61 protein-coding genes, 1 pseudogene and 1 riboswitch (2 of these 63 only partly in view) are annotated in these 54,778 nt (G+C 71.7%); of the genes and pseudogenes, 43 read left to right on the forward strand and 19 right to left on the reverse strand.

Annotation, left to right across the window (positions count from 1 at the left end):
- Positions 1 to 1,113: the 3' portion of a helix-turn-helix transcriptional regulator gene (locus JYK18_RS30870; protein WP_307796133.1), read on the forward strand. Its footprint begins 171 nt before the window's first position; the window shows 1,113 of its 1,284 coding nt (coding positions 172-1,284); its start codon lies beyond the left edge, outside the window; it ends in the stop codon at positions 1,111 to 1,113.
- On the opposite strand, the gene JYK18_RS30875 is transcribed toward JYK18_RS30870, so the two are convergent.
- Positions 1,110 to 1,667: a TetR/AcrR family transcriptional regulator gene (locus tag JYK18_RS30875; RefSeq protein WP_206806954.1), complete on the reverse strand. Its 558-nt coding sequence runs from the start codon at positions 1,665 to 1,667 to the stop codon at positions 1,110 to 1,112. The two genes, JYK18_RS30870 and JYK18_RS30875, sit on opposite strands and share 4 nt — an antisense overlap.
- Before the next feature lie 78 nt (positions 1,668 to 1,745).
- Here JYK18_RS30875 and JYK18_RS30880 point away from each other — a divergent pair, with 78 nt between their 5' ends.
- Positions 1,746 to 3,533: an ABC transporter ATP-binding protein gene (locus JYK18_RS30880; protein WP_307796134.1), complete on the forward strand. Its 1,788-nt coding sequence runs from the start codon at positions 1,746 to 1,748 to the stop codon at positions 3,531 to 3,533.
- Here the strand turns inward: JYK18_RS30880 and JYK18_RS30885 are convergent.
- A complete protein-coding gene (locus tag JYK18_RS30885; protein WP_206806955.1) occupies positions 3,522 to 4,283 on the reverse strand; it encodes an IclR family transcriptional regulator in 762 nt (253 codons plus the stop codon). The genes JYK18_RS30880 and JYK18_RS30885 overlap by 12 nt on opposite strands.
- Positions 4,284 to 4,323: 40 nt before the next feature.
- On the opposite strand from JYK18_RS30885, the gene JYK18_RS30890 reads away from it, so the two are divergent.
- From JYK18_RS30890 to dmpG, 3 genes are all read left to right on the forward strand, one after another.
- Positions 4,324 to 5,109, forward strand: a complete 786-nt coding sequence (locus JYK18_RS30890) for a 2-keto-4-pentenoate hydratase (RefSeq protein WP_206806956.1) — start codon at positions 4,324 to 4,326, stop codon at positions 5,107 to 5,109.
- A 115-nt stretch (positions 5,110 to 5,224) separates the two neighbouring features.
- Complete coding sequence (locus JYK18_RS30895; protein WP_206806957.1) at positions 5,225 to 6,121, forward strand: acetaldehyde dehydrogenase (acetylating); 897 nt, start codon at positions 5,225 to 5,227, stop codon at positions 6,119 to 6,121.
- Positions 6,118 to 7,161, forward strand: coding sequence for a 4-hydroxy-2-oxovalerate aldolase (dmpG, locus tag JYK18_RS30900; RefSeq protein WP_206806958.1), 1,044 nt, complete (start codon positions 6,118 to 6,120; stop codon positions 7,159 to 7,161). Before JYK18_RS30895 ends, dmpG begins: the two co-directional genes overlap by 4 nt.
- Here dmpG and JYK18_RS30905 read toward each other — a convergent pair.
- Complete coding sequence (locus JYK18_RS30905; RefSeq protein ID WP_206806959.1) at positions 7,131 to 7,718, reverse strand: TetR/AcrR family transcriptional regulator; 588 nt, start codon at positions 7,716 to 7,718, stop codon at positions 7,131 to 7,133. The two genes, dmpG and JYK18_RS30905, sit on opposite strands and share 31 nt — an antisense overlap.
- 87 nt (positions 7,719 to 7,805) lie before the next feature.
- Between JYK18_RS30905 and JYK18_RS30910 the strand changes: the two genes are divergently transcribed.
- From JYK18_RS30910 to JYK18_RS30950, 9 genes are all read left to right on the forward strand, one after another.
- Positions 7,806 to 8,735, forward strand: coding sequence for an oxygenase MpaB family protein (locus JYK18_RS30910; protein WP_206806960.1), 930 nt, complete (start codon positions 7,806 to 7,808; stop codon positions 8,733 to 8,735).
- Positions 8,736 to 8,747: 12 nt separating this feature from the next.
- A complete protein-coding gene (locus JYK18_RS30915) occupies positions 8,748 to 9,773 on the forward strand; it encodes an LLM class F420-dependent oxidoreductase (protein ID WP_206806961.1) in 1,026 nt (341 codons plus the stop codon).
- Positions 9,774 to 10,101: 328 nt separating this feature from the next.
- A complete protein-coding gene (locus JYK18_RS30920; RefSeq protein ID WP_206806962.1) occupies positions 10,102 to 11,184 on the forward strand; it encodes an IS110 family transposase in 1,083 nt (360 codons plus the stop codon).
- A gap of 154 nt (positions 11,185 to 11,338) precedes the next feature.
- A complete protein-coding gene (locus JYK18_RS30925) occupies positions 11,339 to 13,405 on the forward strand; it encodes a neutral/alkaline ceramidase (RefSeq protein ID WP_206806963.1) in 2,067 nt (688 codons plus the stop codon).
- 50 nt (positions 13,406 to 13,455) lie between these two features.
- Positions 13,456 to 14,754 (forward strand): MFS transporter, encoded by a 1,299-nt coding sequence (locus JYK18_RS30930; RefSeq protein ID WP_206806964.1) that lies wholly within the window; start codon positions 13,456 to 13,458, stop codon positions 14,752 to 14,754.
- Positions 14,751 to 16,154 (forward strand): aminotransferase class V-fold PLP-dependent enzyme, encoded by a 1,404-nt coding sequence (locus JYK18_RS30935; RefSeq protein ID WP_206806965.1) that lies wholly within the window; start codon positions 14,751 to 14,753, stop codon positions 16,152 to 16,154. The genes JYK18_RS30930 and JYK18_RS30935 overlap by 4 nt, the downstream gene beginning before the upstream one ends.
- Before the next feature lie 41 nt (positions 16,155 to 16,195).
- Positions 16,196 to 17,086 (forward strand): LLM class flavin-dependent oxidoreductase, encoded by an 891-nt coding sequence (locus JYK18_RS30940; protein ID WP_206806966.1) that lies wholly within the window; start codon positions 16,196 to 16,198, stop codon positions 17,084 to 17,086.
- A gap of 75 nt (positions 17,087 to 17,161) precedes the next feature.
- On the forward strand, positions 17,162 to 17,458 hold the full coding sequence (locus JYK18_RS30945; protein ID WP_206806967.1) for a hypothetical protein: 297 nt from the start codon (positions 17,162 to 17,164) through the stop codon (positions 17,456 to 17,458).
- A gap of 88 nt (positions 17,459 to 17,546) precedes the next feature.
- Complete coding sequence (locus JYK18_RS30950; RefSeq protein ID WP_206806968.1) at positions 17,547 to 18,785, forward strand: serine hydrolase; 1,239 nt, start codon at positions 17,547 to 17,549, stop codon at positions 18,783 to 18,785.
- Between the two features lie 76 nt (positions 18,786 to 18,861).
- On the opposite strand, the gene rpsR is transcribed toward JYK18_RS30950, so the two are convergent.
- The 4 genes from rpsR to rpmB are packed head-to-tail and all read right to left on the reverse strand — an operon-like array spanning position 18,862 to position 19,797.
- On the reverse strand, positions 18,862 to 19,095 hold the full coding sequence (gene rpsR, locus JYK18_RS30955) for a 30S ribosomal protein S18 (RefSeq protein ID WP_206806969.1): 234 nt from the start codon (positions 19,093 to 19,095) through the stop codon (positions 18,862 to 18,864).
- Positions 19,092 to 19,397 (reverse strand): 30S ribosomal protein S14, encoded by a 306-nt coding sequence (gene rpsN, locus JYK18_RS30960; RefSeq protein ID WP_206806970.1) that lies wholly within the window; start codon positions 19,395 to 19,397, stop codon positions 19,092 to 19,094. The genes rpsR and rpsN overlap by 4 nt, the downstream gene beginning before the upstream one ends.
- On the reverse strand, positions 19,397 to 19,561 hold the full coding sequence (rpmG, locus tag JYK18_RS30965; protein ID WP_206806971.1) for a 50S ribosomal protein L33: 165 nt from the start codon (positions 19,559 to 19,561) through the stop codon (positions 19,397 to 19,399). Before rpmG ends, rpsN begins: the two co-directional genes overlap by 1 nt.
- The gene (gene rpmB, locus JYK18_RS30970; RefSeq protein ID WP_206806972.1) at positions 19,561 to 19,797 is read right to left on the reverse strand and encodes a 50S ribosomal protein L28; all 237 of its coding nucleotides are present in this window, start codon (positions 19,795 to 19,797) and stop codon (positions 19,561 to 19,563) included. The genes rpmG and rpmB overlap by 1 nt, the downstream gene beginning before the upstream one ends.
- Positions 19,798 to 19,848: 51 nt before the next feature.
- On the opposite strand from rpmB, the gene mrf reads away from it, so the two are divergent.
- The 6 genes from mrf to cobA are packed head-to-tail and all read left to right on the forward strand — an operon-like array spanning position 19,849 to position 23,954.
- Entirely contained in the window at positions 19,849 to 21,090 is a 1,242-nt protein-coding gene (mrf, locus tag JYK18_RS30975) for a ribosome hibernation factor-recruiting GTPase MRF (protein ID WP_206806973.1), read from the forward strand.
- A complete protein-coding gene (locus tag JYK18_RS30980) occupies positions 21,087 to 21,344 on the forward strand; it encodes a type B 50S ribosomal protein L31 (protein WP_206806974.1) in 258 nt (85 codons plus the stop codon). Before mrf ends, JYK18_RS30980 begins: the two co-directional genes overlap by 4 nt.
- Positions 21,344 to 21,502 carry a 50S ribosomal protein L32 gene (gene rpmF, locus JYK18_RS30985; RefSeq protein WP_206806975.1) on the forward strand — a complete coding sequence of 53 codons (159 nt, stop codon included), beginning with the start codon at positions 21,344 to 21,346 and terminating at the stop codon, positions 21,500 to 21,502. Before JYK18_RS30980 ends, rpmF begins: the two co-directional genes overlap by 1 nt.
- Entirely contained in the window at positions 21,499 to 22,299 is an 801-nt protein-coding gene (locus JYK18_RS30990; protein ID WP_206806976.1) for a methyltransferase domain-containing protein, read from the forward strand. The genes rpmF and JYK18_RS30990 overlap by 4 nt, the downstream gene beginning before the upstream one ends.
- 12 nt (positions 22,300 to 22,311) lie before the next feature.
- A complete protein-coding gene (locus tag JYK18_RS30995) occupies positions 22,312 to 22,698 on the forward strand; it encodes an ankyrin repeat domain-containing protein (protein ID WP_206806977.1) in 387 nt (128 codons plus the stop codon).
- Between the two features lie 38 nt (positions 22,699 to 22,736).
- Positions 22,737 to 23,954 (forward strand): uroporphyrinogen-III C-methyltransferase, encoded by a 1,218-nt coding sequence (gene cobA, locus JYK18_RS31000; RefSeq protein WP_242582252.1) that lies wholly within the window; start codon positions 22,737 to 22,739, stop codon positions 23,952 to 23,954.
- Here cobA and JYK18_RS31005 read toward each other — a convergent pair.
- Positions 23,940 to 24,809, reverse strand: a complete 870-nt coding sequence (locus JYK18_RS31005; protein ID WP_206806979.1) for an alpha/beta fold hydrolase — start codon at positions 24,807 to 24,809, stop codon at positions 23,940 to 23,942. The two genes, cobA and JYK18_RS31005, sit on opposite strands and share 15 nt — an antisense overlap.
- A 134-nt stretch (positions 24,810 to 24,943) precedes the next feature.
- On the opposite strand from JYK18_RS31005, the gene JYK18_RS31010 reads away from it, so the two are divergent.
- A complete protein-coding gene (locus JYK18_RS31010; RefSeq protein ID WP_206806980.1) occupies positions 24,944 to 25,789 on the forward strand; it encodes a crotonase/enoyl-CoA hydratase family protein in 846 nt (281 codons plus the stop codon).
- Between the two features lie 25 nt (positions 25,790 to 25,814).
- Positions 25,815 to 27,512, forward strand: coding sequence for an AMP-binding protein (locus tag JYK18_RS31015; RefSeq protein ID WP_206806981.1), 1,698 nt, complete (start codon positions 25,815 to 25,817; stop codon positions 27,510 to 27,512).
- Between the two features lie 3 nt (positions 27,513 to 27,515).
- On the opposite strand, the gene JYK18_RS47035 is transcribed toward JYK18_RS31015, so the two are convergent.
- The gene (locus JYK18_RS47035; RefSeq protein ID WP_242582254.1) at positions 27,516 to 28,004 is read right to left on the reverse strand and encodes a hypothetical protein; all 489 of its coding nucleotides are present in this window, start codon (positions 28,002 to 28,004) and stop codon (positions 27,516 to 27,518) included.
- A gap of 253 nt (positions 28,005 to 28,257) precedes the next feature.
- On the opposite strand from JYK18_RS47035, the gene JYK18_RS31025 reads away from it, so the two are divergent.
- The 6 genes from JYK18_RS31025 (at position 28,258) to JYK18_RS31050 (ending at position 31,684) form a co-directional block, all read left to right on the forward strand.
- Entirely contained in the window at positions 28,258 to 28,479 is a 222-nt protein-coding gene (locus tag JYK18_RS31025) for a hypothetical protein (protein ID WP_206806982.1), read from the forward strand.
- Between the two features lie 109 nt (positions 28,480 to 28,588).
- Entirely contained in the window at positions 28,589 to 29,206 is a 618-nt protein-coding gene (locus JYK18_RS31030; RefSeq protein ID WP_206806983.1) for a CDP-alcohol phosphatidyltransferase family protein, read from the forward strand.
- A gap of 47 nt (positions 29,207 to 29,253) precedes the next feature.
- Positions 29,254 to 29,637 carry a glycine cleavage system protein GcvH gene (gene gcvH, locus JYK18_RS31035; protein ID WP_206806984.1) on the forward strand — a complete coding sequence of 128 codons (384 nt, stop codon included), beginning with the start codon at positions 29,254 to 29,256 and terminating at the stop codon, positions 29,635 to 29,637.
- A 120-nt stretch (positions 29,638 to 29,757) separates the two neighbouring features.
- Positions 29,758 to 30,222: a glycogen accumulation regulator GarA gene (gene garA, locus JYK18_RS31040; protein ID WP_113692303.1), complete on the forward strand. Its 465-nt coding sequence runs from the start codon at positions 29,758 to 29,760 to the stop codon at positions 30,220 to 30,222.
- Entirely contained in the window at positions 30,219 to 30,965 is a 747-nt protein-coding gene (locus tag JYK18_RS31045; RefSeq protein WP_206806985.1) for a MerR family transcriptional regulator, read from the forward strand. Before garA ends, JYK18_RS31045 begins: the two co-directional genes overlap by 4 nt.
- A gap of 245 nt (positions 30,966 to 31,210) precedes the next feature.
- A complete protein-coding gene (locus JYK18_RS31050; protein ID WP_113692302.1) occupies positions 31,211 to 31,684 on the forward strand; it encodes a bifunctional nuclease family protein in 474 nt (157 codons plus the stop codon).
- Between the two features lie 45 nt (positions 31,685 to 31,729).
- Here the strand turns inward: JYK18_RS31050 and JYK18_RS31055 are convergent, their stop codons facing one another.
- On the reverse strand, positions 31,730 to 32,362 hold the full coding sequence (locus JYK18_RS31055; protein WP_206806986.1) for a TetR/AcrR family transcriptional regulator: 633 nt from the start codon (positions 32,360 to 32,362) through the stop codon (positions 31,730 to 31,732).
- Positions 32,363 to 32,562: 200 nt separating this feature from the next.
- On the opposite strand from JYK18_RS31055, the gene JYK18_RS31060 reads away from it, so the two are divergent.
- Positions 32,563 to 33,129 carry a MerR family transcriptional regulator gene (locus JYK18_RS31060; protein ID WP_206806987.1) on the forward strand — a complete coding sequence of 189 codons (567 nt, stop codon included), beginning with the start codon at positions 32,563 to 32,565 and terminating at the stop codon, positions 33,127 to 33,129.
- Between the two features lie 42 nt (positions 33,130 to 33,171).
- Positions 33,172 to 33,273: riboswitch (glycine riboswitch) on the forward strand.
- Between the two features lie 181 nt (positions 33,274 to 33,454).
- On the opposite strand, the gene JYK18_RS31065 is transcribed toward JYK18_RS31060, so the two are convergent.
- Positions 33,455 to 33,814: a nuclear transport factor 2 family protein gene (locus tag JYK18_RS31065; protein ID WP_206806988.1), complete on the reverse strand. Its 360-nt coding sequence runs from the start codon at positions 33,812 to 33,814 to the stop codon at positions 33,455 to 33,457.
- Positions 33,815 to 33,924: 110 nt separating this feature from the next.
- Between JYK18_RS31065 and JYK18_RS31070 the strand changes: the two genes are divergently transcribed.
- Positions 33,925 to 34,737 carry a helix-turn-helix domain-containing protein gene (locus tag JYK18_RS31070; protein ID WP_206806989.1) on the forward strand — a complete coding sequence of 271 codons (813 nt, stop codon included), beginning with the start codon at positions 33,925 to 33,927 and terminating at the stop codon, positions 34,735 to 34,737.
- Here JYK18_RS31070 and JYK18_RS31075 read toward each other — a convergent pair.
- The gene (locus JYK18_RS31075; protein ID WP_206806990.1) at positions 34,708 to 35,910 is read right to left on the reverse strand and encodes an MFS transporter; all 1,203 of its coding nucleotides are present in this window, start codon (positions 35,908 to 35,910) and stop codon (positions 34,708 to 34,710) included. The two genes, JYK18_RS31070 and JYK18_RS31075, sit on opposite strands and share 30 nt — an antisense overlap.
- A 120-nt stretch (positions 35,911 to 36,030) precedes the next feature.
- On the opposite strand from JYK18_RS31075, the gene JYK18_RS31080 reads away from it, so the two are divergent.
- Entirely contained in the window at positions 36,031 to 36,756 is a 726-nt protein-coding gene (locus JYK18_RS31080; RefSeq protein ID WP_206806991.1) for an aldo/keto reductase, read from the forward strand.
- Between the two features lie 44 nt (positions 36,757 to 36,800).
- On the opposite strand, the gene JYK18_RS31085 is transcribed toward JYK18_RS31080, so the two are convergent.
- From JYK18_RS31085 to JYK18_RS31110, 6 genes are all read right to left on the reverse strand, one after another.
- A complete protein-coding gene (locus JYK18_RS31085; RefSeq protein ID WP_206806992.1) occupies positions 36,801 to 37,361 on the reverse strand; it encodes a hypothetical protein in 561 nt (186 codons plus the stop codon).
- A gap of 406 nt (positions 37,362 to 37,767) precedes the next feature.
- Positions 37,768 to 38,673, reverse strand: coding sequence for a 3-methyladenine DNA glycosylase (locus JYK18_RS31090; protein ID WP_206806993.1), 906 nt, complete (start codon positions 38,671 to 38,673; stop codon positions 37,768 to 37,770).
- Positions 38,670 to 39,719: a hemolysin family protein gene (locus tag JYK18_RS31095; RefSeq protein ID WP_206806994.1), complete on the reverse strand. Its 1,050-nt coding sequence runs from the start codon at positions 39,717 to 39,719 to the stop codon at positions 38,670 to 38,672. Before JYK18_RS31095 ends, JYK18_RS31090 begins: the two co-directional genes overlap by 4 nt.
- Entirely contained in the window at positions 39,716 to 41,083 is a 1,368-nt protein-coding gene (locus JYK18_RS31100) for a hemolysin family protein (protein WP_374195074.1), read from the reverse strand. Before JYK18_RS31100 ends, JYK18_RS31095 begins: the two co-directional genes overlap by 4 nt.
- 228 nt (positions 41,084 to 41,311) lie before the next feature.
- Entirely contained in the window at positions 41,312 to 41,890 is a 579-nt protein-coding gene (locus JYK18_RS31105) for a TIGR03086 family metal-binding protein (RefSeq protein WP_206806995.1), read from the reverse strand.
- Positions 41,891 to 41,902: 12 nt separating this feature from the next.
- A complete protein-coding gene (locus JYK18_RS31110; RefSeq protein ID WP_206806996.1) occupies positions 41,903 to 42,502 on the reverse strand; it encodes a TetR/AcrR family transcriptional regulator in 600 nt (199 codons plus the stop codon).
- Positions 42,503 to 42,667: 165 nt separating this feature from the next.
- On the opposite strand from JYK18_RS31110, the gene JYK18_RS31115 reads away from it, so the two are divergent.
- Genes JYK18_RS31115 through JYK18_RS31130 form a run of 5 tightly spaced genes read left to right on the forward strand, consistent with a single transcriptional unit; the run spans position 42,668 to position 45,787 of the window.
- Positions 42,668 to 43,075 carry a hypothetical protein gene (locus JYK18_RS31115; RefSeq protein ID WP_206806997.1) on the forward strand — a complete coding sequence of 136 codons (408 nt, stop codon included), beginning with the start codon at positions 42,668 to 42,670 and terminating at the stop codon, positions 43,073 to 43,075.
- 14 nt (positions 43,076 to 43,089) lie between these two features.
- A complete protein-coding gene (locus tag JYK18_RS31120; protein ID WP_206806998.1) occupies positions 43,090 to 43,692 on the forward strand; it encodes a DUF3558 domain-containing protein in 603 nt (200 codons plus the stop codon).
- Positions 43,693 to 43,702: 10 nt separating this feature from the next.
- Entirely contained in the window at positions 43,703 to 44,857 is a 1,155-nt protein-coding gene (locus tag JYK18_RS31125; protein ID WP_242582258.1) for a WXG100 family type VII secretion target, read from the forward strand.
- A gap of 40 nt (positions 44,858 to 44,897) precedes the next feature.
- Positions 44,898 to 45,035: a hypothetical protein gene (locus JYK18_RS47040; RefSeq protein ID WP_242582260.1), complete on the forward strand. Its 138-nt coding sequence runs from the start codon at positions 44,898 to 44,900 to the stop codon at positions 45,033 to 45,035.
- On the forward strand, positions 45,032 to 45,787 hold the full coding sequence (locus tag JYK18_RS31130; protein WP_206806999.1) for an ESX secretion-associated protein EspG: 756 nt from the start codon (positions 45,032 to 45,034) through the stop codon (positions 45,785 to 45,787). The genes JYK18_RS47040 and JYK18_RS31130 overlap by 4 nt, the downstream gene beginning before the upstream one ends.
- A gap of 78 nt (positions 45,788 to 45,865) precedes the next feature.
- Here JYK18_RS31130 and JYK18_RS31135 read toward each other — a convergent pair whose 3' ends face one another.
- A complete protein-coding gene (locus JYK18_RS31135; protein WP_206807000.1) occupies positions 45,866 to 47,059 on the reverse strand; it encodes a Glu/Leu/Phe/Val dehydrogenase dimerization domain-containing protein in 1,194 nt (397 codons plus the stop codon).
- A 243-nt stretch (positions 47,060 to 47,302) separates the two neighbouring features.
- Here JYK18_RS31135 and JYK18_RS31140 point away from each other — a divergent pair, with 243 nt between their 5' ends.
- The 7 genes and pseudogenes from JYK18_RS31140 to JYK18_RS31170 all read left to right on the forward strand — a co-directional run.
- Positions 47,303 to 48,226 carry a LysR family transcriptional regulator gene (locus JYK18_RS31140; protein ID WP_206807001.1) on the forward strand — a complete coding sequence of 308 codons (924 nt, stop codon included), beginning with the start codon at positions 47,303 to 47,305 and terminating at the stop codon, positions 48,224 to 48,226.
- Positions 48,227 to 48,412: 186 nt separating this feature from the next.
- On the forward strand, positions 48,413 to 49,684 hold the full coding sequence (locus JYK18_RS31145; protein ID WP_206807002.1) for a glutamate-cysteine ligase family protein: 1,272 nt from the start codon (positions 48,413 to 48,415) through the stop codon (positions 49,682 to 49,684).
- 5 nt (positions 49,685 to 49,689) lie between these two features.
- Positions 49,690 to 51,051, forward strand: a complete 1,362-nt coding sequence (gene egtB / locus JYK18_RS31150; protein ID WP_206808220.1) for an ergothioneine biosynthesis protein EgtB — start codon at positions 49,690 to 49,692, stop codon at positions 51,049 to 51,051.
- Between the two features lie 8 nt (positions 51,052 to 51,059).
- Positions 51,060 to 51,803, forward strand: coding sequence for an ergothioneine biosynthesis protein EgtC (egtC, locus tag JYK18_RS31155; RefSeq protein WP_206807003.1), 744 nt, complete (start codon positions 51,060 to 51,062; stop codon positions 51,801 to 51,803).
- A gap of 16 nt (positions 51,804 to 51,819) precedes the next feature.
- Positions 51,820 to 52,803 (forward strand): L-histidine N(alpha)-methyltransferase, encoded by a 984-nt coding sequence (gene egtD / locus JYK18_RS31160; protein WP_206807004.1) that lies wholly within the window; start codon positions 51,820 to 51,822, stop codon positions 52,801 to 52,803.
- A gap of 103 nt (positions 52,804 to 52,906) precedes the next feature.
- Positions 52,907 to 54,514 carry an alpha/beta hydrolase gene (locus tag JYK18_RS31165; RefSeq protein ID WP_307796135.1) on the forward strand — a complete coding sequence of 536 codons (1,608 nt, stop codon included), beginning with the start codon at positions 52,907 to 52,909 and terminating at the stop codon, positions 54,512 to 54,514.
- Between the two features lie 172 nt (positions 54,515 to 54,686).
- Positions 54,687 to 54,778: pseudogene (locus tag JYK18_RS31170) on the forward strand (MgtC/SapB family protein) (its annotated part continues 343 nt past the right edge of the window); the annotation flags it as partial.

Raw genomic sequence — 54,778 nt, forward strand, 5'->3', positions numbered from 1 at the left:
TGTGATGCGGAGTTGGACGCCGGTGGAACCCTCGCCGCGCTCGTGCCGATCGATGAAGCGCAGACGCCGGCACCACCCGAGGACGATGACGATGGGATCTGGACGATGACGATGACGCCTGACGGCCGGACCACCTTCGCCCTGGTACGACGGCGGGATGTGCTGCTCGGCGGTGCGGCCGCGCTGGCCACTCTCGGCAGCCGGCCGCCGCGATCGGGGTTGGGGGACGATCAACTCGCCCACCACCGCAGCTTCCTGCAATCAGTACGTGCCCTCGGTCAGGTGACTCCGGCGAGCCAGGTGCTGCCGATAGTGGTCGGCCAGGCCCAATCCCTGAGGGGCATGGCTCGAGCGGGGGTGGCGAGGCCGCAGGTCGGCGTGCTATCGGCCAGGGTCGCGGAGTTCGCCGGCTGGATGGCGCAGGAGTCCGGGGACAACGAGGCCGCTTCCTGGTGGATCGCCCGGGCGATCAGAATCGCCAGGGAGACCGGTGACCGGCACACCGTGGCCTACGCTTTTGTGCGCCGTGCGCTGCTGAGCATGTACCAGGGCGACGCTCGTACCACGGTGGAACTCGCGCAGCAGGCGCAGTCGCAACCAGGGACGCCCCCGCGGATCCTCGGTCTCGCGGCTCAGCGAGAGGCGCAAGGACACGCGCTCGCCGGGGATTACGACCGGTGCATGCGGGCTTTGGACCTCGCGGCACGTCAGCTGGACGTCGCGCGAGGCGAGGTGGACGACGGGCCGACGATCGGGACGTCACACGTTCCGGACCCGGTTGCCGTCGTCACCGGATGCTGCTTGTACGACCTCGGCCGTCCTGGCGAGGCCGCTGAAGTGCTGGACCGCGAGCTGCCGAGAATCCCGGCCACGGCCGTCCGTGCTCGTCTGCGTTTCGGTGTCCGGCAAGCGCTCGCTCACGCCGCGGCCGGAGACCTCGACCGAGCGTGCGCTCTCACCACCTCGATGCTCGACCAGGTGGCGACGATCGATTCGGCGACAGTCCTCACTGATGTCACCAAGCTCGCCGCCACGTTCCGGCGGTGGCACACGCATCCGGGGGTACGCGCGCTGGATCCCGTGTTCGGCAGGGTCCTCTACCGCGGGGCCTAGACCGCGAGCGTCTTGCGCAGCGAGCGCAGGCAGAGGCCGATCGAGGTGTGCTTGGAGCTGCCGTACTGCTCGGTCTGCTGCCACGACGCGTAGAGCAGCGCCCACACGATGTTGTTGATCCACGTGGCCGGCATTTCCGGATCGATGGTGCCTTCGGCCTGCCCGCGTTCGATCAGCCGGTTGAGCGCCCGGTCGGCGTCGCTCTCCTCTTCCCAGTCCTCGTCGCTGATCAGGCTGGGGTTGTTGAACAGGAGCATCATCACGTCACCGAGGTCGAAGTACTCCTGGCACAGGCGGTCCAGCGCTTCAAGCGCGTCGCCCTGGTCGAGGCGGGCGCGGGCGGCGGCGAGTTCGATGCGCTCCAGCACGTCGGCGCCGATCGCGGTGAGCAGGTCCGAGCGCTCCGGGAAGTAGCGGTGCACGGTGGTCCGGCCGACCCCGGCCGCGTTCGCCACGTCCCCCAGCGACGCGCTGGTGTCCTTGTTCAGCACCGCGATCGCCGCGTCCAGGATGGCCCGGCGCGTGCGGGCCCGGGTCCCGGTCTCCTCGCTCATCGGCTCACCGTACTTCTCCGTGTTCCGAATCGGAATTCAGGTTGACGATAGTGGAACATCGATGTTCCACTGGGGAACGTGAATGTTCAAGAAGCGAGCACTGCTGTTCAGTCGAAGAGACGCCTGCCGCGCCTGCGGGTGCTGTGGTCCTTCGCCCGGCCCCACAAGGGCACGCTGGTGCTGGGCCTGTTCCTCGCCCTGCTCGGCTCGGCCGCCGGGCTGGCCACGCCGATGGTCACCAAGTGGGTCCTCGACCAGCTCGGCACCGGCGGCTCGCTGGCCGGGCCGGTGCTGGCGCTGGTCGCGCTGCTGGTGGTCGGCGTGCTGATCTGGACCTGCCAGTGGATCCTGCTCGGCTCCCTCGGTGAACGCGTGGTGCTGCGCGCCCGCGAGTCGATGGTCCGCCGGTTCTTCCGCGCCACCGTGCCCGCGGTGACCAGCCGCCCGACCGGCGAACTGGTCACCAGGGTCACCTCCGACACCGTGCTGCTGCGCGAAGCCGCCACCTCCAGCGTGATCGCGCTGATCAACGGCGTGGTGATGCTGGTCGGCACGCTGGTGCTGATGGGCATGCTCGACCTGCTGCTGCTGGGCACCACGGTGCTGGCCGTGGTGGTGGTCGCGATCCTGTTCGCCCTGCTCATGCCGGCCATCGCGAAGGCGCAGGAACGCGCGCAGGAGCACGTGGGCAGGCTCGGCGGGCTGCTGGAGGGCGCGCTGCAGGCGATCCGCACGGTGAAGGTCAGCCGCGCCGAGGAGCGCCAGGCCGACAGCGTGCTGCGCGAGGCGGAATCCTCGGCGGCGCACAGCATCCGCGCGGTCCGCCGCGAGGCGGTGGCGTGGACCATCGCCTGGGCGGGCATCCAGATCGCGATCATCGCCATCCTCGGCCTCGGTGCCTGGCGGGTCGGCCTCGGCCTGCTGGAGGTCTCCAGCCTGATCGCCTTCCTGCTCTACGCCTTCGGCCTGATGGAGCCGATCATGGAGCTGAGCCAGAACGTCACCACGCTGCAGTCCGGGATCGCCGCCGCCGGGCGGATCCGCGAGGTGGAGGCGATGCCGATCGAGACCGACCGCGCCGACCACGCCGAGCGGGTGGTCGAACTGGCCCCCGCCGGGCCGGTGCTGCGGTTCCGCGGGCTGACCGCGGCGTACGGACCGGACGCCGAGCCCGCCGTGCGCGAGATCGACCTGACCATCCCGCGTCGCGGGCACGTGGCGATCGTCGGCCCGTCCGGTGCGGGCAAGACCACGCTGTTCTCGCTGGTGCTCCGGTTCCTCGAGCCACAGCAGGGGGAACTGCTGCTCGACGGCAGGCCGTACCGCGACTACACCTACGCCCAGGTGCGGGAGCGGCTGGCCTATGTGGAGCAGGAGACGCCGATCGTGCCGGGCACCATCCGCGAGAACCTGCTCTACGCCCATCCCGAGGCCACCGACGCGGAACTGCGCGCGGTGCTCGACGAGGTGCGCCTGACCGAGAAGATCGACTCGCTGGAGCAGGGCCTGGACACCCCGCTGTCCTCGACCTCGGTCTCCGGCGGGCAACGGCAGCGGATCGCGCTGGCGCGGGCGGTCCTGCGCACCCCGGAGGTGCTGCTGCTGGACGAGGCGACCGCGCAGGTGGACGGGCTCACCGAAGCCGCCATCCACGACTGCATCCGCCGTCGCGCGGCGACCGGCGCGGTGGTCACCATCGCCCACCGGCTCTCCACGGTGATCGACGCCGACACGATCGTGGTGATGGACGACGGCCGCATCCGCGCCCAGGGCACGCACGAGGAACTGCTGCGCACCGACGAGCTGTACCGCGAACTGGTCGAGGCACTGCGGATCGCGACCGAGGACCGGGAGTCAGCCGCGTAGCGTGCGGGACAGCGCCAGCGACGCGGTGCGGACGGCCGGGCCGATCCGGGCGGTGCCCATCCGGTTCGTCCAGCCGGACAAGGAGATCCCGGCGACCGCGGTCCCGTTCGCGTCGAGCACCGGGGCGGCCACGCACACCACACCCGGCACCGACTCCTCGCGTTCGTAGGCGACGCCTTCGATGCGTGCCTTGGCGAGCTGGCGCCGGAGCAGGCCGGGCGCGGTGATCGTGCGGCGGCTGATCCGGCCCAGCCCGGCGGTGATCACCTGCTCCACCAAGGTGTCCGGGGAGAAGGCGAGGATCGCCTTGCCGACGGCTGTGGCGTGCGCGGGGAAGCGCCCGCCGGTCCGCGACGGCAGGCGTGGCGCGTCCGGTCCGCGCAGCACGTCGAGGTAGACCACCTCGGTGCCCTCCAGCACGGCGAAGTGGACGGTGTTGCGGGTCGCCTCGCGCAGGTCGGCGAGATAGGGCCGGGCCGCGTCGGCCAGCCCGCGCTGGCGGACGGCGAGCTGGCCGATCTCGAACAACCGCAGTCCCAGCCGGACGCCGGTGCCGTCGCGTTCGAGCAGGCCCTGCCGGGCGAGGTGGCCGATCAGCCGGTGCGCGCTGGACTTGGGCAGGCCGGTGCGCCGCGCCAGCTCGGACACCCCGAGCGCGGCGTCACCGGGGCGGAAGGCGGTCAGCAGCAGCGCGAGCCGCTCGGCGGTGGCGGCGGTGCCGTTCTCGGCGTTCCGCTCAGCGGGACACATGGATTGAGTGTGCCCCATTCCCGGGTGGAAGGTGAACGGCATGCCCGACACCGCCCTGCACCACGCCCTCGCCGAAGACCTGCTCGCCGCCTACGTCTCCGGTGAACCGATCCCGCCGCTGATCGAGGCCCACCCCGGGCTGACCGTCACCGACGCCTACGCCGTCCAGCTCGAACAGGTCCGGCACTGGGAGGCCGGCGGCGGGGTGGTGCGCGGGCACAAGGTGGGCCTGTCCAGCGAGGCGGCCCGGCGCCAGATCGGCGTGGACGAACCGGATTTCGGGCACCTGCTCGACACCATGTTCTACGCCGAGGGCGAGCCGATCCCGACCGCGCGCTTCCTGCAGCCGCGGATCGAGCCGGAGATCGCCTTCGTGCTCCGGAAACCGCTGCGCGGCCCCGGGGTGACCGCCGACCAGGCCGCCGACGCGGTGGACCACCTGCTGCCCGCGCTGGAGCTGGTCGACTCCCGCATCCGCGACTGGCGTATCTCCATTGTGGACACCGTGGCGGACAACGCCTCCTCGGGCGCGGTGGTGCTGGGCGCCACCCCGGTACCGCTCGACGCGATCGACCTGAGCGGTGCGCCGTGCGCACTGCGCCTCAACGACGAGGTGATCGAAACCGGCGACAGCAGCGCGGTGATGGGATCCCCGCTGAACAGTCTGGTGTGGATCGCCAACAAGCTCGGGGAGATGGGCACCGCGCTGCAACCGGGCCACGTGATCCTGTCGGGCTCGATCACCCGCGTCGCACCGGTCGCCCCCGGCGACCGCGTCACCTGCACCATCGACGGCCTCGGCGCGGTCAGCGCCCTGTTCAGCTAGCGAGTGCCGAACACGGTTCGCGTAGCGGTGCGGGTGGCGAAACCTCAGGCGCCGGTGCGAGCTGGCGGCCCACAGCAAGCGGCTCCGCCGCTCGAGAAACGATCTAGGAGAGCGCATGGCAACGATCGCCGCCATCGTCGGGCCCGGCAACATCGGGACCGACCTGCTGGTCAAGCTCCGCCGCAGTGAGCACATCGACGTCCGCTACATGGTCGGCGTCGACCCGGCGTCCGACGGGCTGGCCCGCGCCGCCGAGCTCGGGCTCCGCACCTCGGCGGGCGGAGTCGACTGGCTGCTCGCCCAGGACGAGCTCCCCGAGCTGGTTTTCGAGGCCACCTCGGCAAAAGCCCACGAAGCGAACGCCCCGCGCTACGCCGAGGCCGGGATGCGGGCGATCGACCTGACCCCCGCCGCGGTCGGGCCGTTCACCTGCCCGGTGGTCAACCTGGGCGAGCACGCCGCCGCCCCGAACGTCAACCTGATCACCTGCGGCGGCCAGGCCACCATCCCGATCGTGCACGCGGTCTCGCGGGTCACCCCGGTGCCGTACGCGGAGATCGTCGCCTCGGTCTCGTCGCGCTCGGCCGGGCCGGGCACCCGCGCGAACATCGACGAGTTCACCCGGACCACCGCGCGCGGCATCGAGGAGGTCGGCGGCGCGAGCCGCGGCAAGGCGATCATCATCATCAACCCGGTCGAGCCGCCGATGATCATGCGCGACACGGTGTTCTGCGCGATCGACCCCGACGCCGACCGCGCCGCGATCGCCGACTCCATCCACGAGGTCGTCCGCGCGGTGGGGGAGTACGTACCCGGCTACACGCTCACCGCCGAACCGCAGTTCGACGATCCGCGGCCGGGCTGGCACGACCGCGCCAGGGTCGCGGTGTTCCTGGAGGTCGCGGGCAACGGCGACTACCTGCCGCGCTACGCCGGGAACCTGGACATCATGACCGCCGCCGCGGCCCGCGTCGGCGACCTGCTCGCGCAGCGGAAGGCGGTTTCGGCATGACCTCCAGCGAAGTCCGGCTGGTCGACACGACCCTGCGCGACGGCAGCCACGCGATGGCCCACCAGTTCACCGAGCAGAACGTGCGCGACACCGTGCGCGCGCTGGACGCCGCGGGCATCTCGCTGATCGAGGTCACCCACGGCGACGGCCTCGGTGGCTCCACCTTCAACTACGGCTTCTCATTGGTCGACGAGCGCGAGCTGATCGCCGCGGCGGTCGACGAGGCCCGGCAGGCGAAGATCGCCGTCCTGCTGCTGCCCGGGCTCGGCACCGTCGACGACCTCAAGGCCGCCGCCGACCTCGGCGCGGGCGCGGTCCGGATCGCCACGCACTGCACCGAGGCCGACGTGTCCATGCAGCACTTCGGCGCGGCGCGGGCGCTCGGCCTGGAGACCGTCGGCTTCCTGATGCTGGCGCACATGTCCACTCCGGACGATCTGGCCAAGCAGGGCCGGATCATGGTGGACGCGGGCTGCCAGTGCGTCTACGTGGTCGATTCGGCCGGCGCGCTGATCCTGGAGGACGCCTCGGACCGGGTGGCCGCGCTGGTCGCCGAATTCGGCGACGAGGCCCAGGTCGGCTACCACGGGCACCAGAACCTCAGCTTCGGCGTGGCGAACTCCGTGCTGGCGTACCGGGCCGGCGCGCGTCAGATCGACGGTTCGCTGGCCGCGCTCGGCGCGGGCGCGGGCAACTCGCCGACGGAGGTGCTCGCGGCCACCTTCGAGCGCCTCGGCGTGCGGACCGGGGTGGACAAGGACGTGCTGATGGAGGCCGCGGAGAACGTGGTCAAGCCGTACATCACCCGGTTGCCGGTGATGGACCGGTCGTCCATCGTGCAGGGCTTCGCCGGGGTGTACTCCAGCTTCCTGCTGCACGCCGAACGCGCCGCCGAGCGCTACGGCGTGCCGGCGCACGAGATCCTCTACCGCGTCGGCGAGGCGAAGTACGTCGGCGGCCAGGAGGACATGATCATCGACATCGCGCTGAAGCTGGTGGCCGAGCGGGATCAGGCGCGGGTGAGCAGCCGGACGCAGTGATCGATCAGGTGCTCTCGCGAGACTTCGAGCAGGCCGCCGAGGTAGGCGATGAACAGGTTCGCGAGCGCGCCGACCAGCCCGATCGCGGTCATGTCGCGGTCGACCTCGGCGGCACCGGGCGGCAGCTGCCCGCGGATCAGCGCGGCGAACGCGGGCAGCAGCTCGACCCCCCGGCTGGACAGCGCCGGATCGCTCAACGGCGCCAGGAGCAGCACGCGGCCCTTGCGCGGGTCGTCGATGATCAGTTCGACGAAGGCGGTGACGGCGGCGCGGGCGCGGACCTCGGGCTCGGCCGAACCCGCGCCCACCGCGTCGATCAGGGCCTGCCGCGCCGCCTGGCCGACGTGCTCGTAGATCGCCAGCACCACGTCGTCGCGGTCGGCGAAGCTCTCGTAGAAGTACCGCTCGGTGAGCTTCGCGTGGCGGCACACCGCGCGCACGCTCACCGCGGGCCCCGCCTCGGCGCCGAGCAGGTCGATGCCCGCCTCGATCAGCTGGGCGCGCCGCGCGGCCTTGCGATCGGTGAGCGTGGTGCCACCCCAGGTCCGGCCAGGCATCGTCGAACCCTACCTACTCGTCAGTTGACTACGGTCGTTGTCAATCCTATCTTGACAACACACGTTGTCACACTGAGGAGGGCGAGGATGGCAGAGGAGCCCGAGCCGCTCGGCCCGGATTCGCTGACCTGGAAGTACTTCGGCGACTGGCGCGGCCTGCTGATCGCGCTGTGGGCCGGGTCCATGCAGAACATGCACCCCGAGCTGGGCTCCGGGGTGGAGGAGCACTCGCAGTTCTTCAAGGAGCGCTGGCAGCGGCTGTTCCGCTCGCTCTACCCGATCGGGGGAGTGATCTACGACGGTCCCCGCGCGCACGAGACGGCGAAGACGGTCCGCGGTTACCACAACACGATCAAGGGCGTCGACGCGCGGGGCAGGCCGTACCACGCGCTGAACCCCGGCACGTTCTACTGGGCGCACGCCACCTTCTTCGTCTCCGCGCTGCTGATCGCGGAGAACTTCATGGGCGGGCTGACCGCGGCGCAGCAGCGGAAGATGTTCGACGAGCACGTCCAGTGGTACCGGATGTACGGGATGAGCATGCGCCCGGTGCCGGCGACCTGGGAGGAGTTCCAGGAGTACTGGCACCACATGTGCACCGAGGTACTGGAGGACAACAAGGCCACCCGCGACGTGCTCGACATCAAGGAGATCCCGAAGCCGAACGCGATGTGGTGGCTGCCATCGCCGGTGTGGAGCCTGGTGCGCGGGCTCGTCGCGCGCAACTTCGTCTGGCTGACCGTCGGCATGTACGACCCGCCGATCCGGGAGAAGCTCGGCTACCCCTGGACCGCGCGCGACGCGAAACTGCACCGGCTCACCGGGCGGCTGATCAACGCGGCGTTCAAGCTGGTGCCGTTCGACCGGCGCTACCACCCGCGGGCCCGCGCGGGCTGGCGGCGGGTGTCCGGCCGGGCCCCGGCGACCGCGCCGCTGGTGGAAACGCCCGCCCGCAACCTGCCCCCGCTGGACGAACGGGACCGTCCGACCCACTATGCACCCCAGGTGCCGAACTAGGAGGAACTCTTCATGAAGCTGGGCTACCACGTCGGTTACTGGTCCTCGGGTCCGCCGCGGGGTGCGCTGGAGGCGATCACCGAAGCGGACCGGCTCGGCTTCGACTCGGTGTGGAGCGCCGAGGCCTACGGTTCCGACGCGTTCACCCCGCTGGCCTGGTGGGGCGCGGCCACCGAGCGGATCAACCTCGGCACGAACATCGTGCAGATGTCCGCGCGCACGCCGACCGCGACCGCGATGAGCGCGCTGACCATGGACCACCTCTCCGGCGGCCGGTTCGTGCTCGGCCTCGGCGCGTCCGGCCCGCAGGTGGTGGAGGGCTGGTACGGGCAGCCGTACCCGAAGCCGCTGGCGCGCACCCGCGAGTACGTGGAGATCGTGCGGCGGGTGCTGGCCCGGGAGGAGCCGGTCACCTTCGACGGCGAGTTCTACCAGCTGCCCCATCCGGGTGGGGCGAAGCTGGGCAAGCCGTTGAAGCCGACCGTGCACCCGTACCGCACGGACCTGCCGATCTACCTGGCCGCGGAAGGCCCGAAGAACGTGGCCCTCTCGGCCGAGATCTGCGACGGCTGGCTGCCGCTGTTCTTCTCCCCGAAGAGCGACGCGTTCTACCGCGCGGCGCTGGAAGAGGGCTTCGCGCGGCCGGGTGCGCGGCGCACCTTCGCCGACTTCGAGGTCCCCGCGTCCGCGCCGGTGATCGTGCACGACGACGTGGAAGAGGCGGCCGCGCTGATCAAGCCGTCGCTCGCGCTCTACATCGGCGGCATGGGGGCCAAGGACATGAACTTCCACCACGACGTGTTCGTGCGCATGGGGTACGAGGACGTGGCGGGCAAGGTGCAGGAGCTGTACCTGGCCGGGCGCAAGCAGGAGGCCGCCGCGGCGATCCCGACCGCGCTGGTGGAGGACATCTCGCTGATCGGGCCGCCGTCGAAGATCCGCGAGGAACTGGCGGAGTGGGACAAGACGGTGGTCACCACGCTGCTGGTCCGGGGGGATGCCGCCTCACTGCGGAAGATCGCGGACGTGGTCTCGTAACCCTCGCGCCTTGCTCTGTCGTGTCGTCGCGCTGTGAATGTGGCTTTCACAGCGGATTTCGCTGTGAAAGCCACAGTGATGATGGTGTGTATGGACGGGGGCTGCCCCGGGGCTTGGCCCGGAAAGCCACTGACGCCCTGGCCGGGGTTGTCTTGCGAATGATCTGCCGGTTCCGGGGTGGTCTCCGTTCGTGCACGTCACCAGGCCAGGGGATGTGACTTGATAGGAGCCTGTGCCACCAGGACACCCATCACTGTGCTGTCCACCCCTGCTGGCCCGGTACGTGCCCTCCCTGACCACTGAACACCACGGGACGGCAGAGACCAGGATGACTGATCAGCACACCGGCGTCGACACTGCCCAGCACACCGCGGTGATCGCCGGGGTCGATACCCATAAAGACACCCACACCGCCGCCGCGCTCGATCCTGTCGGCCGGGTACTGGGCACGCACACCTTCCCGGCCACCACCGCCGGCTACACCGCGCTGGGCACCTGGCTGGCCGGGTTCGGCACGGTGTCCGCGGCCGGGGTGGAGGGCACCGGTTCCTACGGCGCGGGCCTGGCCCGCTACCTGGCCGGCGAGGGTGTCACGGTGGTGGAGGTCAACCAGCCCGACCGGCATGCCCGCCGCCGCAAGGGAAAGACCGACACCCAGGACGCGATCAACACCGCCCGCGCCGTCCTGGCCGGCCACGCTGAGGCCACCCCCAAAGCCGGCACCGGGCCCGCCGCCGCGATCACCGCCCTGCGCACCGCGCTGACCAGCGCGGTCAAATCCCGCACCGCCGCGCTCAACCAGCTCCACGCCCTGATCGTCACCGCCCCCGCCCCGCTACGCGAATCCTTGTCCGGCCTGACCGGCACAACCCTGATCAGGGCCTGCGCCCGGCTGCGCCCCGGCACCGACCTCACCAGCCCCGTCAACGCCACGAAAACCGCGCTCCGCCGCCTCGCCCGGCGCATCACCGACCTCACCACCGAGATCACCGACGCCAAAACCGACCTGAACACCCTGACCCGCCAGGTCCTGCCCGCCACCACCGCCGTGTTCGGCGTCGGCCCCGACACCGCCGCCCAGCTCCTGGCCACCGCCGGAGACAACCCCGACCGCATCACCACCGAAGCCCAGTTCGCCCACCTCTGCGGCACCGCCCCGATCGACGCCAGCAGCGGCCGCAACAACCGCCACCGCCTCAACCGCGGCGGCGACCGCCACGCCAACGCCGCCCTCCACCGAATAGTGATCGTCCGCCTGCGCCACTGCCCCCGCACCCGCGCCTACCTCGAACGACGCACCCGCGAAGGCCTCCCCAAACGACACATCATCCGCTGCCTCAAACGCTACGTCGCACGCGAAATCCACCGAACCATCACCACAGACATGGCCAACCTCACAACAACCCCTTGACCTCAATAGGAGCATCATTCACTGCACTCGGCGGGGGCGCGGATCGCTGCCGTGCCCCGCCGGATCAGGGCTTGGCAGGGTGAGGCCGGTCACGTAGCCTCCTCGGTGAACGTGAAGCGCATTCACATTTCGCCGAGGTCAACGAGGAGGCGGCATGCCGGTCAGCCGGAGGCAGGTTCTGGCGGGTGCCGCCGCGGTTCCGCTGGGCGCGCTCGGCGCGGGCACCGCCCAGGCGGCGAGCACCCAGGCGGGCACCGCTCAGGCAAGCACCCAGGCGACCGCCGAGGCGAGCACCGCGCAAGCGAGCGGCTACCGCATCGGTATCGGCATCGCCGACGTCACCGGCCCCGCCGCCGAGAACGGCATGATGGGCTACTCCATGCCCCAGCAGCAGACCGCGGGCATCCACCAGCGCACCCGCGCACGGGCCTACGTCATCGACGACGGCACCCGCCGGATCGCCTTCGTCAACGCCGATCTCGGCGCCATCTTCCAGTCGGTGCACCAGGCCGTGCTCGCCGAGCTCGCCCAGGCGTACGGCAACCTCTACACCGAGCAGAACGTGCTGCTCAACGCCACGCACACGCACGCGGGCTGCGGCGGCTACTCGCACTACGCCGCCTACAACCTGTCCATCCTCGGCTTCCAGGAGCAGACCTTCGACGCCGTGGTCGGCGGCATCGTCGAGGCGATCAAGGCCGCGCACGAGGACCTGCGCCCCGGCACGATCAGCCTCGGCCGCGGTGAGCTGACCGACGCCAGCGCCAACCGCTCGCGCACCGCGTTCGAGCTGAACCCCGCCGCGGACAAGGCCTTCTTCCCGCTGTCCATCGATCCGGCGATGACCGTGCTGCGGCTGGCGCAGGAGGGCCGCGACACCGGCGCGATCTGCTGGTTCGCCACCCACGGCACCTCGATGACCAACGCCAACAAGCTGATCAGCGGCGACAACAAGGGCTACGCCGCCTACCACTGGGAGCACGACCAGGCCGGAGTGCGCTACCTCGACGGCAAAGCGGCCTTCGTGGCCAGCTTCCCGCAGACCAACTCCGGGGACATGTCGCCGAACCTCAACCTGAAGCCCGGCTCCGGCCCGACCGAGGACGAGTTCGAGAACACCAGGATCATCGGGGAACGCCAGTACCGCGCGGCGAAGCGGGCCTACGACGCGAGCCGCCCGGTGGGCGGGGCCATCGACTTCCGGATGTCCTTCGTGGACATGTCCACAGTGGACGTAGACGGCCGGTTCACCCCGGACGGCACGCCCCGGCGCACCTGCACCGCGGCGATCGGCGCCTCCATGCTGGCGGGCAGCACCGAGGACGGCCCGGGACTGCCGCTGCCCGAAGGCATCCGCAACCCGTTCCTCGACGCGCTCGGCGGCATGGACGCGCCGGTGTCCAAGGAACTGGCCGACGCGCAGGCGCCGAAGGTGGTCGTGGTGCCGTTCGGCGCGATGAAGCCGTACCCGTGGGCGCCGGAGGTGCTGCCGCTGCAACTGGTCCGCATCGGCTCGCTGTACCTGGTCGCCGGGCCCGCCGAGTTCACCATCGTGGCCGGGCTTCGGTTGCGCCGCACGGTCGCCGCCGAACTCGGGGTGCCGCTGGAGAACGTGCTGGTGCAGGGGTACGCCAACGCCTACAGCCAGTACGTGACCACGCCGGAGGAGTACGACTCGCAGCAGTACGAGGGCGCGTCCACCCTGTTCGGCCGCTACACCCTGCCCGCCTACCAGCAGGAGTTCGCGCGGCTGGCGGCGGCGATGCGCGCGGGCGAGCCGGTCGAGCCCGGGCCCCGGCCACGGGACCTGACCGGCAAGCAGCTGAACTTCCAGCCGGGCGTGGTCTTCGACAGCGCACCGATGTTCAAGAACTTCGGCGACGTGCTGACCGAGGCGAAGAGCAGCTACCGGCGGGGTGAGCAGGTGCTGGTCGAGTTCGTCACCGGGCACCCGAAGAACAATCTGCGCCGGACCTTTCTCGAGGTCCAGCAGCTGGTCGGCGGCACGTGGGTGCGCCACGCCGACGACGGCGACTGGGCGACGAAGTACCGCTGGGCCCGGACCGTGCTCGGCGAGTCGAAGGCGGTGCTCACCTGGGACATCCCGGCCGGCGCGGCCCCTGGCAAGTACCGCCTGGTCCACCACGGCGACTGGAAGCACGGCATCACCGGCGCCGTCACCGCCTTCAGCGGCACCTCGCGGGCGTTCGTGGTGGGCTGATCGCCCCCGTGCTGCCCCGAAGTGACCTGGCCACGGATACAGTCAGCGCCGTGCTCCCGCTCAAGACACGGCTCGGATATTCGGTCGGCTCGTTCGTCACCGGGGCCTTCGGCACCGTGCCGGGGCTGTTGCTGCTGCCCTACCTCACCGACACCATGGCCGTGCCGGGCGCCATCGCCGGGGCCATCGTGCTGGTGCCCAAGGCGTGGGACGTGCTGTTCAACCCGGTGGCCGGGCGCATCTCCGACGCCCGGCTGGCCAAGTCGGGCAGCCGCGCGAAGTTCCTGCTGTTCGGCGGCATCGGCGTCGCGGTGCTGTTCGCCGCGTTGTTCGCGCACCCCGGGTTCGGCCGGACCTGGCTCGACGCCGGGTACGTGGTGGCGGTGTTCTTCCTGTGCGCCACCGCGTTCGCCTTCTTCCAGGTGCCGTTCAACGCGCTGCCCGCCGAGCTGACCCCCGGCTACGAGGAACGCACCCGGCTCAACAGCTGGCGCATCGGCGTGCTGGCGCTGGCCATCCTGGTCTCCGGCGGCGGCGCGCCCGCCATCGTGGAGATCTTCGGCGGTGTGCCCGGCTACCGCGCGATGGGCGTGGCGGTCGGGGTGATCATCCTGGCCGGTGCGCTCGGGGTGTACTTCAGCATCCGCACCGCCCCGGTGGCGAAGGTCCGCCAGCCCACCACGAGCTGGCGTGAACTGCTCACCACCATGCGCGAGTGGCGTGCCTTCCGCTGGCTGCTCGGGGTCTACTTCGTCCAGTCACTGGGCATCGGCACCCTGCTCGCCGGGGTCAGCTACCTGGCCAGGCACGTGCTCGGCGACCCCGGCCTGCAGACCTTCCTCTTCGCCGGGTTCGTCGGTCCCGCGCTGCTGGTGATGCCGTTGTGCATGGCGCTCGGGCGCCGCTGGGGCAAGGTCACCGGGCTGCGGATCTTCACCGCGATCTTCGCCGTCGCCCTGCTCGGGCTGCTCCTCGCGCGGGTGCTGCCGACCCCGGTGTTCTTCGTCTTCGTCGCGCTGGCAGGCATCGGCTACGCGGGCATCCAGGTGTTCCCGCTGGCCATCCTGCCCGACCTGATCACCGCCGAGGAGGAACGCACCGGCGCCACCCGCGCCGGGGTGGCGGCCGGGGTGTGGACCGCGGGCGAGACGCTCGGCCTGGCGCTGGGCCCCAGCCTGTTCGGCCTGATCCTGCAGCTCGGCGGGTATGTGTCCTCTGTGGACGCGGCGGCGGCGCAGCCGGAGAGCGCGATCACCGCCGTGCTGCTCGGTTTCTCGCTGCTGCCCGCGATCCTGGTGGCGATCGCGCTGCCGCTGCTGCGCAAGTCGATCCTGGAACCGGGCCGATGAGCTCCGCCGAACAGGTGCTCGCCGAACTCCGCGCCCTGCGCGCCGGCGACCTGCCCACGCACGGTGCCCGCACGCTGGCCTACGTCTACGACAGCGGACTGTCCGGAGTGGACGAACTGGCGGCCGGGGCGCACGCGCTGGCCGCACACGCCAACGGGCTCGACCCGACCGCGTTCCCCAGCCTGCTGCGCCTGGAGAACGACCTGGTGGCCGCGACCGCGGAACTGGTCGGCGCCACGGCGGACACGGTCGGCGCGGTGACCTCCGGCGGCACCGAATCCTGCCTGCTGGCGGTGCTCGCCGCGCGGACCGGCGCCCCGGACGTGCGCGAGCCGTCGATGGTGCTGCCGGAGACCGCGCACGCCGCCTTCCACAAGGCCGCGCACTTCTTCGGCGTGCGCGCCATCCCGGTGCCGGTCGACCCGGTGACCTTCCGCGCCGACCCGGCGGCGATGGCGGCCGCGATCGACGAGCACACCGTGCTGGTGGTGGCCAGCGCGCCGTCCTACGCGCACGGCGTGCTCGACCCGATCGCCGAGATCGCCGCGGCCGCCTCGGCCAGTGGCGTCCGCATGCACGTCGACGCCTGCATCGGCGGCTGGGTGCTGCCGCACCTCGGCGCGCCGCCGTTCGGCTTCGAGGTGCCGGGCGTGACCAGCGTTTCGGTCGACCTGCACAAGTACGCCTACTGTCCCAAGGGCGTCTCGGTCCTGTTGCACGCGAACGCCGAACTGCGCCGCGGGCACTACTTCGCCAGCGCCGACTGGCCCGGCTACACGATGCTCAACACCACCGTGCAGTCCACCCGCTCGGGCGGTCCGCTGGCGGCGGCGTGGGCGGTGGTCCGGCACATCGGGCCCGAGCGCTACCGGCGGCTGGCGCTCGACGCGCGGGCGGCGGCGGAGGAGATCGCCGCCGGGATCGACAAGATCGGCGGCCTGCGCGTGCTCGGGTCACCGGACTCGACGCTGGTGGCACTCGCGCTGGACGGCACCCCCGGCTTCGACCTGTTCACCGTGGCCGACGAGATGTCGGCGCGGGACTGGTACGTCCAGCCGCAGTTCGCGCACGGCGTCTCCCCGGCGAACCTGCACCTGACCCTGTCGGCGGCGAACCGGGGCCACGAACGCGAGTTCCTGGCCGATCTCGAAGCGGCGGTGGCCGCGGCGCGCGCGGCCGGGCCGGTCGAGGTGGACGCGCGGGTGCTGGAGTTCGTCGCCGCGCTGGATCCCGCGCAACTCACCTCGGAGCAGTTCGCCGGGCTGCTCGCGGCGGCCGGACTCGGGGACGCCGGTGCGCTGCCCACCCGGATGGCGGAGGTCAACACCCTGCTCGCGGCCGCCCCGGCCCGGCTGCGGGAGCGGCTGCTGCTGGAATTCCTGGGGCAGTTGCACGACTGACCCTTGACCTCCAGCATGGTCGAGGTCCCAGGATCGTTCCCATGATGGAGATCGGGGTGATCCTGCCGTCGGTCGCGGCGCAGCTCGAACAGGGGCTCGACCTGCGGGACGCGGCCCGGCACGCGGAGGCGGCCGGCCTGGACGGGGTCTGGATGGGCGACCACCTGGCCACCGGCATGTCCACTTTGGACAGCGTGGCCGGGCTGGCCACCGCCGCCGCGGTTACCGAGCGGGTGCGCATCGGCACCAGCGTGTTCGTGCCCGCGATCCGGCCGCTGGCCTGGGCCGCCAAGCAACTGGCCAGCCTGCAGCACCTCTCCGGCGGCCGACTCGTCCTGGGGGTCGGGTCGGGCGGCGGGGCGGCGCAGTGGGCGGCGGCCGGGGTGCCCTTCACCGAACGGGGCAGGCGCACGGACCTCGCCCTGGAACTGCTGCCGGAGCTGCTGGCCGGCAAGCCGGTGCGGTTCGCGCACGAACCGGGCGCGCCGGTGGTCCAGCTGGCGCCCGCGGTCCGGTCACCGCTGATCTGGGTGGGCAACGACTCGGCGGTGGCCAGGCGGCGGGCGGCGCGCTTCGGGGACGGCTGGTTCCCCTCGCTCATCCCGGTGGACGAGGTGGTCCGGGGCCGGGGGCAGCTGGCCGAGCTGGCGGGGGAGTACGAGCGGCCGCTGCCGACGGTGACCGTGGGCGGGGTGGTCTCCTTCGGCGGCACCTCGGCCGCGGACCTGGCCGAGCAGATCGCCGGCGGCTACGGCATGGCCATCGAGCGGGCGCGGAGGGTGCCGATCACCGGCACCCCGGACGACGCGGCCGACCGGTTCGCCGAGTACGCCGCCGCCGGGGTGGGCCACCTCGTGCTCGGCATCGGTGGCGGGGACTGGCGCGAGCAGGTCGACCGGCTGGCCCAGGCCCGGAGGCTGCTGCTGGGGTGACCCGATCGTGTTCACGCGGAGCGCGCGGGCCGTCGCGCGGTGTTAGCGTGGCCGCGAATCCGGAAGGAGCCGATCATGACCACCGCACACGCCGAACACACGGGCCACGACCACCGGCACGGCGAGGGCTGCGGGCATGTCGCGGTGCCCCACGGCGAGCACGTCGACTACGTCCACGACGGACACCTGCACCGCGCGCACGACGGCCACTACGACGAATGTGAACCCGCTTCGCACGTGGCGCACGACGCGCACCCGCACGAGCACGGCGAGGGCTGCGGCCACGTCGCCGTCCCGCACGGCGACCACGTCGACTACCTGCACGACGGCCACCGCCACGCCGCGCACCAGTCGCACTACGACGAGCACTGACCAGCACTGACGTCGCCGGACACCGGGCCGCCACCGGTGTCAGCGCCGTGGCTGCCCGGTGTCAGCGCGCCCGGCGATCGTTCTCCCCATGAACAACACAGCAGAGAGCACAAGCGGGGACTTCGTCGAGAAGGGCTGGGGCAAGGTCGCCGACGTGTTCCGGGCGAACTTCGCCGACGGCGGTGAGGTCGGCGCGGCGTGCAGCGTCTACGCGGGCGGCCGTCCGGTGGTCGACCTGTGGGACGGCCTCGCCGACCGCGAGTCGGGCCGCCGCTGGGACGGCACCACCATCGCCCAGGTCGCGTCCACCACCAAGGGCGCCACCGCGATCTGCGCGCACCTGCTGGCCCAGCGCGGCGAGCTGGACCTGGACGCGCCGGTGGCCCGGTACTGGCCGGAGTTCGCGGCGAACGGCAAGGAGGCGATCCCGGTGCGCTGGCTGCTCTCGCACCAGGCCGGGTTGCCGATCGTCGACGGGCCGCTCACCTTCGAGGAAGCCTGCGCCTGGGACCCGGTCATCCGCGCCCTCGAAGCGCAGAAACCGTTGTGGGAGCCGGGAACCGAGCACATCTACCACAGCGTCACTTACGGTTTCCTGGTCGGTGAGGTGGTGCGCCGGATCTCCGGCAAGTCGCTCGGCACCTTCTTCGCCGACGAGGTGGCGAGCCCGCTCGGGCTCAGCGCGTGGATCGGCCTGCCCGAGGAACACGAGGAGCGGGTCTCCGGGATCCACTACGCCGCGCCGTTCAGCCTGGAGGAGCTGCTCGCCGGGATGATCGCGCTGACCGGCCTCGACGCGGACACGGTCACCGCGTGGATCAACGCGGTGTGGGGCCCGGACTCGGTGCAGGCCAAGGCGGGGGAACTCGGTGGCGCGCTGGACAACACCTCGGACTACTTCACCACGCGGGCCTGGCGGGCGGCGGAGTTCCCGGCGGCGAACATGGTCGCCGACGCTCGGTCGGTGGCCAGGATGTACGCCGCCACGGTGAGCGAGGTGGACGGGGTGCGGTTGCTGGAGCCGGCGACGGTCCAGCGGATGAGCGAGGTCCAGACGGACAAGACCCCGATGCACGGGCTGCCCGAGGGCCTGGACATCCCGGCCGACCGCTCGTTCTACATGTCGCTCGGCTTCCACCGGTCCTGCGCGCCGATCCCGATGGTGGGCCCGGGTTCGTTCGGCCACCCCGGTTCCGGCGGTTCCATCGGCTTCGCCGACCCCGATGCCGAAGTCGGCTTCGGCTACACCACGAACCTGTGGAACTTCCGGCCCGACGACCCGCGCGCGGCGGACCTGGCCAAGGCCGTCCGGGAGTGCCTGGGCTGACCGAACGCAGTGAATGTGGCTTTCACCGCGCCAGACGCTGTGAAAGCCACATTCACTGCACCTACCACCGCGAGGGTCAGCGGCCCCGCGCCGGGTAGGGGAGCAGGGCCATTTCGCGCGCGTTCTTGATCGCGGTCGCCACCTGCCGCTGCTGCCGAGGCGTCAGCCCGGTCACCCGGCGCGCGCGGATCTTGCCGCGGTCCGAGATGAACTTCCGCAGCAGGTTCGTGTCCTTCCAGTCCACTTCGGACACCTTCTCGGCGGCGAGCAGGTTCCGCCGCTTCTTCGGTTCACGCTTCACGGCACTCACCAACTCGACTTCGCCACGCCCGGCAGCTCACCGTTGTGCGCCATCTGCCGGAACCGGACCCGGGACAGGCCGAACTTCCGCAGGTGCCCCCGCGGCCTGCCGTCGGCGACGTCCCGGTTGCGCAGGCGCGTCGGGCTCGCGTCGCGCGGCAGCGCCTGCAACGCCGAGACGGCCGCCGCCTTGGCCTCCGGCGAGGAACCCGGCGAGCGCACGATCTCCTTCAACTCGGCCCGTCGTTCCGCGTGCCGGGCCACCACCACCCGCCGCTGCGCGTCGCGCGCGATCTTCGACTTCTTCGCCATCAGCGGTCCTCCTTGAACTCGACGTGCCTGCGGACCACCGGGTCGTACTTGCGCAGCACCAGCCGGTCGGGGTCGTTGCGGCGGTTCTTCCTGGTGACGTAGGTGAACCCGGTCCCGGCGGTCGACCGCAGCTTGACGATCGGCCGGATCTCGTTGCGCGCCATCAGATCTTCTCCCCGCGTGCCCGCAGCGAGGCGACCACCGCATCGATCCCGCGCTTGTCGATGGTCTTCATCCCCTTGACCGAAACCCGCAACCGGACCCAGCGGCCTTCGCTCGGCACCCAGTACCGCCGCGTCTGCAGGTTCGGGTCCCAGCGCCGCGAAGTCCGCTTGTGCGAATGCGAGACCTGCTTGCCGAACCCGGGCCGCCGCCCGGTGACCTGGCACACAGCCGACACCTGTCCTCCTCAATTGGTATTGATAGTCATTTTCAACTACAGTACACCCCTGTGACCGAAGACCTCCGCATTCCCCTCACCCTGATCGGCGGCCTGGCCGCCGGAGCCAGTGCCGCGCTGGCCGACCGCCTCCGCGCCGGCGAGCCCGGTACCGCGGTGGTGCACCACAACCTGCGCCGCATCCACGAGGGCGTGGTCACCCGCCGCCTCCAGCTCGGCGCGCGTGACCAGCTCACCGTGTTGGAGCTGGCCCACGGCTGCGTCTCCTGCACCCTGCGCCTGGACCTGCTGCCGTTGCTGCGCAAGCTGTCCCGGCTGCCCGAGGTCCGGCGCATCGTGGTCCGCCTCGACGAGGCGATGGAGCCGGAACCGGTGTGCTGGGCGCTGGAGCACACGCTGGTCGGCGACCGCCCGGTGCTCGACGACGTCCGCGTCGAGGCGGTGGCCGCGGTGCTCGACCGCGCCACCTGGCTCACCGACGTCACCGGCGACGACACGCTCGACGAGCGCGCGCTGCAGGCCAGCCCCGAGGACGAGCGCACGCTGGCCCAGGTCGGCCTCGCGCAGGCCGAGTTCGCCGACGTGCTGGTCCTCGACGGGGACGCGCCCGACGCCTGGACCGCGGCCAAGACCGCCGCCGTGCTCGACCGGCTGGCGCCCACCGCGCCCCGGCTCGAACTGGCCACCACCACCGAAGTCCGCGACGCGGTGCCCGCCGGGGCCCGGCGCGGTGAGGTGACCGACATGCACGGCCCGCTGCTGCGCGGGGAACCACCGCTGGCCGAGGACTGCGGCATCGCGCTGCTGACCTACACGCGCACCCGGCCGTTCCACCCGGAACGCCTCCACGACGCCATCGACGTGCTGCTCGACGGCGTGGTGCGCACCCGCGGCCGGGTGTGGGTGGCGAGCCAGCCGTCGATGGCGCTCTGGGTCGAGTCCGCGGGGGGCGGGCTCGGCATCGGGCACGCCGGGCACTGGCTCGCCGCCGACGACGGTCCGGAGTGGACGGAGGTGAGCCCGGAACGCCGGACGCTGGCGTCCCTGCGCTGGGACCCGGAGTTCGGCGACCGGGCACAGGAACTGGTGGTGCTCACCCACCAGGCCACCCCGGAGGAGGTGACCGCGGCGCTGGACGGGGCCCTGCTGACCGACGACGAGCTGGCCGCCGGGCCGTCGGCGTGGGCGCGCTACCCGGACCCGTTCGGCGAATGGCACGAAGAACCCTGCGACGACGAACAACCGTCGGGACACCAGGTCTCGGCGGCCGACCGGAAGGACGAACAACGATGAAACCGGGTATCCACCCCGACTACCACCCGGTGGTGTTCAAGGACAACGCCACCGGCGACGCCTTTCTCACCCGGTCCACCATGACCTCGGAGAAATCCGTCGAATGGGAGGACGGCAACACCTATCCTCTGGTGCTGGTGGACATCAGCTCCGCCTCCCACCCGTTCTGGACCGGTGCCCGCCGGATCATGGACACCGCGGGCCAGGTCGAGAAGTTCCACCGCCGCTACGGACAGCGAAAGGGCGGTAAGTGATGGCCGTGCCCAAGCGCAGGACCTCGCGCAGCAACACGCGGCACCGCCGCGCGCAGTGGAAGGCCACCGCGCCGGACCTGGTGCCGATCGTGGTCGACGGGCGGCGGCAGCTGGTCCCGCGCCGCCTGATCGGCCACTTCCAGCGGCTCGCCCGGTGAATCCCGAGTTCGCCGGCGGCGTGTTCAGCGCCGCCGGCGCGGAGTTCGCGGACTGGTACGCGCGGCTGTGGCGGCCGCTCGGTGAACTCACCGTGGCGGTCACCCGGCCCGCGCCGGGCGACCGCGTGCTCGACGCCTGCTGCGGCTCGGGTGCTTCGGCCGTGCCCGCCGCGCTCGCGGTCGGCCCGGCCGGGCACGTCGACGCGGTGGACGCGGCCGAGGGCCTGCTCGCCCAGGGCCGGGTCACCGGGCAGGGGCTCGGCCAGCTCGCGTTCACCCGGCACGACGTGCTGACCTGGACCGCCGAGCCGTACGACCTGGTCCAGTGCGTCTACGGGGTGTTCTTCTTCCCGGACATGGAGGCCGGCGCGCGGCGGCTGATCAGCCTGCTCCGGCCCGGCGGCCGGTTCGCGGTGACCACCTGGCGCCGCGACGGCATGGCCAGGATAGTGCCGATCGCGCAGGCCGCGGCCGCGGTGGAACGCCCCGAGCTGAACCAGCCCGCCGACCGGATCGGCGCGCAGGCCCGGATCGACACCCCGGAGAAGCTGACCGGCTGGCTGTCCGGGCTCGGCCTGGTCGACGTCACCGTCGACGAGGTCGAGTACGTGCAGCCGCTGCACGCCGAGGACGCGTGGAAGCTGTACCTCGGCGCGGCCATGCGCGCGTTCCTCACCGGATTGGACGAACCGGCGGTGGCGCGGGTGAAGGAGCGGTTCACCGCCGGGCTCGCCGAAGCGGGCGTGACCTCACTCGACTGCGGTTCGCTGATCGGGGTGGGCCGCGTCCCCGCGTGAGATGCTGGGGCGGTGAGCGATCCCGATCCCGAACTGCTCGAGCTGTGGGCCAAGGTCTTCGGCTTCGCCAGGAGCGGCAGCACCGCGGAGCTGGCGGCCTACGTGGACGCCGGCATCCCGGCGAACCTGACCAACGACAGCGGGGACACGCTGGTCATGCTCGCCGCCTACCACGGCCACGCGGCCACCGTGACCGCCTTGCTGGAGCGTGGGGCCGATCCCAACCGCACCAACGACCGGGGCCAGAGCCCGCTCGCCGGTGCGGTGTTCAAGGCCGAGCCCGAGGTGGTCAAGGCGCTGCTGGCCGGCGGGGCCGATCCGGCCGCCGGGCAGCCGTCCGCGCTGGAGACCGCGCGGATGTTCGGCAACGACGAAATGCTCACACTCCTGCGCCCCTGAGCGCGCCACCGCGGTCGCGGGCAGGCATGCTACTGCGCATGCCAGAAGATCCCCACTATCTGTCCGGCCTCGACCTCTCCGGTAAGCGGGTGGTGGTGGTCGGCGGTGGCATGGTCGCCCAGCGGCGGCTGCCGCGCCTGGTCGGCGCCGGTGCCGCGGTCGAGGTGATCGCCCCGCACGTCACCCCGTCGGTCGAGGCCATGGCCGAGATCGGTGAGCTGCGCTGGCACCGGCGCGCCTACGCCGACGGCGACCTCACCGACGCCTGGTACGCGCTGGCCTGCACCGATCTCCCCGAGGTCAACGCCGCGGTGTGCGCGGAGGCCGAGCGCGCGCGGGTGTTCTGCGTGCGCGCCGACGCCGGTACCGAGGGCAGCGCGGTCACCCCGGCGTCCGGGCGGCACGGGGGAGTGCTGGTCGGGGTGCTCTCCGGGGGCGAGCCGCTGCGCTCGGCCGCGGTCCGCGACTCCATTCTGGACGGTCTGCGCGCCGGGACGGTGGCCGCCGAGTACCGCACGCCCGGTGACGAACTGCCCGGCGTGGCGCTGGTCGGCGGCGGGCCGGGCGATCCGGAGCTGATCACCGTGCGCGGCAGGCGGCTGCTCGCCCGCGCCGACGTGGTGGTGGTCGACCGGCTCGGCCCGCGTGAACTGCTCGACGAACTGCCCGCCGAGGTCGAGGTGATCGACGCGGCGAAGATCCCGTACGGCCGCGCGGCCAGTCAGGACGTGATCAACGCCACGCTGATCGACCACGCCAAGGCGGGCAAGTTCGTGGTCCGCCTCAAAGGCGGTGACCCGTACGTGTTCGGCCGCGGCTTCGAAGAGGTGCTCGCCTGTGCCGACGCGGGCATCCCGGTCACCGTGGTCCCCGGCATCACCAGCGCGTTCGCCGTGCCCGCGGTGGCCGACGTGCCGGTGACCCACCGCGGGGTCACGCACGAGGTGGTGGTGGTCTCCGGCCACGTGCCGCCCGGCCACCCGCAGTCGCTGACCGACTGGTCCGCGCTGGCCCGGCTGCGCGGCACGATCGTGCTGATGATGGGCGTGGAGCGGCTGGCGAAGTTCGCCGGCGCGCTGCTCGACGGCGGTCGGCCCGCGGACACGCCGGTGGCCGTGATCGAGGACGGCACCATGCGCACGCAGCGGGTGTTGCGCTCCACTTTGGACAGCGTGGCCGAGGAAGCCGCGGCGGCGGGCGTGCGCCCGCCCGCGATCATCGTGATCGGGCCGGTTGCCGCCCTAGCGAACGAATGAGCCGTCCAGGAAGTCCAGCACCGCGTCGGTGAGCCTGCCCGGGTCCAGCCGGAACTCGATCGGGCTGCGTGCCTGGATGAACCGCGCGTCGGGCAGGTCCACGGCCAGGGTGTCGGCGTCCCCGAAGGGGTGAATGGGGTCGCGCTGGTGGCCGATCACCAGCGCCGGCACCTTGATCTGGCGCCGCACCGACTTCGGCGGCGCGATCCGGCCGAACAGCACGCCGTGCAGCAGCGCGGCCATCCCGGCTGGCTGCTGGTCGAGGGTGTCGGTGACCACGTCCACCCACTGGTTCCCGTGCGGCACCAGCCCGGCCACCGCGGCCACCCCGCGCACGGTCACCGGCACGAACCTGGCCGCGAACAGCAGCGGGGCGAAGGTGAGCAGCCCGGCCACGATCGCGTTGTCCAGCACCGGCATCTCGGCGATCAGCGAGTGCATCCGCTCCGGCGCGGACACCGCCACCTCCAGCGAGACGTTCGCGCCGAGCGAGGTGCCGCCGATCACCGCGCGGTCCACGTCGAGGTGGTCGAGCAGCGCCACGGTCTGCTCGGCGAAGGCGGGCATCGAGTACAGCCAGGACTCGGCCGGGCGCTCGGACTCGCCGTGCCCGAGCAGGTCGAGGGTGACCACCCGGTAGCCCTCGGACGCCAGCCGCCTGGCCAGCGGCGCGTGCATCCGGCGGGTGAACATGATGCCGTGGGTGAGCACCACCACCTTCTCGCCGTCGCCGTACTCGGTGTAGGCCAGCCGGTGGCCCTCGTGCACGAACGATCCGGCCAGTTCGATCGGCCGGTTGGCCCGCCTCGGCCCGGCCGGCTCGTCCAGTACCACCGCCGCGCTGTCCGCGCTCATCGCCGTCACCATCCCTCCGCCGTCAGGCCCGCACCCGTCAAGCAAACCATCTACCGGGCCGGGTTGGCATCCCGCCAACCAGTCACCGGCCGGTCGCTGGCACCCGCCCGTACTCATGAGTAATGATGACCGCCATGACCGACCGCGCTGTAGACGCTCTCGCTGATCTCGTTTCGCTCAAGGTGGACCGTTCCGGCCACGTGGCCGAGGTGACCCTGCTCGGACCGGGCAAGGGCAACGCCATGGGCCCCGACTTCTGGCGCGAACTGCCGCTGGTGTTCACCGCCCTGGACGCCGACCCCGAGGTGAGGGCGGTGGTGCTGACCGGCAGCGGCAAGCACTTCTCCTACGGCCTCGACCTGCCCGCGATGATGCCGAACTGGGCCCCGCTGCTGGCCGGGGACGCGCTGGCCAAGCCGCGCACCGCCTTCCTCGACGAGATCCGCGTGCTGCAGGAGAGCGTCACCGCGGTGGCCCGGTGCCGGAAGCCGGTGATCGCCGCGGTGGCGGGCTGGTGCATCGGCGGCGGGGTGGACGTGATCAGCGCCGCCGACGTCCGGCTGGCCAGCGCCGACGCCAAGTTCAGCGTGCGCGAGGTCAAGGTGGCCATCGTGGCCGACCTCGGCAGCCTGCAGCGCCTGGCCACCATCGTCGGCGAGGGGCACCTGCGTGAGCTCGCCCTGACCGGCAAGGACATCGACGCCGCGCGCGCCGAGCGGATCGGCCTGGTCAACGACGTGTACGCGGACCAGGAGGCGGTGCTGGCCGCGGCCCGCGAACTCGCCGGGGAAATCGCGGCGAACCCGCCGCTGGTGGTGCAGGGTACGAAGGACGTGCTCTCGGTCAACACCGAGCGGCAGGTCGCCGACGGCCTGCGGTACGTGTCCACCTGGAACGCCGCGTTCCTGCCGAGCAAGGACCTCGCGGAGGCGGCGCAGGCGTTCCTGGAGCGGCGCGCGCCGAGCTTCGGCGGCGAGTAGCGGATTCGGCGAAGGGGTGACCGAGGTGGGCAACGAGGCTTCCCAGCGGTTCCGGAGCGCGCGCGACTACCTGCTCGCGCACCGGGAGGACTACGCGACCGCGAACGCCGGGTTCGCCTGGCCGGAGTTCGGCGAGTTCAACTGGGCGCTGGACTGGTTCGACGAGATCGCCCGCGATCCGGCCAACGCCGGGCGGTACGCGCTCTGGATCGTGGAAGAGGACGGTACGGAGAACCGCTGGACCTTCCCGGAGCTGGCGCGCCGGTCGGACCAGGTGGCGAACTGGCTGCGCGGGCTCGGCGTGCGCCGCGGCGACCGGCTGATCCTGATGCTGGGCAACCAGGGCGAGCTGTGGGAGACCATTCTCGCCGCGATCAAGCTGGGCGCGGTGATCATCCCGGCGTCCACCCTGCTCGGCCCGGCCGACCTGCGCGACCGCGTGGACCGGGGCGGGGCGAAGCACGTGGTGGTCCGCTCGGCCGACGTGCCGAAGTTCGCCGGCGTGCCGGGGGAGTACACCCGGATCGCCGTCGGGGAGGCCGCCGACGGCTGGCACGAGTTCACCGCCGCGTACGCCGAAGCCGCCGAGTTCACCCCGGACGGGGTCACCCGGGCGGACGACGAACTCCTGCTCTACTTCACCTCCGGCACCACCGCGCAGCCGAAGCTGGTGCGCCACACCCAGGTCTCCTACCCGGTCGGCCATCTGTCCACTATGTACTGGATCGGGCTGGAGCCGGGGGACGTGCACCTGAACATCTCCTCACCCGGCTGGGCGAAGCACGCCTGGAGCAACGTGTTCGCGCCGTGGAACGCCGAGGCGACGGTGTTCCTGTACAACTACACGCGCTTCGACGCGGTGGCGCTGATGGCGCAGATGGACCGCTGCGGCATCACCAGCTTCTGCGCGCCGCCGACCGTGTGGCGGATGCTCATCCAGGCCGATCTCGGCGCGCTGAAGACGCCGCCGCGCAAGGTGGTCGGGGCCGGGGAGCCGCTCAACCCGGAGGTGATCGACCAGGTCCGCACGGCGTGGGGGGTGACCATCCGCGACGGCTTCGGGCAGACCGAGAGCAGCGTGCAGATCGCGAACACCCCCGGCCAGGAGGTCCGGCCGGGCTCGATGGGCCGTCCGCTGCCGGGGTTCGCGGTGGCGCTGGTCGACCCGGTCACCGGCGAGCGCGCCGCCGAGGGCGAGATCTGCCTCGACCTGGCGAAGCGCCCGGTCGGCCTGATGACCGGGTACGCCGACGACGCCGAGCGCACCGCCACCGCGTTCGCCGGCGGGTATTACCACACGGGTGACGTCGGTTCGATCGACGAGGACGGCTACATCACCTACGTGGGCCGCACCGACGACGTGTTCAAGGCCTCGGACTACCGGATCTCGCCGTTCGAACTGGAGAGCGTGCTGATCGAGCACCCGGCGGTGGCCGAGGCGGCGGTGGTGCCCGCGCCGGACCCGATCCGGCTGGCCGTGCCGAAGGCGTACGTGGTGCTGGCGGGCGGACACGAGCCGAGCGCGGACACCGCGCTGGCGATCCTCGCCCACTGCTGCGAGCACCTGGCGCCGTACAAGCGGATCCGGCGGCTGGAGTTCACCGAACTGCCGAAGACGATCTCCGGCAAGATCCGCCGGGTCGAACTGCGCGGACGGGAGACCGCCGAGCGCCCGGCCGGGGAGTTCCGCGAGGAGGACTTCCCGACGCTCAAGGGGTCCTGAGGCTCATTCGAGCGGTACGACGGCGGCGAGCACGGTCCGGTCCTGGTTGCCGCACGTCGTGCCGCCCTGCGCGGTCGGCGCGCCCGAAACGCAGAGCCAGCCGTCGACCGTCTCGCTGACCGGTTCCTGCGAACCGGCTGGCTGCTTGCCCGCGATCGCCCGGTGGAACCGCTCGACCACCGAACGGGCCTCGGCGCACGGCACGCCGGACTCGGCTTCGTCCAGCACCTCCAGGGTGAAGCCGCTGGCCGCGGTCACCGTGCCGCAGCCGTTGTCCGGCGTGGCCCGCTCCGGCTTCGGTGCCGCCGTGGTGGTGGGCGGTGGTGGTGGGGGCGTGGTGGTCGGCGCCGGTGGCGGGGTGGTGGGCGCGGGCGGTGCGTCCACGCTGGGCACGGGTGGCGCGGCGGCCTGCTCCGGCTCCGCCGAACACGCGCCGAGCACGGCGAGCCCGGCGGCGGCGCCGAGGAGGCGTACGGTGGTGGTGGCGGTCAAAGCGGCCCCTTCCGCGAGAAGCGTGTGCGTCATTCTCGCCGAGGCCGTGGCCACGGGACGGTACCGACACGCGTCCTATGTGGACGGTAACGGACGGTGATTCCGTCCCAGCAGATGGAAAACCGGGTGAAAGATCGCGCGAGCCGTTAACGAACGGCCGCTGCCGACCGACAGGTATGTGGAGGACCACCGCGAACCCCGCGCGGTGCGTCCGGCGATCACCCCGACCCCGAGCGCAGAAGCATTGAGAGCGATGGACAACGCAGAATCCCCGGCCGAACCCGGAACAACCAGGTCCCAGTCCACCCCGAGGACACCGCCGACCGCGCCGTGCACCGTGGTGTGGAGCCTGGGACGCCCGTACGTACTGGAGAACAACGCCCGCTGGGTTGGTACCGACCGGCGTGGCCGTCCGCAGGTCCTCACCCGGGCGGAACTGCAGCGCCGCGGCTGGAGCTACCGCCGCGCAGGCTGAACGCTCGCTTCGAGCGGGAGCTCGAGTGCGGTTCCGGCGGGCCCGGCGGCTCGTCCGCCGTCGGCAGGGCGAAGCCCCGGGCTCGCCGGGCACTGCCTAGGCTGAGCGGGTGAGCGAGCCCCGATCGGCGACCAGGCCGGAACCCTCTCTGGCCCGGCAGGCACTGACCGTGCCGAACCTGCTGTCCATCCTCCGGCTCGCCGGTGTCCCGGTGTTCCTGTGGCTGCTGCTCGGCCCGGAGGAGGACGGCTGGGCGTTCGCGGTGCTGGCCTTCGGCGGGTTCACCGACTGGCTCGACGGCAAGCTGGCCCGCTGGCTCGACCAGACCAGCAGGCTCGGCCAGCTGCTCGACCCGGCCGCCGACCGCCTCTACATCGTCGCCACCCTGGTCGCCTTCCTGCTGCGCGACATCGTCCCGTGGTGGGTGGTGGCGCCGCTGGTGGTGCGCGAGCTCGTGGTCGGCGGCTGCATCCTGGTGCTGCGCCGCCACCACTACGCCCCGCCCGAGGTCACCTACATCGGCAAGGGCGCCACCTTCGTGCTGATGTACGCCTTCCCCTTCCTCCTGCTCACCCAGGGCGGCTCCGACCTGGCCGCGGTCGCCCGCCCGATCGCCTACGCCTTCACCACCTGGGGCGGCGTGCTGTACCTGTGGTCCGGCGCGCTGTACGTGCTCCAGACCGTGCGGGCGATATCGCCCGGCCGGGGTGCCACCACCGCCGCCTGAATGACAGACTTGCCCTCCTCGACCGGTGGTGAGAAAGGGGAAGGGCGTTGTCCACTCCGGAGGAACTGCGCTACACCGAGGAACACGAGTGGGTCGTGGCGAGCGGTGACGGCGCGGTGCGCGTCGGCATCACCGACTACGCCCAGGAGCAGCTCGGCGACGTCGTCTTCGTCGACCTGCCCGAACCCGGGCTGGCGGTGACCGCCGGGGAGAGCTTCGGCGAGGTCGAGTCCACCAAGAGCGTGTCCGAGCTGTTCGCGCCGCTGGACGGCGAGGTGGTCGCGGTCAACGACGCGGTCGCCGACTCGCCCGAACTCATCAACTCCGACCCCTACGGCGAGGGCTGGCTGATCGAGCTGAAGCTGACCGGCTCGGCCACCCCGGACAGCCTGCTCGACGCCGAGGCCTACCAGCGCCTGACCCAGGCCTGAGCCCCGCGCCCGCGCGCGCGGCCGGTTGGGGGAGCCCACCAGGGGCCGAATCGATCAGGCACGGTACGTTGGGCTGCACACGTTTCGAAGAAAACCCTTCAGTGCGTAAGGAGAGCTCAGGTGAGCACGAACGACGGGCCCGGCGTTCCCCCGGAGCAGTCTCCGGAGCGGACCTCCGTCTTCCGGGCCGACTTCCTCGCCGAGGTCGAGGGACAGGAAGCCCAGGCGCCGGAGCCACCGGTCGCGGGCATCGACGCACTGCCGGCCGGATCGGCCCTGCTGGTCGTCAAGCGCGGCCCCAACGCGGGCTCGCGCTTCCTGCTCGACCGCGACACCACCAGCGCCGGCCGCCACCCCGACAGCGACATCTTCCTCGACGACGTGACGGTTTCGCGCCGGCACGCGGAGTTCCGCCGCGAAGGCGGGGAGTTCGTGGTGATCGACGTGGGCAGCCTCAACGGCACCTACGTCAACCGTGAGCCGGTCGACCAGGCCGTGCTCGCCGGTGGTGACGAGGTCCAGATCGGCAAGTTCCGCCTCGTCTTCCTGACCGGCCCGGGCCACGGGGGCCAGGGGGCGCGGTGACGGCTGCCGGGCGGCAACCGCGAGATGGTCTGAGCATCGGGGCGGTGCTGGCGCAGCTGCGCGGCGACTTCCCCGATGTGACCATCTCCAAGATCCGGTTCCTCGAGTCGGAGGGACTGGTGCAGCCTGGCCGGACGCCGTCCGGTTACCGGCAGTTCGCCGCGGCGGACGTCGAGCGGCTGCGCTTCGTGCTGTCCGCGCAGCGCGACCACTACCTTCCGCTGAAGGTGATCAAGGAGCAGCTCGACGCCGCCGATCGCGGCGCCGAGGCGCCGGTGCCGTCGCTGCGGCCGCCGCGCAAGCTGGTCTCGCTCGGCACCGCGGCGGCCGAGCGCGGCCTGCCCGCGCCCGAGGACTTCGAGCCGTCCCGCCCGGTGCGGCTGACCCAGGAGGAGCTACTGGCGCAGTCCGGGATCGACGCCGCGATGCTGGCCGAACTCCAGCAGTACGGCCTGGTCCGGCCCGGGGCAGCCGGCTTCTTCGACCCCGACGCGGTGCTGGTGGCGAAAACGGTGCGGGCGATGACCGAGTACGGCATCGAACCCCGGCACCTGCGGGCATTCCGGGCATCCGCCGACCGGGAGGTCGGCCTCCTGGAGCAAATTGTTACGCCGGTCTACCGGCAGCGCGACGCGGCCGCGAAGGCCAGGGCGGACGAGGTGGTGCGCGAGCTGGCGGCCCTCTCGGTCACCCTGCACACGCTGCTGGTCAAGGCGGGTATCCGCGGGGTGACCGGCGGTTGACCCGGACGGCTGGGAATGATCTTGGACCGGCCCGTGTTGACCATCGCGCGGAGGTGTCCGGACGGCCCGGCGCCGAATCCGTTGCTGAACGCGGGGACCCCGATGCCGTACGGTTGGAGAAGCCCGCGAGGCGGGCGCGAAGGTAGAGCGAGCACAGCGTCCGGAAGACGGGTAGCGTCGAGGGTGGCGATGCGGGACCCTTGGCACAGCGTGCGGCCCGTGTGCAGGTTAGGGAGGCGAACCCGATGAGCGAGATGCGCGTCGTCGGCGTGCGGGTCGAACTGCCCGCGAACCAGCCGATCTTGTTGCTGCGGGAAACCGAAGGAGAGCGGTACCTGCCGATCTGGATCGGCTCGGTCGAGGCCACCGCGATCGCCCTGGAGCAACAGGGTGTGCGCCCGGCCCGGCCACTGACCCACGACCTCCTCAAAGAGGTCATCGGCGCACTCGGCCGGGAACTTGAGCAAGTGGTCATCACCGACCTGCGCGAAGGCACCTTCTTCGCCGAGCTGGTCTTCGACGGTGACATCCGCGTGTCGGCCAGGCCGAGCGACTCGGTGGCGCTGGCGCTGCGCGTCGGCGTGCCGATCCACGCCGAGGACGCCGTACTGGAAGAAGCCGGGCTGATCATTCCCGACGAGCAGGAGGACGAGGTGGAGAAGTTCCGCGAGTTCCTCGACTCCGTCTCCCCGGAAGATTTCCGCGGCGCTGACACTTAAGAACGCGAAACCGGCGCGGCCCCTCGGGACCGCGCCGGTTCGCTTTCACGCACTGGTCGCCTTCTCGAACAGCGTGGCCAGTTCGCGGCCGTAGTGCTCGGCGTCCAGGTCCGGCTCGCGGACCAGGCGGTTCGCCAGTCCGTCGAGTGCCTGCCGGATGCTCAGCGCCATCACCTCGACGTCGAACTCACCGAACGCGCCCTCCCGCTGACCCTGCGTCAGCTGCCGTTCGATGCGGCCGACCCGCATGTCCCGCAGCACCGCTTCGTGGAACATGTGGCCGCCGCCTTCCTGGCCGCCCCACACCTGGCCGAGGATCTCGTTCATCGCCCGCTGGAACGCCGGGTGCTGGGCCACGAACGCGGCCTCCGACTCGATGAACCCGCGCAGCATGCCCGCCCGGCTCGTGTCGCCGGCCAGCCGCTCGGTCATGAACTCGTCCTTGAGCTGCGAGATCTGCCCGATCGTCGCGCTCATCAGCTCCTCCTTCGAGGCGAAGTGGTAGGAGATCATCCGCGTGCTGCTCAGTCCGGCGTGCTCGACGATGCGGGCGAACGACGCCTTCGCGAAGCCGAGTTCGGCGATCACCTCGATGGTGGCCTGGATGATCTGCGCGCGCCGTGCCGCTTCGGTCACGGACAGTCCCAGTTCCGGCTGGGAGCCCTCGTTTACCTGCATGAGTAAAAATTAACACGGCCGAGTAAATCAGGCAAGCGTCAACCTTTGGCCGGACCGGCCGCGCGTCGCGTTGACCGGGTCCCCGACCCGGCTTACCGTCGACGGAGGTGAATCTCGACGGTGTGATTACGCCGTTCGGATGTTTGGATCCACCAGGACATGTTCTGCCGGCTGCTGCGGCCGGGCGAGGGGAGGCATGGGTGGTCGAGGGAAGGTCGTTCGAGGTGACCGACGGCGAGCAAGGTGAGCTCTTTCCCGACGCGTCCCTGCCCGACGAACTGGTCGGCTACCGGGGGCCCGCGGCCTGCCAGATCGCCGGCATCACCTACCGCCAGCTGGACTACTGGGCCAGGACGAAGCTGGTCGCGCCGAGCATCCGCACCGCGCACGGGTCGGGCTCGCAGCGGTTGTACTCGTTCAAGGACATCCTGGTCCTCAAGATCGTCAAGCGGCTGCTGGACACCGGGGTCTCGCTGCAGAACATCCGGGTCGCGGTGGAGCACCTGCGGGAACGCGGGGTGCGCGACCTGGCCAAGGTGACCCTGTTCTCCGACGGCACCACCGTCTACGAGTGCACCTCGCCCGAGGAGATCGTCGATTTACTGCAGGGCGGGCAGGGCGTGTTCGGCATCGCGGTGAGCGGGGCCATGCAGGAGATCAGCGGCACCATCCACGAGTTCCCGGCCGAACGGGCCGACGGCGGTGTGGTGGAAACGGTCCAGCCGGACGAACTGACCCAGCGCCGCAACGCCCGCCGGACCGGTTGATCACCGCGGTCGGTGAGTTGCTAATCTTGGCCCCGTAGTCGTAAACCCTGCGCGGGAGAGACCGGGCGGCCAATCGCCTCGCCCGGCGCCGAAGGAGCAACTCCTCCCCGGAAACTCTCAGGCACCCAGGACCGCGCGGGGGAGACGCCTCTGGAAAGCGGGTCGGCGGCCACTCACCGCACGACCCCGCCGAAGGTGCAAGCCCGTGGACTCGCGGGTGAACCTCTCAGGCGCCCGGACCAACGGGCAGGGACAGAGGGGGAGGCCCATTCATCCCCGCCCGCGCAGGCCCACAGCCAGCGGCTCCGCCGCTGATAGGCACGACTCAGCCGGGCACCTTGTCCAGGAACCCGTGCACCCGGGCGATCCGGTCATTCTCCACCACCAGCACGTCGAAGCCGATGGCCAGCGGCTCGGCGGCTCCCTCGGGACCGAGGTGCCAGGTGAACCGCGCGATGTCGTGGTGGCCGTCCACCGCGCCGTGCAGGCTGAACCGCAAGCCGGCGAACTGCTCGGCCGCCGTGGCGAAGAACTTCTCGATGTCGTCCCAGCCGGTCACCGCGCCGAGTGGATCGGTGTAGCCGGCGTTCTCGGTGAACAGCTCCTCGATCAGCGCGCGCCGCTCGGTGCCGGTGGCGTTCCAGGCGGCGAGGTAGCGCTCGGCGAGGGCGGTGAAGTCGGTCATGATCACTCCTTGGTGGGTTGGCTGAGCACAACCCTTCCCGGCGGCGCGCTGCGCGTCGATTACCCGGGAAGTAATGGCCGCCGCACCCGCCCGCCCGTAACGTCGACGCCGTGACCACAGCGACCGCTCCCCGTCCCGTCGGTGAACTCCTCCGCGAATGGCGGGATCGTCGGCGGATCAGCCAGCTCGACCTGGCCATCTCGGCGGATATCTCCACCCGGCACCTGAGCTTCGTCGAGACCGGGCGTTCCGCGCCGAGTCGCGACATGGTGCTCCGCCTCGGTGAACACCTCGACGTGCCGCTGCGCGAGCGCAACCAGCTGCTGCTCGCCGCCGGTTTCGCCCCGGTGTACGGCGAAAGCGGGCTCGACGCGCCCGAGATGGCCGCCGCCCGCGAGGCGGTCCGGCAACTGCTGACCGTGCACGAGCCCTATCCGGCGGTGGTGGTCGACCGGCGCTGGAACATGGTCGACTCGAACGCCAGCGTGGCGCTGCTGATCGCCGGGGTCGCGCCCGAACTGCTCGACGGCCCGGTGAACGTGCTGCGCGCGACGCTGCACCCCGACGGCATGGCGCCGCGGATCGCGAACCTGGGGGAGTGGCGGGCGCACCTGCTCGGCAGACTGCGGCGCGAGGTGGCCGCGACGGCCGACCCCGAACTGTCCGACCTGCTCGCCGAACTGCGCGGATATCCTTGCGCCGACGTGGTTCCCGAGGTCGAGGTGCCCAAGCCCGGCGACATCGTGGTGCCGTTGCGGCTGCGCCACGGCGACACCGAACTCTCCTTCTTCAGCACCGTGGCCACCTTCGGCACACCGCTGGACGTGACGCTCGCGGAACTGTCGATCGAGGCGTTCTTCCCGGCGGACGCGCACACCGCCGAGGTGATCCGGTCAACCCCGCTCGGCCCGCCAGCCGGGTAGCACGGTGATCGTCGAGGCGAACAGCAGCAGCGCGATCAGCAGGAACGGCCCGGCCACGCCGACCAGCCCGGACACCGCGCCCGCCGCGGCCGGAGCCGCCGCCTGCGCCACCCGGTTGCCGGTCAGCCGCAGCCCGAGCGCGGTGGAGCGCAGGTTGTCCGGCGCCTCGCGCACGGTCCAGGTCATGGTCAGCGGCTGACCGAGCCCGAGCGCCAGGCCGAGCACCGCCATCAGCACGGCCAGCGGCCAGAAACCGCCGGCGAACACCAGCGCGGTCACGCACAGCCCGGCCAGTCCACCGCTGACCAGCAGCACCGACAACCGGCCGAACCTGCCCACCAGCACCGGGATCAGCAGGCGGGACAGGAAGGAGAACCCGGCGCGCACGGCCAGCAGCACGCCGACCACCGCCGGGCTGAGCCCGCGATCCTCGCCCAGCACCGGAAGATAGGCGGTGATGACGTCCACTCCGGACATCACGGTGAAGCTGGTGAAGATCGCGACCAGCAGCCTGCGGTTGCGCAGCAGCGCCGCCGTCGATCCCTTGTGGACGGTCCGGTCACCGTTCTTCTTGTTGTGCGACAACGCCTTCAGGGTCCACGCCAGGCTCAGGCAGAGCAGGGTGATCACCACACCGAGCCCGGTGGCGAGCAGGAACGCCTCGCGGGTCTCGGCGAGCATCGTTCCCGCCGAGGCCGAACTGATCACGAACCCACCGGTGAGCGGGCCGATCAGCTGGCCGATCGAGGCCGCCGCGGTGAACCAGCCGAAGTTGCGGTCCTGGTGCTCCGGCGGGGAAAGCTCGGCGACCAGGCCCTGGAAGGCCAGCATCAGCGCGAGCTGGCCGACGCCGATCACCACGTTCCCCGCGGCCATCAGCGGCAGGGTGCCGGCGAAGGCGAGGCCGAGTGCGCCGGTGGTCATCGCCACGCCGCCGCCGGCCAGCAGCCAGCCCATGGCACCGCGGTCGGCGGCGCGGCCCATCGGCAGCGCGAGGAACACCGGCAGGAGCGCGCCCGCCGCGGCCACCAGGCCGACCGCGGTGGCGTCACCGCCGAGCGCGAGCACGCGGTAGGAGGCGACGGGCCGGATCAGGAAGGTGGCCAGGTGGACGGCGAGCGAGGCGGTGACGACCAGCGCCAGTCCGGTGGTCGCGGGGCGGGGGACGGGCACTCGATCATCGTCGCAGTGCGCGCGTCGCCGGGCACGCCCACTGGCGCGGGTGAGAGGATTCTCGCAGCGGGAGCCCCTCCTCGCGGCACGAGTCCGACGATCCCAGTGAGGAACTGCTTGGTGAGCATCGCGCTGAACGACGAGGTCCTGCTCCCGCTGATCAGCTTCGACGCCGGTGCGCTGCCGCCGGACACCGTGGCCGGCGCCGTGCGCCAGGCACTCGCCGCCGGGTACCGCGCCATCGGCGTGCGGCCGTCGGGCGAGTCGGGGGCCGGGGAGGCGATCCGCGAGCTGCCGCCGGGTGAAGTCTTCGTCACACTGACCCTGCCCGGCACCGGTACCGCCGAGGCGCTGGCCTCGGGGCTGCGCATGCTCGGCACCGACCGGATCGATCTGGTGCTGCTGGAACGGCCGACCGCGCCGGGGTGGTCGGAGCTGGCACGCGCGCAGGCCGCGGGACAGGTCCGCGCGCTGGGCGTCGCCGGGCTCACCGCCGACGCGCTGCGCCGGTTCGTCGAGACCACCGGCGTGCCCGCGGCACACCGGCTCGACCTGCATCCGCGCGAACCGCGGGCCGAACTGCGCGCGCTGCACGCCGAACACGGCATCGTCACCATCGCGGCGGACCCGGTCGGGCCGGGCGCGCTGCCGGGGGTGCTGCGCGGGCTGGCCGCCAAGTACGGCAAGAGCCCGGCGCAGCTGGTGCTGCGGTGGCAGCTCGAACTCGGGCACGCCGTGGTGGTCGGGCCGGGCCCGGCCACCCTGCTCGCCGAGCAGCTCGGCGTGTTCGACTTCGAACTGGCCGCCGACGACCTCGCGGTGATCGCCGAACTCGAAGGGACGTAGGCACCCGCCCGGCGAGCCATCGGGAGGACTCTCCGGGCGGCGGCCTAGGTCGCCTTCAGCCCGGCGGCCGCGAAGTCGGCCTGCTGCGCGGGTTCGGTCAGGAAGCCGCGGAAGGTCTGCGCGGCGCGCTTCTGCACGTCGTCCACGCCGTTGCCGGACAGCCCGATGAACGGGTAGTCCGCCGAGCGCGCCGAGGCCACCGACTGCGCCGGCGAGCCGATCAGCTCGGGCTTCTTCGTGGTCAGCTCGCTGATCCACCACGAGGACTCCGGCAGCCAGGCCGCCGGCATGCCGCGGATCGAGCTCAGCTCGCTCTGGCCGAGCAGCGCGTCGAGCACGCGCTGCGAAGCCATCCCGTCCACGGTGATGGTGATGCAATGCCCGTGCACCACGGTCTTCGCGTCGTTCCAGCGGGTGGCCGCGGCCTTGACCGGTGCCTCCGCGCTGGGCGTGACGACCACCCGGAGGGTGGCGTCGCCTTCGGCGCAGCTGGCGGCCTGTGCTTCGGCGCGGCTGCTCAGCTCGCCGCTGGCCCAGCCCCAGCCCAGCCAGCCGAGGCCGATCAGGGCGACCAGGACCAGGCAGGCGATCGGCCACTTGGCCACGCGGCGGCGGGTCTTGCCGATCGCGCGGTGGCTGCCGGTGGTGCTGACCGCCTTGTGGCTGCCGGTGGTGGTGACGTTGCGCTCCGGGCCCTGTTCGGGCGGCGGCGCCGGGGTGAAGTAGGAGGAGGGCGGGGGTTCCGGGGCGCGGTGGGGAGCTCGGGGGGCCGCGGGCCGGGCGGTGCGGGGAGGTGTGTCACGGGGAGGTGCGGTCCGGGGAGCGGATGTCCGGTTCGCGGGGGAACGATGGCCGGACGATCTGCCGTGAGGGGGTTCCGGAGCCGGGTCCTCGACCAAGCTGTGTCGCCCCATCGTGTGCCTTTCTCGTCTGATACTTGGACGCTCTCAGTATGCAACCAAAACGTTATCACTCTAACAGACGTAATCTGTCCGGGAAATGTGATGACGCTCAGTTGTCGCACAGCCTGCCAGCATCGGTACAACCGGACAATAGTGTGTTGCTGTACTCGATCAGGCGAGCCCGCAGTGGCTGGGCGCGGCGGGCGAAAGCGGCCTGTGCCCTGGCGTATTCGGCGCGGCCCGCCGGCGTTTCGATCGGCACCGCTGCGTAACCGAGCGGGGACAAATCGTAAGGACTCGCGCGCATGTCCAGTTCGCGGATGTCGGCCGCCAGTGCAAAACAGTCGCCGATCAGCTCGGCGGGCACGAATGGGCCCAGTTTGTAGGCCCATTTGAACAGGTCCATGTTCGCGTGCAGGCAGCCCGGCTGCTCCAGCTCCCGCTGCGTCTCCCTGGTCGGCGCCAGGGTGTTGCGCGGGACGGCCTCGGGGGTGAAGAAGCGGAAGGCGTCGAAGTGGCCGCAGCGCACCTCTAGTGATTCCACCACCTCGTCCGTCCCGCGTTCGCCCAGCCGCAGCGGAAGCTGGGCGTGCCGAACCTCGTCGTGGGGCTGCCGGTAGACCATCGCCCACTCGTGCAGCCCGAAGCAGTTGAGCCGGGCCGGGCGCGACGCCGTCGCCTCCAGCAGCGAGGAGACGTAGCGGGCGGTCCGCTCGCGCGCCGGGGTGAACTCCGCCGGGTCGACGGTGACGCCGTCCGGGGTCTCGCGGTACCCGCGCCGGTCCAGGAACCGCTTCGCCGAGGCACCCGCGAGCACCACGCCGTACCCGGGCTGCCACCGCTCCACGTGCGCCGGCCGGTGGGAGTAGTAGGTGAACAGGAAGTCCAGCACCGGGTGCTTCTCCCCGCGCGACCGGCGTTCGGCGTGCGGCACGGTCCACTTCCGCATCCGCGCGACGTGGGTCTCCTCGCGAGCCCGCCACTCGGGCTCGGCGAGGATCTCCACCGCGTTCACGCCGTCACGTGCGTGCCGTCCCGCACGGTGCCCACGTATTCCTCGACCAGGTCCTCCAGCGCCACCACGCCCACCACGGTCCCATCCGCGCCGAGCGCCCTGGCCAGGTGCCCCCGTTCGCGGCGCATCACCGACAGCGCGCTGTCCAGCTTCGCCTCCGCCGAGACCTCGCTCAGCGCCCGCGTCTTCGACGGCGGCACCTTCGTCTCGGCCGGTTCGCCGACCAGCTCCAGGATGTCCTTGACGTGGATGTACCCGGCCAGCCCGCCCTCGGCGTCCAGCACCGGGAAGCGGGAGAAGCCGGTGCTCGACACGGCCTGCTCGACGTCGCCGACGGTCGGTGAGGCGGGCAGCGTGGTGAGCTCGGGGACCGGCACCAGCACGTCCGCCACGGTCTTGCGGACCGAGGACAGCGTCTGGCTCAGCCGCTGGTGCTCGGACTGCTCCAGCAGCCCCTCGCGGCGCGACTCGCTGAGCAGTTCGGCGAGTTCGGCCGAGGTGTAGGCGGTCTCCAGCTCGTCCTTCGGCTGGACCTTGAGCACCCGCAGCCCCGCGTTGGCCACCGTGTTCAGCAGCCAGATGAACGGGTTCGCCAGCTTCACCCAGGCCACGTGCACCGGGACCAGCCACAGCGCCAGCCGCTCCGGATCGGCGATGGCCAGGTTCTTCGGCACCATCTCGCCGATCAGCACGTGCAGGATGGTCATCACGGTCAGCGCGAAGGCGAACGCGATCGGGTGGATCACGTACCCGGGCAGCGGCAGCCCGATCGCGCCGAAGGCGGCCTCCAGCTGGTGCGCCACCGCGGGCTCACCGAACTGGAGCAGCAGCAGCGAGCAGATGGTGATGCCCAGCTGCGCCCCGGCCAGCATCTGCGAGACGTGCTTGCTGGCGTTGATCACGATCCGGGCGCGGGTGGTGCCCTGCTCGGCGAGTGCCTCCAGGCGGTCGCGCCGGGAGGAGATGAGCGCGAACTCCGCGCCCACGAAGAAGGCGTTGGCCAGCAGCAGCAGGCCGATCAGCGAAATGGCGACCCAGTCGTTCACCTGGCCACCTCCACCCGGGGCGAGGCGGCGGGCGCCGCCGTGGCCGGTTCCGGTTTCCCGGTGCTCGGCCGGACGCTGATCTCGGCGATGCGCAGCCGGTCCATCGTGGTCACGGTGAGCCGCCAGTCGTCGACCTCGGCCGAGTCGCCGGGGCCGGGGATCCGGCCGAGGCGTTCGAGCACCAGGCCCGCGATCGTCTCGTAGTCGCCTTCGGGCATGTGGAAGCCGGTGATCTCGCGGACCTCGTCGGCCCGCAGCTGCCCGGAGACCACCCAGCTGTCCGCGCCGAGCTGCCGCGACGACGGTTCCTCGCGGTCGTCGTGCTCGTCGAGCACGTCACCGATGATCTCCTCGACCACGTCCTCCAGGGTGACCAGCCCGGCCGTGCCGCCGTACTCGTCGACCACGATGGCCAGCTGGAAGCGCGAGTCCCGCAGCCGGTTCAGCAGCGCGTCCCCCGGCAGCGACTCGGGCACGGTGGGCACCGGCCGCATCACCGAGCCGATGCGCACGGTGTCGCGCTCGGCTTGGCGCACGGTGAACGCCTGCTTGACGTGGACCGCGCCCTGCACGTCGTCCAGGTCCTCGTTGTAGACCGGGAACCGGGAGAACCCGGTGCGCTGGGACAACGCGATGAGGTCGTTGATCGAGCCGTCCACGGTCAGCGACTCGACCTGCACGCGCGCGGTCATCAGTTCCTCCGCGGTGCGGTCGCCGAAGCGCAGCGACTTGTCCAGCAGCTCCGCGGTGGCGGTGTCGAGCGTGCCGCTCTCCGCGCTGGACCGCACGATCGAGCCCAGTTCCTGCGGCGACCGCGCCGAGCGCAGTTCCTCCTGCGGTTCCACGCCGAACTTGCGCACCACCCAGTTCGCGCTGTTGTTCATCAGCGTGATGAGCCACTTGAACGTCTTGGAGAAGCGCGAGTGGTAGCCGGCCACCGCGCGCCCGGTCTGCAGCGGGCGGGCGATGGCCAGGTTCTTCGGCATCATCTCGCCGAGCACCATGGACAGCGAGGTGGCGATCACCAGCGCCAGCACCACCGACAGGCCCTGGGCCACCGGCTGCGACAGGCCGAACCCGGTCAGCGGCGGCTCGATCAGGTCACCGATCAGCGGCTCGGCCACATACCCGGTGATCAGCGTGGTCAGCGTGATCGCCACCTGCGCGCCGGAGAGCTGGAACGACAGCGTCCGGTGGGCCTCCAGCAGCGTCTTGGCCTTGCGGTCGCCGACCTGGCGGACGTTGGCCTCGACGGTGCTGCGCTCCAGCGCGGTGAGCGAGAACTCGGCGGCGACGGCCAGTCCGGTGCCGATGGTCAGCACCACCACGAACAGCACGCCGAGGATCGAAAGCAGGATTTCCATCAGCGGTCTCCGGCGGCGGTTCGCAGGCCGGGACGCGGGCCGAGGGGGAGGGGAACGGGGAAGCCGGGCTTGCCACCCGGCTTAGTACTGTCACCAGGTGACGGCGCGTCGCGCACGGAAGGGTCTCTCCTCAGGAGGGGTTGTCACGTCCCGTAGATGATACCGGCCGGTTGGGCCGAACGTGCGAGTGATCTCGGGATGTCCCTGCTCACAGGCGCTCACGGAAGCTCACAGAGCGCTCCGGGTGAGGGCGGGATCGCGGCCGAGCAGGGCCACCAGCCGGTCCGACGGGGTGGCGTCCGGCGCGGTCCGGACCGGCGCCGCGAAGATGCCGCCGCCCTGCCAGCCGGAGACCTGCGGGCCCAGTTCGGCGAGCAGGTCCTCGGCCAGCTCGTCACCGACGCGGTACTCGGCGCCGATGGCCACGGCGAGGTCCCACCCGTGCACCGCCAGGTCGCCGGTCATCTGCCAGCCGTAGTCCTCCAGCGGGATCTCCCCGAACGAGACGTGCACGGTTTCGCGGCCGGTGCCCTCGAAGGCGCGGCGGGCCGCGCGGGAGGCGGTTTCCCAGCGGCGGACCGGGTGATCACCCAGCTGCTCGCCGTCGTAGCGGTCGCCGACCTGCTCGACCGTGGCGCCGTCGAGCAGGTCCGGGGCCCACAGCTGCTCGTAGACCAGGTGGCCGAGCAGGTCGCGGACCGTCCACTCGGTACACGGGGTCGGGTCGTCCCACTGGTCGCGGCCGATGCGGTGGACGAGTTCGTCGAACCCGCGGAGGGCCTCAGCGTGCGCGTCGAGAAAGTCCATTCCCCGAGTCCATCACGGTGTCGCGGCGCCCGCAGGGTTGCGGTGGTGCACGCGCACGGTCTCCTCGACCAGGTCCAGCACCGGGGTGAGGTGGTCGGCGGGCAGGCCCATGGCCAGGTGCGAGACGAGCCCTTCGAGCACCAGCTCCAGGAACGAGGTGAGCACGTCGACGTCCACGTCGTCGCGCAGCTTGCCCGCCTCGCGCTGGCGCAGCAGGCGCTGGCGGGTGGCCCTGGTGAGCTGGTCGGAGCGCTCGGCCCAGCGCGAGCGGAACTCCGGGTCGGTGCGCAGGCGGCGGGACAGCTCCAGCCGCGTGCCGAGCCAGTCCGCCGGGTGCGCGCTGCCCTCGGTGAGCAGATCGCGCATCACCTGCACCAGGCCCTGGTCGGCGACCACCTGCGCCATGCGGACCGCGTCGTCCTCGGCGAGCGCGAGGAACAGCGACTCCTTGTCGCGGAAGTGGTGGAAGATGGCGCCGCGCGAGAGCCCGGTGGCTTCCTCCAGGCGCCGCACCGTGGCACCCTCGTACCCGTAGCGCGCGAAGCACACCCGCGCGCCGTCCAGGATCTGCCGCCGGCGAGCGTCGAGATGGTCCTGACTGACACGTGGCATCGTCCGATCCTGTCACCCGGGGTAGTGCCTTCGCAATCCGTACGTACGTACTGTGACGTCGGATCGGCGGCCTGCCTGGCGAATTTCCCACGGACCGGGGGAACCCTGGACTAGTCTGCTGCGTCAAAGGCATGACTTGCGGTGCTTGCGAATGGGGAGAACGGGATGTTCGACGTGGGTGGCGCGGCCAGCGCCGCGGTGAGCAAGGTCTGGGGAAGCAGCCTCACCAAGGACGCGCCTGCCCCCGCGCCAGGCGGTGCGGGCGGTTCGTTCGAGATGGACGCCGAGGAGCTAGAGGCCGTGATCGGCCTCTGGGAAGCCGAGGCGGACAAGCTGGTCGAGGACGCGAAGATCATCGAGGACATCTCCTGGGGCTTCACTCCGCCCGCGCCGGACGACGCGAGCGTCGGCTACGTCGACGCGGGCGTCAACTCGATCGAGGCGCTGCGCACCCAGAACGACTCCATGCTCAAGTACGCCCAGGAGTACGTGAACAAGCTGAAGGCGGCCAAGGAGGCCACGGTGGCCGCCGACGAAGCGAAGGCCCAGGCACTCAAGACGGCTCAGGCGTGAACAAACTGACAGCCGTGACCCTGCTCGTCGCCGCGGCGGCCGCGCTCTCCGCGTGCTCCGGGGAGACCGGGGGCAACCCGAAGCCGGTCGAGACCGCCGGGTCCACGGCCGCCGAGCAGCCGGGCGGACCGAAGATCGCGAACCCGCTCGACGTGAGCGCCTACCTCGGCAACCCGTGCGACCTGACGCCGCTGGAGAAGCTGTCCGCGGCCGGGTACACCGAGCCGGGGGAACCCAAGACCGAGGACGACGTGGCCAAGGTGCTGGCCGGGCCGAGCTGCCACTGGAGCGGCGCCGAACCCGGCGTCGGCATGACCGTCCAGGTGCAGACCGGCAACCGCGACAACGGCATCGGCGGCGTCGCCGGGCTGGAGAAGGCCAAGCAGGGCCGCCAGCTCGGGTTCCTGGAACAGACCGAGGACGTCGGCGGGTACCCCGCCTTCTTCGCCGGTCAGTCGGACCGCCGCGCGACCGGGAGCTGCGGGCTCGCCGTCGGCGTCGCCGACGACCTGACCTTCACGGTGACCAGCCTGGGGTACCAGGGTGCGCAGGACTCCTGCGACAACTCGGTACGGGTCGCCGGAATCGTGATCGACACGCTGAAAGGGGGCGCCTGAGGTGAGCGGGATGGACGGTCAGGCGATCTACGACAACTTCAAGGGCGGCGACAGCGAGCGCCTGCGGATGACCGCGGAGAACGTGCAGAAGCTCTCCTCGTCGTTCGAGCAGCGCGCGCAGAGCATCAAGGCGCTGCAGGAGCGGATGAAGGCGTCCTGGACCGGGGACGGCGCGGACGCGGCCAACGCCGGTGCCGGGCCGATGGAACGGGCCTTCGCCGAAACGGCCGCGCCGCTGGACATCACCGCGAACTCGGTGACCGCGCAGGCCACCGGCTTCGACTACACCAGCAACGCGGTGGTGCCGGTGCCGCCGGCGCCGGAGAAGCCCAGCGGCTGGAGCCTCGGGCTCAAGTCGGCGATCCCGGTGGCCGGGCCGTTCATGGCCGCGGACGACGTGAAGGACTACCAGCAGGGCGTGCAGGCCCACAACGAGGCGAACGAGAACAACGTTCGCGCGATGGACCAGTACTCCAGCATCAGCAAGAGCACGCAGAACATCCTGCCCACCGACTACCAGCAGCTGACCTCCGACGGCGCCGCGGTGAAGCTGAAGACCGACGGCCCCGGCCCGATCGGCCCGCCGGTGGGACCGGACCCGTGGCAGGGCAACGGGGACGGCGGCGGCACCGGCGGCTCGAACCGGATCGACGACTCCACCGGCAGCAGCGGCGCCGGGGGCACCGGTGGTACGGGCGGCACCGGGGGAACCGGTGGCACGGGCGGAACCGGCGGGACCGGGGGTACCGGCGGCACGGGTGGCACCGGCGGGACCGGTGGCACCGGCGGCGGTGACACCTCCGGCACCGGGGGCGGCACCACCACCAGCGGGGACAAGGGTGGCAAGGACACCGGCGGCGGCACCACCACGAAGCCGAAGGTGCCCAGCACCAAGCCGGGCACCGGCGACCCGGTGGTCGGGCTGGTCAACAACCCGAACGGCAATCCCGGTACCAGCAACCCGAACACCGGACCGGGCAACCCGGCCGCCACCGGCGGGAAGCAGCCGAACACCGCGGCGGCAGGCTGCCTGGCGGCGGTCCCGGCGCCCGGCCGGGCTGGCGGCGAGCCGCGGCCCGCGGCGGCGGCAGCGGGAACTCGCTCGGTGCCGGTCGCGGATCGGTGCCGGTGGTGCTCGGGCGGACGGCGCCGCCGGCCGCGGTGAGGCGGCGGCCGCGGGCCGTGGCGGTACTGCCGGCGGTCCGATGGGCGGGGCGCACGGCGCCCGCGGTCAGGGCGGCGAGGACGAGGAGCACACCCGTCCGAGCTGGCTGGTCGAGGCCGATCCCGACGCGTTGTTCGGCACGGACGAGCGCACCATGCCCCCGGTGATCGGGGAGTGACCGCTCCGGCGACCGTTCCGGTGGCCGCGCTCGCGGCACTGGTCCAGCGGGAGCGTGCGGGGCAACTGCACGTCACGCTCCAGCCGCGGGCGATGTGGTACCCCGAACGGGAACAGGACGAGCTGTCCCGCCAGATCGACGAGGCGCTGGCCGGGGCGGGGCTGCTCGACCACCGCGGCCGGATCAAGGTCGAGGTGCTGGACCTGCTGCCGTTGCTGACTTCGGCCTCGCTGGAGTTCTACGGCTGGGCCACGCGGGAGGACGAGACGATCGGGGTGCTCGCGGCCTCCCGCGGCATGCTCGGGGTGCTCGCCGTGCGCTCGGGTGATCAGGTGACCCTGCGCGAGGTCAACCAGCACGAGCTGCCCGAGGCGCTGATCGCCGAGCTGCCCGAGCTGTACGCGGGTGGCGGCCGGTCGCAGACGGTCCGGGCGCGCGACTTCGAGGAGGCGGCCCGGGGCAAGGAACAGGGCCGCTCGCTGCCGCAGGCGATCGCCGACGTGGTGAAGGTGGTGCAGCGGCCGGTGCACGGCACCGGTGAGCTGTACGCGGGCAAGCGGGACGAGGTGGGCCGGTACGCCCGCGTCGAGCAGCCGCTGCACTACGCCGACACCGACTGGGGCCGGTATCTCAACTACACGATCGGAGCGGGGCCGGAGGCGGAGATCCACATCGCGCCGGCCACCCCGGCCGCGCTCGCGGAAGCACTGCGGTACCTGGCCTCCCGGCTGGCTCCTGCGCTGAACCGCTGACCACCGGACACGAACGTGGCTTCGGGGGCGAAAACGCCCCCGAAGCCACGTTCGGGTTCCCCAGTCACACCCCCGGGGCTACGGAATGGTGAGCGCGGGGGCCAGGTGCTCGGTGGCGGCCCGCTCCACCCGGTTCGCCGCGGCCAGCTCCCAGCCGGTCTCGCGCGGCGGGCGGCGGTCGGTGTTCCACTGCGCCAGCAGCAGCGCCACCTTCGCCTGCATCTCGGTGCGCAGCCGCAGGAACGAGTCCGCCGGGTCCGCGCCGACCTCGCCCAGCAGCAGCCACCACGCCCACGCGGCGGCACCGGCGTTGGCCACGAAGTCCGGGATCACCGGGATGCCCGCCAGCACCAGCGAAGCCTCGGCCTCCTCGGTGGTGGCCGCGTTCGCCGCCTCGATGACCACCTTCGCCGCGACCTGCTCGACGTTGTCCTCGGTGATCGCGTAGGAGATCGCGGCGGGCACGAAGATGTCGGCCTCGATGCCGAGCACCGCGTTGCGCGGCAGGCGCTGGACCTCCGGCGGCACCTGGCTCCGGTCGATCTCCCCGTAGGCGTCGCGCAGCTCCAGCAACGCCGGGATGTCCAGCCCGGCCGGGTGGTACAGCGTGCCGGCGGCGTCGGCCACCGCGGTCACCCGCATCCCGGCTTCGTGCAGGTACCAGGCGGCACCGCCGCCCATGGTGCCGATGCCCTGGATGGCCACCGTGGTCTCGGCCGGGTCCCACGCCCACGCCGCGGCGACGCCGAGGCAGGACTGCGCCACGCCGTAACCGCCGACCACGTCGCCGAGCAGCAGCCCGCCCGGCACCGGTGCGTTCAGCCCGGCCTGCACGCGGCGCAGGGTGCGGGCCGGATCGGCCGAGCGCGAGATGGCCGCGTGGTAGGACTGCTCGAGGCCGAGCCCGGCGAAGACCTCGTCGATCAGGTGCTGCGGCACGCCGAGGTCCTCGGCGGTCACCCAGTGCGCGTCGAGCCACGGGCGCATCGCCGAGCAGAACCGGGTCAGCACGTCGAACGCGCGCGGGTCCTTCGGGTCCAGGTCGATGCCGCCCTTCGCGCCGCCGACCGGCAGGTTGAACGTGGCCGTCTTGTTGGCCATGCCCCTGGCCAGGTCCTCGACCTCGGTCATCGTGCACCCGGCCCGCATCCGGGTGCCGCCGGTGGCGAGCCCGGAGACAAGGGTGTGCACCACGAGGAACCCGCGAGTACCGGTCACCGGGTCCGTCCAGGTCAACCTCAGCAAAGGTTCGGTGCTGTTCTGGGTGCTCACTCGACCCACCTCCAAGCTGCTGCTCGAGCGGCGCCCGAGTGCTTTCGCGCGCACGGCCGAGCCCGCCGGTTTGGCTTCCCCATCGGATGAGGTACCCCGCCGGCGTGGCTGCGGTGGTGGAGTTCGTGCGACGCGGAAGGCGCTCCGGGCGTGGCCGCATTCCGGTTTACCTGGTCCAGGGTGGGACCGGGGAGCCGGTGCGTCCAGTTAAGGAAAGTGCACGGTTGTGTTTAGGGTTTGTGTATGGAGTTTTCGTTGCAGAGACTGCGGATGCTCCGGGAGCTGGACCGGCGGGGCACGGTCACCGCGGCCGCCGGAGCACTGCACTACACGGCTTCGGCGGTGTCGCAGCAGCTCGCCCAGCTCGAACGGGACGTCGGCGCGAAGTTGTTCGAACGCCTCGGCAGGCGGGTGCAGCTGACCGAACTGGGCAAGCTGCTGACCGCGCACGCCGAGGAGATACTGGGGGCGGTGGAGCGCGCGACCCTGGCGCTGGAGGAGGCGCAGGAGTCGGTCACCGTCCGGCTGACCGCCGGGGTGTGGGCCTCGGTGGCCTCCGGGCTGCTGCCGCGCGCGCTGACCGCGCTGGCCGCCGAGCACCCCGGCATCAAGGTGCGCACGCGGGAGCTGGCGCCGGAGGAGACCGCGGACGCGGTCCGCGACGGTTCGCTCGACTTCTCCTTCGTGATCGACTACTCGGACGCCCCGATGCCGTGGGACGCCGGGCTGGAACGCGCGGTGATCGCGGTGGAGCGGCTGCACGCCGCGGTCCCGGCGGGTACCGTGCCCGCGGGCAGCGTCTCGCTGCTCGAACTGGCCGACCAGCCGTGGATACTGGCCAGCCCGAAGAGCCACTTCGGCCGGGCCATGCGGATCGCCTGCCAGCGCCACGGGTTCGAGCCGAAGATCGACCACGAGGTGGAGGAGCAGGCCACCGCGATGGCCATGGTCGCGGCCGGGCTGGGTGTCACCCTGGTCTCCGACCTCGGCCTGATCCTGCGGCCGCCGGGGGTGGACACGGTGGCGCTGGCGAGCCCGCTGATGCGCACGGTGTCCATCGCCTACCGCACCACCGCGCTGCGCCGCCCGTCCATGCAGCTGGTCATCCACGCGGTGCGCGCGGCCGCCGCCGAACTCGGCCTCGCCACGGAGACCACGATTCCGTAAGGATTCCCTCGAATGGCGCAACGACGCCGAGGGAAACGGGGCTTTCCGGGCGGTCGCGCGCCGGTTTTGCCCGGCTGCGCGCGCCCGGCCCGAGTCCACCTCGACCGCGGACGGCTGCGATTGTCGGACCCCGCGTGTAGCGTCCGAATCCTGGTGATCCCACTAGTTCCTCAGGTTGGAGGTGGCATGACGACGGTCAGAGATTTTCCTTCTCCCGCAACGGGTAATCTCGCCGCGCGGGTGGTTTCCGACCGCGCGGAGGGCGAGGCGTACGTCGCGTCTGTGTGCTTCAAGCACGGCCCGCCGAGATTGCTCGGCGTGGAGCTCGAGTACACCGTGCACCACCGGGACGACCCGTCCCGCCCGCTCGACCCCGGTGTGCTGGCCGAGGCGCTCGGCCCGCACACCCCGCGAACGCTCGACCCCGGCAGCGAGGCGGCCCCACTGCCGGGCGGCTCGCCGGTGAGTCTCGAACCCGGCGGCCAAGTGGAGATTTCGGCCCTCCCGCGCAGCTCACTGGCCGAACTGGCCGGCGTCGTCGACGCCGATCTGGCCCATCTCACCGCACTGCTCGACCGGCACGGACTGGAACTGGGCAACTCGGGCATCGACGCCCACCGCGCCCCGCGGCGGTTGCTGCAGACCCCCCGCTACGCCGCGATGGAACGCCGGTTCGCGCCGGACGGTCCCGGCGGCCTCACCATGATGTGCAGCACGGCCGGGCTGCAGGTCTGCGTGGACGCGGGGGAGACCGAGCACCTGGCCGCGCGCTGGGCGGCCGCGCACGAACTGGGGCCCGCCCTGCTGGCCCTGTTCGCCAACTCCGGCAGGCACGCGGGGCGGGACACCGGGCACGCCTCCGCGCGCTGGCTGGCGGTGATGGCCACCGAACGCGCCCGCACCTTCGCCGCCACGGCCACGCCGGACCCACCGGCGGACTGGGCGCGGCGCATGCTGGACACCCCGCTGATGGTGGTGCCGCGGGCCGACGGCCCGTGGGACGCGCCGGTGCGGTTCACCTTCGCCGACTGGATCGACGGCCGCGGTGAGGCAGGCGTGTTCGGCAGGCCGACCCTGGCCGATCTGGACTACCACCTGTCCACCATGTTCACCCCGGTGCGCCCGCAGGGTTACCTGGAGATCAGGTACCTGGACGCGCAACCGCCGCGGGGCTGGCTCGACGCCACCGCCCTGCTCGTCGCCCTGCTCGCCGACCCCTCCACTGTGGACAGGGCCCGCGAGCTGTGCGAACCCGTCGCCGGTGCCTGGGAGGCAGCGGCGGGCCGCGGTCTCCACGACCCGGCCATCGCCGCGGCCGCCAAGGCCGTGGCCGATCTGGGCTGCGCCGCACTCGGCGCGACCGGATTGCCGTCCGAGGTGATCGACCGGATCACCGAGGCCGTGCAGCACCGAGCCGCCAGGACCCCGGCGCCTCGAACCCCCGAAGAGAGGGCGTGACCACCGTGGCTACCTCGACCGCGGAGTACGAGAACAACCCACTGCTCGACCTGAGCCCGCAGGACCTGCGCGCGCACGCCGCCGAAGCGCTGACCAGGGCACGCGCCCGCAGCACCGCGCTGACCGACGCCGTCGACGACGAGGACCTGGTCCGCCAGCACTCGAAGCTGATGTCGCCGCTGGTCTGGGACCTCGCGCACATCGGCAGCCAGGAGGAGCTCTGGCTGGTCCGCGACGTGGGCGGCCGGGAGCCGCTGCGCCCGGACCTCGACGAGATCTACGACGCCTTCATGCACGCGCGCGCCGATCGCCCCGGCCTCCCGCTGCTCGGCCCGGCCGACGCCCGCGCCTACGTCCGCGAAGTCCGCGACAAGTCCTTCGACGTGCTGGAGAAGGCCCCGCTCGACGACGGGAACGCCTTGCAGCGCAACGCGTTCGCCTTCGGCATGATCACCCAGCACGAGCAGCAGCACGACGAGACCATGCTGGCCACGCACCAGTTGCGCCGCGGTGAGCCGGTGCTGCACGCCCCGGCCCCGCCCGCGCGCCGCACCGGCGCGCTGCCGCCGGAGGTGGTGGTCCCGGCCGGTGCGTTCGTCATGGGCACCACGGCCGAACCGTGGGCGCTGGACAACGAGCGCCCGGCGCACGAGACGCACGTCGACGGCTTCGCCATCGACACCACCCCGGTCACCAACGGCGCCTACCTGGCCTTTGTGGACGGTGGCGGCTACACCGAGCCGCGCTGGTGGAGCGAGGAGGGCTGGGCCTACCGCACCGAGCACGGCATCACCGCCCCGCGCTTCTGGCGCCGCGAGGGCGACGAGTGGTGGCGCGTCCGGTTCGGTGTGCACGAGCGCGTTCCGCGGGACGAACCGGTGGTCCACGTTTCCTACCACGAGGCGGCGGCCTACGCGGCCTGGGCGGGCAAGCGGCTGCCGACCGAGCCCGAGTGGGAGAAGGCCGCCCGGTTCGACCCGGTTTCCGGCCGCTCGCGCCGGTTCCCGTGGGGTGACGAGGAGCCGACCGCCGAGCACGCCAACCTCGGCCAGCGGCACCTGCGCCCGGCCCCGGTGGGCGCCTACCCGGCCGGCGCCTCGCCGCTGGGCGTGCACCAGCTGATCGGGGACGTCTGGGAGTGGACGAGCAGCGACTTCCACGGTTACCCGGGCTTCCGCGCGTTCCCGTACCGCGAGTACTCGGAGGTGTTCTTCGGGCCGGAGTACAAGGTGCTGCGCGGCGGGTCGTTCGGCACGGACGCCGCGGCGATCCGCGGCACCTTCCGCAACTGGGACTACCCGATCCGGCGGCAGATCTTCGCCGGGTTCCGGTGCGCGCGGGACCTGACCGCCGCGGAACGGGGCTGAGCACGCGGATGTGCCGCCACCTGGGTTACCTCGGTGAGCCGTGCTCACCGGCCGAGTTGCTGTTCGAGGCACCGCATTCGCTGCTGCACCAGTCCTATGCCCCGGCGGACATGCGGGGCGGCGGCTCGGTGAACGCGGACGGCTTCGGCCTCGGCTGGTACGGGGCGGCCGCCGAGCCGCTCCGCTACCGGCGCCACGCTCCACTGTGGACCGACGAGGCGCTGCGGCCGCTGGCCGCCTCCCTGCGCACCGGGGCCTTCCTGGCCGCGGTGCGCAACGGCACCACCGGCATGCCGGTGGGGGAGGCGGCCTGCGCGCCGTTCGGCGACGGCCGGTGGTTGTTCAGCCACAACGGCATGGTGCCGGGCTGGCCGGAGTCGGTGGTGCCGCTGGCGGAGAAGCTGCCGGTGGCCGACCTGCTGCGGCTTCCCGCGCCGACCGACTCGGTGCTGCTGTGGGCGGTGCTCTCGGCCCGCCTGCGTGACGGCGCCGAGCCGGTGAGCGCGGTGACCGGCCTGGTCGCCGAGGTCGAGGCGGCCGCGCCGGGCTCCCGGCTGAACCTCCTGCTGACCGACGGCGAGCTGCTGGTCGGTACCGCGTGGACGCACGCACTGTCCTATGTGGCCACCGAGACCGGCGTGGTGGTCGCCTCCGAACCCTGTGACGACCGCCCCGGCTGGACCCCGGTGCCGCAGCGGCACGCGGTGACCGTCCGCGGGCGTCAGGTCGAGCTGACCCCCATTCCCTGCTGAGGAGCGAAAACCCGCCATGAGCGAACCCGATCTCACCGAGCACCACAGTGCCGGCGACGTCACCGAAGCCCTGCGCGCCGACGTCCGCGCCGGGCTGACCGCCGAGCGGAAGTGGTTGCCGCCCAAGTGGTTCTACGACGCGGCGGGCAGTGAGCTGTTCGAGAAGATCACCGCACTGCCCGAGTACTACCCGACCAGGGCCGAACGCGAGATCCTGGCCGGCCAGGCCCCGGCGATCGCCCGGGCCACCGGCGCCCGCGCGCTGGTCGAGCTGGGTTCGGGGTCGAGCGAGAAGACCCGCCTGCTGCTCGACGCGCTCACCGCGCACGGCACGCTGGAGACCTTCGTGCCGCTGGACGTCTCCGGCGCGGCGCTGGCCGAGGCCACCGAGGCGATCGCCGCCGAGTACCCCAAGCTGGACGTGCGCGGGGTGGTCGGCGACTTCACCGAGCACCTGGGCCTGCTGCCCGGCGAACCGCCGCGGGTGGTCGCCTTCCTCGGCGGCACCATCGGCAACTTCCTGCCCCCGGAACGGGCGAAGTTCCTGCGCTCGGTGCGCGAGGTGCTGGCACCGGGGGAGTGGCTGCTGCTCGGTGCCGACCTGGTGAAGGACCCGGCGCGGCTGGTCCGCGCCTACGACGACGCGGCGGGGGTGACCGCCGAGTTCAACCGCAACGTGCTGCGGGTGATCAACGCGCGGCTCGGTGCGGACTTCGACGTGGACGCCTTCGAGCACGTCGCGCACTGGGACGCCGAGGCCGAATGGGTCGAGATGTGGCTGCGCGCCACCGAGGACCAGGTGGTCCGGATCCCCGGTGCGGACCTGGAGGTGACCTTCGCCGCCGGGGAGCACGTGCGCACCGAGATCTCGGCGAAGTTCCGCCCGGACGGCCTGGCCGCGGAACTGGCCGCCGCCGGTTTCGCCGTCGCCGAACGCTGGACCGACGCCGAGGAACTGTTCAGCCTCACCCTGGCGGCGGTGACCCAGGACAGGAAATGAACTAACCGATTTGGTGGACGCCGCGCCGGTGCTTCCCGTGGCATTCTCCGCTCGCTGAAAAACGGCGAAGGGAGAAGTCGTGTTCCAATCCACGGGAGGGCCGGTGCGCAGACGCGTGCTCACCGGTGTGGTGGTGGCGGGGTTCGTGCTGGCGGGATTGCCCGCCACCGCGGGCGCCACCACCGCACCGGCCGCGCTCGAACCGGTCGCGGCCGCCGCGCCGATCGCCTGGAAACCCTGCCCGCCCGCGACGCTGACCGGGGTGCCGCCGGAACAGCACCAGAACTTCAGCTGCGCCTACTACCGCGTGCCGATCGACCACGACAACGCCGCCCTCGGCACCATCGACATCTCGCTGCTGCGGCGGCACGCCCGCCAGCCCGCGGCGAAGATCGGCTCGCTGTTCCTGAACCCCGGCGGCCCGGGCGGCCCCGGCCTGCGCATGCCGATCAGCGCCGACCGCTACCTCGAACCCGAGGTGCTGGACCGGTTCGACCTGGTCGGCTTCGACCCGCGCGGAGTCGGCACGAGCAACCCGCTGCGCTGCTTCACCACCGCCGAGGACCAGGCCGACGTGTTCGCCAAGCAGGTGGCGGTGCCGATCACCCGCGCCGAGATGTCCGACTCGCTGGCCGCCTACCGCGAGTACGGCGAGTTCTGCGACCGCAACGCGGGCAGCCTGCTCGACCACATGTCCACCAAGGACGTGGTCCGCGACCTGGACCTGCTCCGCGCGGCCGCCGGCGACCAGAAGCTGACCTACGTCGGTTTCTCCTACGGCACGCTGATCGGCGCGACCTACGCGAACATGTTCCCCAAGGCCACCCGCGCGCTGGTGCTCGACGGCAACGTCGACCCCAAGCTGCGCACCAGCGACGGCCTGCAGTACGACCGGGAACGCGCGCGCGGCTTCGAACTCTCGCTCGACGCCTACCTCACCGAGTGCGCGAACGTCGGCGCGAAGTGCGCGTTCAGCGCCGGTGGCCCGCGGCAGAAGTTCGACGAGATCCGCGAACACCTCCGCGGGCAGCCGATCCCGCTGCCCGGCGGCGGGCAGGTCGACATCCACTCGTTCACCAACGGTGTGGGCAGCGCCCTGTACAACTTCTCCCAGTTCGCCTCGCTCGCCGAGCAGCTGCAGCAGGTCTACGAGGTGCTGCACCCGCCGGCCGCGAAGGTGCTGTCCGCGGCCGACGTGCCGGTGCTGACCACGCCGGGCAACCGCGCCCGCTATGACGTGCAGCCCGACACCCCGTACACCTCGGACGACTCGTACTTCGCGGTCAACTGCTCGGACAAGCGGTTCAAGCACAAGCAGTCGAAGCTGCCCGAGATCGCGGCGGCGTGGGAGAAGGAGTCGCGCACCTTCGGCCGGGTCCAGGCGTTCTCCGACGCGGCGGGCTGCCCGGTCTGGCCCGGGGACGAGGACGTCTACGCCGGGCCGTGGCAGGCGAAGGTGGCCACGCCGGTGCTGGTGATCGGGAACTACTACGACCCGGCCACCCAGTACGAGTTCTCGAAGCGGATGACCCAGCAGCTCGGCAACGCGCGGCTGGTCTCGGTCGACGCGTTCGGGCACTGCATCCTGGGTGACTCGCAGGGCGTGGACGATCTCACAGCCGACTACCTGATCGACCTGAAAGCGCCTGCTCCCGGCCAGGTCTTCCAGCCGGACGTGGCGCCCTTCGACCCGGTCTTCGCGACGGACTGAGGTACAGTCGACCGGCCCTGATCAACCACGGGAAACGGAAGCGAGGTGAGCGGCACATGCCAGAGGACAGTCCTGGAGGGGCCGTGACGCCGCGCTTCACCGTGCGGGGCTGATCCACGGCCTTACCGCGTCTTGTCCGGTTTGTGTGCGCACGCCGGAAAGGCAGGTCGTGATGACCTTCTTCGAAGTACTGCTGCGCGTCGGCACCGGGGTCGGCCTCGGTGCGGCGATCGGGTTCGAGCGCCAGTTCCGGGCCAGGATGGC

Origin of the sequence: Amycolatopsis sp. 195334CR, assembly GCF_017309385.1 — a bacterium.
Classification (GTDB): Bacteria; Actinomycetota; Actinomycetes; order Mycobacteriales; family Pseudonocardiaceae; genus Amycolatopsis.

Coding starts and splice junctions, on each gene's coding strand:
- JYK18_RS31115 (WP_206806997.1), top strand. CDS start 42,668: ATGTTCGACGTGGGTGGCGCGGCCAGCGCCGCGGTGAGCAAGGTCTGG.
- JYK18_RS30925 (WP_206806963.1), top strand. CDS start 11,339: ATGCCGGTCAGCCGGAGGCAGGTTCTGGCGGGTGCCGCCGCGGTTCCG.
- JYK18_RS30915 (WP_206806961.1), top strand. CDS start 8,748: ATGAAGCTGGGCTACCACGTCGGTTACTGGTCCTCGGGTCCGCCGCGG.
- JYK18_RS30890 (WP_206806956.1), top strand. CDS start 4,324: ATGCCCGACACCGCCCTGCACCACGCCCTCGCCGAAGACCTGCTCGCC.
- JYK18_RS47040 (WP_242582260.1), top strand. CDS start 44,898: ATGGGCGGGGCGCACGGCGCCCGCGGTCAGGGCGGCGAGGACGAGGAG.
- JYK18_RS31105 (WP_206806995.1), bottom strand. CDS start 41,890: ATGGACTTTCTCGACGCGCACGCTGAGGCCCTCCGCGGGTTCGACGAA.
- egtC (WP_206807003.1), top strand. CDS start 51,060: ATGTGCCGCCACCTGGGTTACCTCGGTGAGCCGTGCTCACCGGCCGAG.
- JYK18_RS30945 (WP_206806967.1), top strand. CDS start 17,162: ATGACCACCGCACACGCCGAACACACGGGCCACGACCACCGGCACGGC.
- JYK18_RS30940 (WP_206806966.1), top strand. CDS start 16,196: ATGATGGAGATCGGGGTGATCCTGCCGTCGGTCGCGGCGCAGCTCGAA.
- JYK18_RS31110 (WP_206806996.1), bottom strand. CDS start 42,502: ATGCCACGTGTCAGTCAGGACCATCTCGACGCTCGCCGGCGGCAGATC.
- JYK18_RS31010 (WP_206806980.1), top strand. CDS start 24,944: ATGACCGACCGCGCTGTAGACGCTCTCGCTGATCTCGTTTCGCTCAAG.
- JYK18_RS31125 (WP_242582258.1), top strand. CDS start 43,703: ATGGACGGTCAGGCGATCTACGACAACTTCAAGGGCGGCGACAGCGAG.
- JYK18_RS31055 (WP_206806986.1), bottom strand. CDS start 32,362: ATGCAGGTAAACGAGGGCTCCCAGCCGGAACTGGGACTGTCCGTGACC.
- JYK18_RS30885 (WP_206806955.1), bottom strand. CDS start 4,283: ATGTGTCCCGCTGAGCGGAACGCCGAGAACGGCACCGCCGCCACCGCC.
- JYK18_RS30905 (WP_206806959.1), bottom strand. CDS start 7,718: ATGCCTGGCCGGACCTGGGGTGGCACCACGCTCACCGATCGCAAGGCC.
- JYK18_RS31025 (WP_206806982.1), top strand. CDS start 28,258: ATGGACAACGCAGAATCCCCGGCCGAACCCGGAACAACCAGGTCCCAG.
- JYK18_RS30910 (WP_206806960.1), top strand. CDS start 7,806: ATGGCAGAGGAGCCCGAGCCGCTCGGCCCGGATTCGCTGACCTGGAAG.
- JYK18_RS31145 (WP_206807002.1), top strand. CDS start 48,413: ATGACGACGGTCAGAGATTTTCCTTCTCCCGCAACGGGTAATCTCGCC.
- JYK18_RS30875 (WP_206806954.1), bottom strand. CDS start 1,667: ATGAGCGAGGAGACCGGGACCCGGGCCCGCACGCGCCGGGCCATCCTG.
- JYK18_RS30895 (WP_206806957.1), top strand. CDS start 5,225: ATGGCAACGATCGCCGCCATCGTCGGGCCCGGCAACATCGGGACCGAC.
- rpsN (WP_206806970.1), bottom strand. CDS start 19,397: ATGGCGAAGAAGTCGAAGATCGCGCGCGACGCGCAGCGGCGGGTGGTG.
- JYK18_RS31050 (WP_113692302.1), top strand. CDS start 31,211: ATGAGCGAGATGCGCGTCGTCGGCGTGCGGGTCGAACTGCCCGCGAAC.
- JYK18_RS31140 (WP_206807001.1), top strand. CDS start 47,303: ATGGAGTTTTCGTTGCAGAGACTGCGGATGCTCCGGGAGCTGGACCGG.
- dmpG (WP_206806958.1), top strand. CDS start 6,118: ATGACCTCCAGCGAAGTCCGGCTGGTCGACACGACCCTGCGCGACGGC.
- JYK18_RS31005 (WP_206806979.1), bottom strand. CDS start 24,809: ATGAGCGCGGACAGCGCGGCGGTGGTACTGGACGAGCCGGCCGGGCCG.
- rpmG (WP_206806971.1), bottom strand. CDS start 19,561: ATGGCGCGCAACGAGATCCGGCCGATCGTCAAGCTGCGGTCGACCGCC.
- JYK18_RS30920 (WP_206806962.1), top strand. CDS start 10,102: ATGACTGATCAGCACACCGGCGTCGACACTGCCCAGCACACCGCGGTG.
- rpmF (WP_206806975.1), top strand. CDS start 21,344: ATGGCCGTGCCCAAGCGCAGGACCTCGCGCAGCAACACGCGGCACCGC.
- JYK18_RS30980 (WP_206806974.1), top strand. CDS start 21,087: ATGAAACCGGGTATCCACCCCGACTACCACCCGGTGGTGTTCAAGGAC.
- JYK18_RS30950 (WP_206806968.1), top strand. CDS start 17,547: ATGAACAACACAGCAGAGAGCACAAGCGGGGACTTCGTCGAGAAGGGC.
- JYK18_RS31100 (WP_374195074.1), bottom strand. CDS start 41,083: ATGGAAATCCTGCTTTCGATCCTCGGCGTGCTGTTCGTGGTGGTGCTG.
- cobA (WP_242582252.1), top strand. CDS start 22,737: ATGCCAGAAGATCCCCACTATCTGTCCGGCCTCGACCTCTCCGGTAAG.
- egtD (WP_206807004.1), top strand. CDS start 51,820: ATGAGCGAACCCGATCTCACCGAGCACCACAGTGCCGGCGACGTCACC.
- JYK18_RS31065 (WP_206806988.1), bottom strand. CDS start 33,814: ATGACCGACTTCACCGCCCTCGCCGAGCGCTACCTCGCCGCCTGGAAC.
- JYK18_RS30935 (WP_206806965.1), top strand. CDS start 14,751: ATGAGCTCCGCCGAACAGGTGCTCGCCGAACTCCGCGCCCTGCGCGCC.